General features: G+C 74.2%; 50 protein-coding genes, 5 tRNA genes and 1 other RNA gene (2 of these 56 cut by a window edge). 24 read left to right on the plus strand and 32 right to left on the minus strand.

The features are described 5' to 3' along the window. The 3 genes from purD to ffs form a co-directional block, all read right to left on the minus strand. A protein-coding gene (gene purD / locus ACN20G_RS11360) for a phosphoribosylamine--glycine ligase (RefSeq protein ID WP_424212623.1) crosses the window boundary here: on the minus strand, positions 1-507 show its start. Its footprint begins 747 nt before the window's first position; 507 of the gene's 1254 nt are visible here — the first part of the coding sequence; it begins with the start codon at positions 505-507; the stop codon falls past the left edge of the window. A gap of 60 nt (positions 508-567) precedes the next feature. Beyond that, complete coding sequence (locus ACN20G_RS11365; RefSeq protein ID WP_424212624.1) at positions 568-2970, minus strand: DNA polymerase III subunit gamma and tau; 2403 nt, start codon at positions 2968-2970, stop codon at positions 568-570. A gap of 42 nt (positions 2971-3012) precedes the next feature. Then, positions 3013-3111: signal recognition particle sRNA small type (gene ffs, locus ACN20G_RS11370), an RNA gene on the minus strand. 130 nt (positions 3112-3241) lie between these two features. Here ffs and ACN20G_RS11375 point away from each other — a divergent pair. Continuing rightward, positions 3242-3326, plus strand: a tRNA-Ser gene (locus tag ACN20G_RS11375). A gap of 65 nt (positions 3327-3391) precedes the next feature. Here ACN20G_RS11375 and ACN20G_RS11380 read toward each other — a convergent pair. Then, a complete protein-coding gene (locus tag ACN20G_RS11380) occupies positions 3392-4840 on the minus strand; it encodes a PucR family transcriptional regulator (protein WP_424212625.1) in 1449 nt (482 codons plus the stop codon). 230 nt (positions 4841-5070) lie between these two features. Between ACN20G_RS11380 and ACN20G_RS11385 the strand changes: the two genes are divergently transcribed. Further along, entirely contained in the window at positions 5071-5922 is an 852-nt protein-coding gene (locus tag ACN20G_RS11385) for an FAD binding domain-containing protein (RefSeq protein ID WP_424212626.1), read from the plus strand. Continuing rightward, positions 5919-8768, plus strand: coding sequence for a molybdopterin-dependent oxidoreductase (locus ACN20G_RS11390; protein ID WP_424212627.1), 2850 nt, complete (start codon positions 5919-5921; stop codon positions 8766-8768). Before ACN20G_RS11385 ends, ACN20G_RS11390 begins: the two co-directional genes overlap by 4 nt. A 96-nt stretch (positions 8769-8864) precedes the next feature. On the opposite strand, the gene ACN20G_RS11395 is transcribed toward ACN20G_RS11390, so the two are convergent. Beyond that, positions 8865-9053: a hypothetical protein gene (locus ACN20G_RS11395; RefSeq protein ID WP_424212628.1), complete on the minus strand. Its 189-nt coding sequence runs from the start codon at positions 9051-9053 to the stop codon at positions 8865-8867. Positions 9054-9578: 525 nt separating this feature from the next. Here ACN20G_RS11395 and ACN20G_RS11400 point away from each other — a divergent pair. Continuing rightward, complete coding sequence (locus ACN20G_RS11400) at positions 9579-10562, plus strand: helix-turn-helix transcriptional regulator (RefSeq protein ID WP_424212629.1); 984 nt, start codon at positions 9579-9581, stop codon at positions 10560-10562. A gap of 98 nt (positions 10563-10660) precedes the next feature. Here ACN20G_RS11400 and ACN20G_RS11405 read toward each other — a convergent pair whose 3' ends face one another. The 12 genes from ACN20G_RS11405 to ACN20G_RS11460 all read right to left on the minus strand — a co-directional run bounded on the left by ACN20G_RS11405 (position 10661) and on the right by ACN20G_RS11460 (position 24901). Then, on the minus strand, positions 10661-11149 hold the full coding sequence (locus ACN20G_RS11405) for a rhodanese-like domain-containing protein (RefSeq protein WP_424212630.1): 489 nt from the start codon (positions 11147-11149) through the stop codon (positions 10661-10663). Beyond that, positions 11088-12275 carry a hypothetical protein gene (locus tag ACN20G_RS11410; RefSeq protein ID WP_424212631.1) on the minus strand — a complete coding sequence of 396 codons (1188 nt, stop codon included), beginning with the start codon at positions 12273-12275 and terminating at the stop codon, positions 11088-11090. The genes ACN20G_RS11405 and ACN20G_RS11410 overlap by 62 nt, the downstream gene beginning before the upstream one ends. After that, the gene (locus ACN20G_RS11415) at positions 12272-13933 is read right to left on the minus strand and encodes a methionine--tRNA ligase (RefSeq protein ID WP_424212632.1); all 1662 of its coding nucleotides are present in this window, start codon (positions 13931-13933) and stop codon (positions 12272-12274) included. The genes ACN20G_RS11410 and ACN20G_RS11415 overlap by 4 nt, the downstream gene beginning before the upstream one ends. A gap of 89 nt (positions 13934-14022) precedes the next feature. Continuing rightward, a complete protein-coding gene (gene epsC / locus ACN20G_RS11420; RefSeq protein WP_424212633.1) occupies positions 14023-14790 on the minus strand; it encodes a serine O-acetyltransferase EpsC in 768 nt (255 codons plus the stop codon). Next, entirely contained in the window at positions 14777-15985 is a 1209-nt protein-coding gene (locus tag ACN20G_RS11425; protein WP_424212634.1) for an NAD(P)/FAD-dependent oxidoreductase, read from the minus strand. Before ACN20G_RS11425 ends, epsC begins: the two co-directional genes overlap by 14 nt. Continuing rightward, positions 15982-16410 carry a cupin domain-containing protein gene (locus ACN20G_RS11430; RefSeq protein WP_424212635.1) on the minus strand — a complete coding sequence of 143 codons (429 nt, stop codon included), beginning with the start codon at positions 16408-16410 and terminating at the stop codon, positions 15982-15984. The genes ACN20G_RS11425 and ACN20G_RS11430 overlap by 4 nt, the downstream gene beginning before the upstream one ends. A 14-nt stretch (positions 16411-16424) precedes the next feature. Then, positions 16425-17738: a SidA/IucD/PvdA family monooxygenase gene (locus tag ACN20G_RS11435; RefSeq protein ID WP_424212636.1), complete on the minus strand. Its 1314-nt coding sequence runs from the start codon at positions 17736-17738 to the stop codon at positions 16425-16427. Next, a complete protein-coding gene (locus ACN20G_RS11440; protein ID WP_424212637.1) occupies positions 17735-19186 on the minus strand; it encodes a diaminobutyrate--2-oxoglutarate transaminase family protein in 1452 nt (483 codons plus the stop codon). The genes ACN20G_RS11435 and ACN20G_RS11440 overlap by 4 nt, the downstream gene beginning before the upstream one ends. Before the next feature lie 20 nt (positions 19187-19206). After that, complete coding sequence (locus tag ACN20G_RS11445) at positions 19207-20598, minus strand: SidA/IucD/PvdA family monooxygenase (protein WP_424212638.1); 1392 nt, start codon at positions 20596-20598, stop codon at positions 19207-19209. Continuing rightward, positions 20595-22118 (minus strand): ABC transporter substrate-binding protein, encoded by a 1524-nt coding sequence (locus ACN20G_RS11450; RefSeq protein ID WP_424212639.1) that lies wholly within the window; start codon positions 22116-22118, stop codon positions 20595-20597. The genes ACN20G_RS11445 and ACN20G_RS11450 overlap by 4 nt, the downstream gene beginning before the upstream one ends. 77 nt (positions 22119-22195) lie before the next feature. Beyond that, entirely contained in the window at positions 22196-23485 is a 1290-nt protein-coding gene (locus tag ACN20G_RS11455) for an ATP-grasp domain-containing protein (RefSeq protein ID WP_424212640.1), read from the minus strand. A 144-nt stretch (positions 23486-23629) separates the two neighbouring features. Beyond that, positions 23630-24901: an ATP-grasp domain-containing protein gene (locus ACN20G_RS11460; RefSeq protein ID WP_424212641.1), complete on the minus strand. Its 1272-nt coding sequence runs from the start codon at positions 24899-24901 to the stop codon at positions 23630-23632. Between the two features lie 453 nt (positions 24902-25354). On the opposite strand from ACN20G_RS11460, the gene ACN20G_RS11465 reads away from it, so the two are divergent. The 3 genes from ACN20G_RS11465 to ACN20G_RS11475 all read left to right on the plus strand — a co-directional run bounded on the left by ACN20G_RS11465 (position 25355) and on the right by ACN20G_RS11475 (position 28028). Further along, positions 25355-26710 (plus strand): MDR family MFS transporter, encoded by a 1356-nt coding sequence (locus tag ACN20G_RS11465; protein WP_424212642.1) that lies wholly within the window; start codon positions 25355-25357, stop codon positions 26708-26710. 94 nt (positions 26711-26804) lie between these two features. Further along, complete coding sequence (locus ACN20G_RS11470) at positions 26805-27425, plus strand: DinB family protein (RefSeq protein ID WP_424212643.1); 621 nt, start codon at positions 26805-26807, stop codon at positions 27423-27425. A gap of 120 nt (positions 27426-27545) precedes the next feature. Beyond that, on the plus strand, positions 27546-28028 hold the full coding sequence (locus ACN20G_RS11475; RefSeq protein ID WP_424212644.1) for a molybdopterin-dependent oxidoreductase: 483 nt from the start codon (positions 27546-27548) through the stop codon (positions 28026-28028). 2 nt (positions 28029-28030) lie between these two features. Here the strand turns inward: ACN20G_RS11475 and ACN20G_RS11480 are convergent, their stop codons facing one another. After that, on the minus strand, positions 28031-28855 hold the full coding sequence (locus tag ACN20G_RS11480; protein ID WP_424212645.1) for a VOC family protein: 825 nt from the start codon (positions 28853-28855) through the stop codon (positions 28031-28033). Positions 28856-28961: 106 nt separating this feature from the next. On the opposite strand from ACN20G_RS11480, the gene ACN20G_RS11485 reads away from it, so the two are divergent. Both ACN20G_RS11485 and opcA read left to right on the plus strand, forming a co-directional pair. Then, positions 28962-29621, plus strand: coding sequence for an HhH-GPD-type base excision DNA repair protein (locus ACN20G_RS11485; protein WP_424212646.1), 660 nt, complete (start codon positions 28962-28964; stop codon positions 29619-29621). A 102-nt stretch (positions 29622-29723) separates the two neighbouring features. Continuing rightward, positions 29724-30638 (plus strand): glucose-6-phosphate dehydrogenase assembly protein OpcA, encoded by a 915-nt coding sequence (opcA, locus tag ACN20G_RS11490; protein ID WP_424212647.1) that lies wholly within the window; start codon positions 29724-29726, stop codon positions 30636-30638. Between the two features lie 89 nt (positions 30639-30727). Here the strand turns inward: opcA and ACN20G_RS11495 are convergent, their stop codons facing one another. Together ACN20G_RS11495 and ACN20G_RS11500 are read right to left on the minus strand one after the other, a co-directional pair. After that, positions 30728-31252 (minus strand): cupin domain-containing protein, encoded by a 525-nt coding sequence (locus ACN20G_RS11495; protein WP_424212648.1) that lies wholly within the window; start codon positions 31250-31252, stop codon positions 30728-30730. A gap of 79 nt (positions 31253-31331) precedes the next feature. Continuing rightward, positions 31332-32981, minus strand: coding sequence for a helicase HerA-like domain-containing protein (locus ACN20G_RS11500; RefSeq protein WP_424212649.1), 1650 nt, complete (start codon positions 32979-32981; stop codon positions 31332-31334). Positions 32982-33069: 88 nt separating this feature from the next. Between ACN20G_RS11500 and ACN20G_RS11505 the strand changes: the two genes are divergently transcribed. Next, entirely contained in the window at positions 33070-33366 is a 297-nt protein-coding gene (locus ACN20G_RS11505; protein ID WP_003955420.1) for a type II toxin-antitoxin system VapB family antitoxin, read from the plus strand. Positions 33367-33668: 302 nt separating this feature from the next. After that, on the plus strand, positions 33669-34364 hold the full coding sequence (locus ACN20G_RS11510) for a LytR C-terminal domain-containing protein (protein WP_424212650.1): 696 nt from the start codon (positions 33669-33671) through the stop codon (positions 34362-34364). Positions 34365-34457: 93 nt separating this feature from the next. Here the strand turns inward: ACN20G_RS11510 and upp are convergent, their stop codons facing one another. Next, positions 34458-35093 carry a uracil phosphoribosyltransferase gene (upp, locus tag ACN20G_RS11515; protein WP_424212651.1) on the minus strand — a complete coding sequence of 212 codons (636 nt, stop codon included), beginning with the start codon at positions 35091-35093 and terminating at the stop codon, positions 34458-34460. A 201-nt stretch (positions 35094-35294) separates the two neighbouring features. Here upp and ACN20G_RS11520 point away from each other — a divergent pair, with 201 nt between their 5' ends. The 11 genes from ACN20G_RS11520 (at position 35295) to ACN20G_RS11570 (ending at position 43883) form a co-directional block, all read left to right on the plus strand. Then, complete coding sequence (locus ACN20G_RS11520; protein ID WP_424215477.1) at positions 35295-35585, plus strand: hypothetical protein; 291 nt, start codon at positions 35295-35297, stop codon at positions 35583-35585. Positions 35586-35890: 305 nt separating this feature from the next. Next, a complete protein-coding gene (locus tag ACN20G_RS11525) occupies positions 35891-36484 on the plus strand; it encodes a hypothetical protein (protein ID WP_424212652.1) in 594 nt (197 codons plus the stop codon). Positions 36485-36627: 143 nt separating this feature from the next. Further along, a complete protein-coding gene (tadA, locus tag ACN20G_RS11530; RefSeq protein ID WP_424215478.1) occupies positions 36628-37056 on the plus strand; it encodes a tRNA adenosine(34) deaminase TadA in 429 nt (142 codons plus the stop codon). A 79-nt stretch (positions 37057-37135) separates the two neighbouring features. Further along, positions 37136-37222, plus strand: a tRNA-Ser gene (locus ACN20G_RS11535). A 185-nt stretch (positions 37223-37407) separates the two neighbouring features. Next, complete coding sequence (locus ACN20G_RS11540) at positions 37408-37704, plus strand: hypothetical protein (RefSeq protein ID WP_424212653.1); 297 nt, start codon at positions 37408-37410, stop codon at positions 37702-37704. Between the two features lie 382 nt (positions 37705-38086). Beyond that, entirely contained in the window at positions 38087-38248 is a 162-nt protein-coding gene (locus ACN20G_RS11545; protein ID WP_424212654.1) for a hypothetical protein, read from the plus strand. Between the two features lie 234 nt (positions 38249-38482). Further along, positions 38483-39454: a SigB/SigF/SigG family RNA polymerase sigma factor gene (locus ACN20G_RS11550; protein WP_424212655.1), complete on the plus strand. Its 972-nt coding sequence runs from the start codon at positions 38483-38485 to the stop codon at positions 39452-39454. Between the two features lie 232 nt (positions 39455-39686). Further along, positions 39687-40541, plus strand: coding sequence for an RNA polymerase sigma factor SigF (locus ACN20G_RS11555; protein WP_424212656.1), 855 nt, complete (start codon positions 39687-39689; stop codon positions 40539-40541). A 61-nt stretch (positions 40542-40602) separates the two neighbouring features. After that, positions 40603-41562 (plus strand): hypothetical protein, encoded by a 960-nt coding sequence (locus tag ACN20G_RS11560; RefSeq protein WP_424212657.1) that lies wholly within the window; start codon positions 40603-40605, stop codon positions 41560-41562. A 183-nt stretch (positions 41563-41745) separates the two neighbouring features. Next, positions 41746-42177 (plus strand): MarR family winged helix-turn-helix transcriptional regulator, encoded by a 432-nt coding sequence (locus tag ACN20G_RS11565; RefSeq protein ID WP_424212658.1) that lies wholly within the window; start codon positions 41746-41748, stop codon positions 42175-42177. Between the two features lie 8 nt (positions 42178-42185). After that, complete coding sequence (locus ACN20G_RS11570; RefSeq protein ID WP_424212659.1) at positions 42186-43883, plus strand: MDR family MFS transporter; 1698 nt, start codon at positions 42186-42188, stop codon at positions 43881-43883. 70 nt (positions 43884-43953) lie between these two features. Here the strand turns inward: ACN20G_RS11570 and ACN20G_RS11575 are convergent, their stop codons facing one another. From ACN20G_RS11575 to ACN20G_RS11625, 11 genes are all read right to left on the minus strand, one after another. Next, positions 43954-44586, minus strand: coding sequence for a TetR/AcrR family transcriptional regulator (locus ACN20G_RS11575; RefSeq protein ID WP_424212660.1), 633 nt, complete (start codon positions 44584-44586; stop codon positions 43954-43956). A 217-nt stretch (positions 44587-44803) separates the two neighbouring features. Further along, on the minus strand, positions 44804-46948 hold the full coding sequence (locus tag ACN20G_RS11580) for an ArnT family glycosyltransferase (RefSeq protein WP_424212661.1): 2145 nt from the start codon (positions 46946-46948) through the stop codon (positions 44804-44806). Continuing rightward, on the minus strand, positions 46945-48207 hold the full coding sequence (locus ACN20G_RS11585; RefSeq protein ID WP_424212662.1) for a glycosyltransferase: 1263 nt from the start codon (positions 48205-48207) through the stop codon (positions 46945-46947). The genes ACN20G_RS11580 and ACN20G_RS11585 overlap by 4 nt, the downstream gene beginning before the upstream one ends. A 25-nt stretch (positions 48208-48232) precedes the next feature. After that, positions 48233-49795 carry a sensor histidine kinase gene (locus ACN20G_RS11590; protein WP_424212663.1) on the minus strand — a complete coding sequence of 521 codons (1563 nt, stop codon included), beginning with the start codon at positions 49793-49795 and terminating at the stop codon, positions 48233-48235. After that, a complete protein-coding gene (locus ACN20G_RS11595; protein ID WP_424212664.1) occupies positions 49795-50565 on the minus strand; it encodes a response regulator transcription factor in 771 nt (256 codons plus the stop codon). The genes ACN20G_RS11590 and ACN20G_RS11595 overlap by 1 nt, the downstream gene beginning before the upstream one ends. A gap of 63 nt (positions 50566-50628) precedes the next feature. Further along, a complete protein-coding gene (locus tag ACN20G_RS11600) occupies positions 50629-51492 on the minus strand; it encodes an amidohydrolase family protein (RefSeq protein ID WP_424215479.1) in 864 nt (287 codons plus the stop codon). Between the two features lie 139 nt (positions 51493-51631). After that, on the minus strand, positions 51632-52525 hold the full coding sequence (locus tag ACN20G_RS11605) for a DUF2797 domain-containing protein (protein ID WP_424212665.1): 894 nt from the start codon (positions 52523-52525) through the stop codon (positions 51632-51634). A gap of 50 nt (positions 52526-52575) precedes the next feature. After that, the gene (locus ACN20G_RS11610; RefSeq protein ID WP_424212666.1) at positions 52576-52941 is read right to left on the minus strand and encodes a PH domain-containing protein; all 366 of its coding nucleotides are present in this window, start codon (positions 52939-52941) and stop codon (positions 52576-52578) included. A 186-nt stretch (positions 52942-53127) separates the two neighbouring features. Then, a tRNA-Arg gene (locus ACN20G_RS11615) sits at positions 53128-53200 on the minus strand. A 173-nt stretch (positions 53201-53373) separates the two neighbouring features. Then, positions 53374-53446 (minus strand) — tRNA-Arg (locus ACN20G_RS11620). Between the two features lie 304 nt (positions 53447-53750). Further along, positions 53751-53841, minus strand: a tRNA-Ser gene (locus ACN20G_RS11625). A gap of 197 nt (positions 53842-54038) precedes the next feature. Between ACN20G_RS11625 and ACN20G_RS11630 the strand changes: the two genes are divergently transcribed. Together ACN20G_RS11630 and ACN20G_RS11635 are read left to right on the plus strand one after the other, a co-directional pair. Then, a complete protein-coding gene (locus tag ACN20G_RS11630) occupies positions 54039-54461 on the plus strand; it encodes an SSI family serine proteinase inhibitor (RefSeq protein WP_424212667.1) in 423 nt (140 codons plus the stop codon). A gap of 120 nt (positions 54462-54581) precedes the next feature. Beyond that, positions 54582-56637: the 5' portion of a PAS domain-containing protein gene (locus tag ACN20G_RS11635; protein WP_424212668.1), read on the plus strand. Its footprint extends 1445 nt past the window's final position; the window shows 2056 of its 3501 coding nt (coding positions 1-2056); the start codon lies at positions 54582-54584; the stop codon falls past the right edge of the window.

Consider the following 56637-nt stretch of genomic DNA (forward strand, 5'->3'; position numbering starts at 1 on the left):
GCAGGCCAGGGCGTGGGCGCGGGCCGCGGCGAGGTCCTCCGTGACCACGACCCCCTTGCCGGCGGCCAGCCCGTCGTCCTTGACCACGTACGGCGGGCCGAAGGCGTCGAGGGCCGCGTCGACCTCCGCCTCCGTGACGCACACGTGGCTGCGGGCGGTGGGCACGTCCGCGGCGGCCATCACGTCCTTCGCGAAGGCCTTGGAACCTTCCAGGACGGCGGCCTCGGCGGAGGGGCCGAAGGCCGGGACGCCGGCGGCGCGCACGGCGTCGGCGACCCCCGCGACCAGCGGGGCCTCCGGGCCGACGACGACCAGCGCGGCGCCGAGTTCGACGGCCAGCCGGGCCACGGCCGCCCCGTCGAGGGCGTCGACCGGATGCGACACGGCCACCTCGGCGGTCCCGGCGTTGCCGGGGGCGCAGTGGAGCTCGGTGACGTCGGGGTCGAGGGACAAGGAGCGGCACAGGGCGTGTTCGCGGGCGCCGCCGCCGATGACGAGGACCTTCACGCCGGTCAGCCTAGCCCGGCCCGCGAGCCGATCTTCGTGCGGGCACCCAATCCGGGACCCCTACTCGTTCGTGTATTCCTCCACAACCGTGGCCCCGAGCTCGCGCACGATCAGGTCGTGACCGCTGAGGGCGGACTCGACGAGATCGGGGTCGTCGTCCTCCGGCACGTCGTCCTCCGGGGCCACCGGCGCGGGCGGCGGCGGGCCGGCGGGGGCCGCGGGGGCGCTCGGCGCGGCGGCCGAACCCGCGGTGGGCGGGGCGGGGGGCGGGGACCAGGCGGGGGCCGGGGCGGGCGCGGGCGCGCCGCCGTGGCCGCCCGAGGACGGGCCGCCGCCGTACGCGGGGGCGGGCGCGCCGCCGCCCCAGCCGCCGGGGGCCCCGCCGCCGGGGGCCTGCGGGGCGGCCGCGCCGACCACCGCGTCGATCTTCCAGGTGACGTGGAACTGCTCGGCGAGCACCGCCTTCAGCACGTCCTCGCTGCCGCTGGAGGAGAAGTTGTCGCGGGCGCCGGCGTTGGGGAACGCGAGCTGGAGGGTGCCGCCGTCGAAACCGCCGACCTGGGCGTTCTGGCTGAGCAGGATCCAGGTGAACCGGCGCCGGCCCTTGACGGCCTCCAGGATCGAGGGCCACATCGCCTGCACCTGTCCGAGCCCGGGACCCGAGCCGGCGGCGGCCGCCGGGGCGGCGGGCTGCGGGGCGGGGGCGGCCGGGGCCTGGGTGGGGGCGGGGGGCTGCGGGGCTGCGGCCGGGGCGGGGGCGGGGGCGCCGGTGCCGGGCTGCGCGGCGCTCGGCCAGGCACCCCGGGCGGGGGCGCCGGCCCCGGGCTGCGCGGCCCCGGGCCACGCCCCGGGCGCGGCGGCGGGCGGCTGCTGGGCGGCGGGGGCGCCGGCTCCGGGCCGGGTGGCCCCGGGCCAGGCACCGGGCGCGGGCGCGGCGGGTTCCGGTGCGGGGGCGGCGGCGGGAGCGGGGGCGCCGGGCTGGGCGGCCCCGGGCCACGCGCCGGGCGCGGCGGAGGTCGGACCGGCCGCGGGCGCCGGGGTGGGTGCCGGGGCGGGTGCGACCGGCTGCGGGGCGGGCTCGGCGGCCGGCGGGGCCGCGGGCGCCTGCGCCCCGTACCCCGTGCCCGCGCCGCCGGCGGCGGGACCACCGGCACCGGGACCGCGCACGGCGGCCCGTGCCGCCGCGGGACCCCCACCGGGCACCGGCGGTTCCCCGCCCGCGGGCCCCATGCCGTGCGCCTCGGGCCCGGGCACGTAGCCCATGGCCGGGGCCGCGCCGGGCGCGGCGAAGGCGCCGGCGGGCGGGCCGGAGCGCTCCAGCCGGTCCAGGCGGGCCTGGAAGGACCGCTCGTCGTCGAAGGCGGCGGGCAGCAGCACGCGGGCGCAGATGAGTTCGAGCTGGAGCCGGGGGGAGGTGGCCCCGCGCATCTCGGTCAGTCCGGTGTTGACGAGGTCGGCGGCGCGACTGAGTTCGGCCGCGCCGAAGACCTCGGCCTGCGCGGCCATCCGCTCGACCACCTCGACCGGGGCGTCGATCAGCCCCTTCTCCCCCGCGTCCGGGACCGCCGCGAGGATCACCAGGTCCCGCAGCCGTTCCAGCAGGTCGGCGACGAACCGGCGCGGGTCGTTGCCGCCCTCCACGACGCGGTCGACGACCTCGAACGCGGCGGCGCCGTCCCGGGCCGCGAAGGCGTCCACGACGGAGTCGAGGAGGGAGCCGTCGGTGTAGCCGAGCAGGGAGGTGGCCATGGCGTACGTCACACCGTCGGCGGCGGCGCCGGCGAGCAGCTGGTCCATCACGGACATGGAGTCGCGCACGGAGCCCGCGCCGGCGCGGACCACCAGCGGCAGCACCCCGTCCTCCACCGGGATCCCCTCGCGCCCGCAGACCTCGCCGAGGTAGTCGCGCAGGGTGCCGGGCGGCACCAGGCGGAACGGGTAGTGGTGGGTCCGGGACCGGATGGTGCCGATCACCTTCTCCGGCTCGGTGGTGGCGAAGATGAACTTCAGGTGCTCCGGCGGCTCCTCGACCACCTTCAGCAGCGCGTTGAAGCCCGCCGAGGTCACCATGTGGGCCTCGTCGATGATGTAGATCTTGTAGCGGCTGCTCGCGGGCCCGAAGAACGCCTTCTCGCGCAGGTCACGGGCGTCGTCGACACCACCGTGCGAGGCGGCGTCGATCTCGATCACGTCGATGGAGCCGGGGCCGTTGCGCGCGAGGTCGCGACAGGACTGGCACTCGCCGCACGGGGTGGGCGTGGGCCCCTGCTCGCAGTTCAGGCACCGGGCGAGGATGCGCGCGCTGGTCGTCTTGCCACAGCCGCGTGGCCCGCTGAACAGGTACGCGTGATTGACGCGGTTGTTCCGCAGGGCCTGCATCAGGGGAGCGGTGACATGCTCCTGCCCGATGACCTCGGCGAAGGATTCGGGGCGGTAGCGGCGGTAGAGCGCGAGGGACGACACACCTACGAGGTTATCGGGGAGCGCCGACAACACCCGCCGTGAACGCGAAGCGCCCCTCACGCACCCGCCAGAGCCCACTTACCCTTGCTGCCTTCCGGCCCTGGGGGAGTTGGGTGAGATAGCGCCACGTGAGGGGCTGAGCCCACCCTACCCGATCCCGCCCGCCGGAATCGACCTCCACCCCACCCGGGGACACTCCCCGAAACCAAGATCGGGTCCCGGACCGGATCAGGTTCGCGAGCACCCCCGAACGTCTTGTATTGTTCGTGGCGGAGGATTCGCCTAGTGGCCTAGGGCGCACGCTTGGAAAGCGTGTTGGGGGCAACCCCTCACGAGTTCGAATCTCGTATCCTCCGCCGGCAGAAGGCCCGGATCGCGAAAGCGGTCCGGGCCTTCGTCGTTCCCGGACCGGCCGCGGCCGTCAGCAGTGGAGGGCCGCGTAGAGGTCGAGTTTGTGGTCGAGGCGGGAGAGGTCTCGGCCGGTGAGGGATTCGACGCGTTCCATGCGGTAGTGGACCGTGTTGACGTGCAGGTGGAGGGCTTCGGCCGTGCGGGTCCAGGAGCAGTTGTGGGCCAGGAAGACCTCCAGGGTCTCGCGGAGCATGCCGTCGCCGAGGGGGCCCAGGGCGCTGGTGCCGAAGACCTGGCGGACCTCCGGGGGGATGCCCGTGAGGAGGGCGCCGAGGGAGTCGAGTTCGTCGACCGCGCGGACCGGGTGGGCGGTGTCGGAGGCGGTGAGGGCGAAGCGGGCCTGGTTGAGGGAGGAGCGCAGGGCCTCGGGGCCGGCGGCGGGGGCGCCGAGGCCGATCCGGAGGTCGGTGTCGGGGGCGCAGGCCAGCAGGCGGGGGCGGGCTTCGCGCAGGGCCTGGCCGAGGTCCTCGCCGGGGGCGTGGACGACGGCGACGGAGGTGCCGACCGCGTGCGGGAGGTCGTGGGCGGCGAGGGCCTCGGCGAGGGCGTCGCCGGAGGTGGCGGTCAACACCCGGTAGGGGCCGCGGGTGGGCAGGCCGGCGGCGGTGAGGGCCTCTTCCAGGGTGCCGGGGTCCACAGCGCCGGCGCCGGCGATCAGGTTGACGAGGTCCTGGGCACGGGCGCGGGCGCGAGCGCGGGCGCGGGTGGTGCCGTCGCGGTGTTGGGCGAGGACCTCGGCCACCTCGTGCAGGACGCGCGGGGGCGCGGCGTCGGGGTCGGGCAGGTGCAGGTGCCAGGCGTCGTACGGGGAGGAGTCGGCGGCGACGCGGAGCCAGGCGCCGGGGCCGCCGGGGCCGCGGACCCGTTCCGGGGAGAGCGGCGGGGCGCCCGGGGTGCGGGCGACGGTGCGGCCGGCGGCGGTGAGCAGGTAGGCGGGGACGCGGCCGAGGTGGGCGCAGGCGCGGTCGAGGAGTTCGGCGGGTTCGGCGCCGGCTTCGAGGAGTCCGCTGAGTTCGTTGCGGACGTTCTCGGGGAGGGCGAACAGGCGGGTGGGGCGGCGGCTGAGGTCTCCCCACTGGCGCAGGTAGACGGCCTCGGTGACGGCGCGGAAGCTGGTGCGGGCCGGGACCGCGAGGAGGGGGACGCGGTGGGCGCGGCAGGCCGCGAGGATCTCGTCGGGGACCCTGCCGTGGGTCTCCTCCCCGGCGAGGAGGGCGGTGGCGCCGGCTTCGGCGAGGGCGGTGACGAAGCGTTCGGTCTTGGCGGTGGCGGTGGGGTCCTCGCCGGGGGTCCACCAGACGAGTCCGCTGAGGACGATCTCGCCGGGGCCGAGGAAGCGGCCCGGGTCGTCGAGGTCGGTGGCGGTGACTCCGCTGACCTCTTGGCCGAGAAGGGACTCCTCGCCCCAGAGCAGGGTGAGACCGAGGCTGTCGGTGTGCAGTAGGTCGCGGACGTGCATGGCAGGGCTCCTAGGGGTGGGTGGCAGCCCACGTTCAGGCGCGGATTCGCAAGGTGATTCCGCGATTGAACATGGTAAATGCAAGGCCGATGAGCGCATATGGGTCTTGGATGATCAACCAGGGGGAATCCCGCCGCATCGGTGGTTTTCCGTGGCCGGAACCAGTCGTCCGGGCCCCGCGCGCGTTGCTTCACTGACGGGAAACCGCTGTTCGGAGGAGGCTGGAACCCGTGGACCTGAACACCGTCGTGGACGTGCGCGACGCCCGTCGTCGCGAGCCCTGGCGTCCCGGGGACGCCTGGCTCGGGGGCGGCACGTACCTGTTCTCCGAGCCCCAGCCGCACATCCGGCGGCTGGTCGACCTGTCCCGGATGGGGTGGGAGCCGCTCACGTGGAGCCCGGGCGGGGACCTGGAGATCGCCGCCACGTGCACGATCACCGAGCTGTCCCGGTTCGGCCGGCGGCTGCCGGCCACGGCCGCCCCCTTGATCGAGCAGTGCTGCCGGGCCTTCCTCGCCTCGTTCAAGATCTGGAACATGGCCACGGTGGGCGGCAACCTCTGCAACGGGCTGCCCGCCGGCCCGATGATCTCGCTCACCGCCGCCCTGGAGGGGGTCTGCCTGCTGCGCGGGCAGGACGGCGGCACGCGGACGCTGCCGGTGGACTCCTTGGTGATCGGCGCCGGGCTCAAGGACCTGCGGCCGGGCGAACTGCTGCGGTCGGTGACGGTGCCGGCGCGGGCCCTGGGGATGCGCACCGCGTTCCGACAGGCATCCCTGTACGGGCTCGGCCGCTCGGGCGCGCTGGTCATCGGCGCCCTGGACCCGGTCGACGGCTCCCTCGCGGTGACGGTGACGGCGGCCACCACCCGGCCCTTCCGGTTCTGGTTCCCGCTGCCGCCGACCGCCGGTGAGCTGCGCTCGGCGATCGACTCCCGGGTCGCCGAGGCGGAGTGGTTCGACGACATCCACGGGCTTCCCGAATGGCGCCGGCACATGGCCCTGCGGCTGGCCGAGGAGGTCCGTCGCGAGCTCACTCACACGCAGATCGATCCCCGCACCCGGACGGAGCAGCACCGATGACCATCGAGCACACCCAGGCGCGGCCGGTCGGGCCGCGGAGCGAGGAGCCGGCGGACGAGGGCTTCTCCGTGGAGGTCAACCGGCGGCGGTCCGCGGTGCCCCCGCGGCCCGGCCAGTGCCTGCGCACCTATCTGCGCGACCGGGGCTGGTTCGGGGTGAAGAAGGGGTGCGACGCCGGGGACTGCGGGGCGTGCACGGTGCACGTGGACGGCCGGCCGGTGCATTCCTGCCTGTACCCGGCGGTCCGGGCCGACGGGCGGAAGGTGACCACGGTCGAGGGGCTGGCCGAGCCGGACGGCGAACTGCACCCGGTGCAGCGCCGGTTCCTGGACGCGCAGGGCTTCCAGTGCGGTTTCTGCACGGCCGGGTTCCTGATGACCACGGCCGCGCTGGAGGCCGAGCGCGGCACCCCCGACGACGACGGCAAGCTCGACGACCTGCCGCGCGCCCTCAAGGGCAACATCTGCCGCTGCACCGGGTACCGGGCCATCGAGGACGCCGTGCGCGGGGTCCGCAACACCGAGGCGCCCGAGGCCGGGGAGGCCGTGGGACGCAGTCCGGGCGCGCCGGCGGGCCCGCAGGTGGTGACCGGCACGGCCCGCTACACCTTCGACGTGGAGGTGCCGGGGCTGTTGCACATGAAACTGCTGCGCTCCCCGCACCCGCACGCGCGGATCACCGCCATCGACACCCGCGAGGCCCTGGCCGTGCCCGGGGTGCGGGCGGTGTTCACCCACCACGACGCGCCGGAGCGGCTCTACTCCAGCGCGCGGCACGAACACCCGACGGAGGACCCGGACGACACCCGGGTGCTGGACGACGTGGTCCGGTACGTGGGGCAGCGGGTGGCGGCGGTGGTCGCGGACAGCGAGGGCGCGGCCGAGGAGGGCTGCCGGCGGATCGCCGTCACCTACGAGGAGCTGCCGTACGTGCTCGACCCGGAGGAGGCCATGCGGCCGGGGGCGCCGGCCCTGCACGGGGACAAGGGACCCGAGTCGCGGATCGCGCGGGCCGGGGCCAACGTGGTCGGGGAAGCGCACGGGGAACTCGGGTCGGTGGCCGACGGGTTCGCCGAGTCCTCGGTGGTGCACGAGCAGACCTTCCGCACCCAGCGGGTGCAGCACGCGAGCCTGGAGACCCACGGCTGCGTGGCCTGGTTCGAGCCGAAGGAGGACGGCACCGGGGAGCGGATCACCGTGCGCTCCTCCACCCAGACCCCGTTCCTGACCCGGCGGGCCCTGTGCGCGCTGTACGACCTGCCCGCCGACGAGGTGCGGGTGCTGGCGGGCCGGGTGGGCGGCGGGTTCGGCGGGAAGCAGGAGATGCTGACCGAGGACATCGTGGTGCTGGCGGCGCTGCGGCTGCGCCGGCCGGTGAAGCTGGAGTACACGCGGGGCGAGCAGTTCTACGGGGCCACCACCCGGCACCCGTTCACGATCGCGGTCAAGGCGGGGGCGCGGGCGGACGGCACGCTCACCGCGCTCAGCCTGCGGGTGGTGTCGAACACCGGGGCCTACGGCAACCACGGGCCGGCGGTGATGTTCCACAGCGTGGGCGAGTCCATGGCGGTCTACCGCGCGCCGCACAAGAAGGTGGAGGCGTACTCCGTCTACACCAACTCCGTGCCCGCCGGGGCCTTCCGGGGGTACGGGCTGGGACAGGTGACCTTCGCGGTCGAATCCGTGATGGACGAGTTGGCCCGCCGGCTCGGGATGGACCCGCTGGTCTTCCGGGAGCGGAACATCATCGGGCCCGGCGAGCACATGATCGGGCCGATCGGCGAGGAGGAGGACCTGCACATCGCCAGCTACGGGCTGGACCAGTGCCTGGAGGTGGTGCGGCGGGCCATCGCCGAGGACCGCAGCCACGAGCTGGTGCCGGCGGGCTGGTGGACCGGGACCGGGTCGGCCATGTCGATGATCGCGACCGGGCCGCCCGGCGGGCACTACGCGGACGCGACGGTGCGGCTCACCGGTGACGGCCGCTACGAGGTCTCGGTGGGCACGGCGGAGTTCGGCAACGGCACCACCACCGTGCACCAGCAGATCAGCTCGGGGGAGCTGAACACCACGGTGGACCGGATCGTGATCCGGCAGTCCGACACCGATGTGGTCCGGCACGACACCGGGGCCTTCGGGTCGGCGGGCACGGTGGTCGCGGGCAAGGCGGTACTGGGCGCGTCCACGGCCCTGGCCGGGAAGATCCGCGACTTCGCCGCCGCGTACACGCGCACCGCGCGGCACCTGTGCGTGCTGGGGGCCGAGTCGGTGGAGTGCGCGGGGCGGACGGTCACGCTGAAGGAGCTGTACGAGGCCGCCCGGGCGGCGGGCAGCCCGTTGACGGCGGACGGGCACTGGGGTGGGACGCCGAGGTCGGTGGCGTTCAACGCGCAGTGGTTCCGGATCGCGGTGGACCCGAACACCGGGGAGATGCGGATCCTGCGCAGCGTGCACGCGGCCGACGCGGGCAAGGTGATGAACCCCTCGCAGTGCCGGGGGCAGGTCGAGGGTGGGGTGGCGCAGGCCCTGGGGGCCACCCTCTTCGAGACGGTGCGGCTCGACGAGCGGGGTGAGGTGCAGACGGCGGCCTTCCGGCGCTACCGGCTCCCGCAGTACGCGGACGTGCCGCGCACGGAGGTGCATTTCACGGAGACGCGGGACGCGATCGGGCCGCTGGGCGCGAAGTCGATGAGCGAGAGCCCGTTCAACCCGGTGGCGCCGGCCTTCGCGAACGCCTTGCGGGACGCGACCGGAGTGCGATTCACGGAACTGCCGGTCACGCGGGACGTGGTGTGGCGGGCGATCCGCGACGCCACCGAAGCGGACGGCACGGGCACCTCGGCCTGAGGGGCGAATGTTTCACGTGGAACAGCGCGGGTGTGTTTCACGTGAAACACACCCGTGGCGGCCGGTCGCGTTCCCCGCGCGCCCGGCCGGGGCGGGTCAGCCCCAGGTCGGCTCCTGCATCGCGGCCGGGGTGACCGGGGTCGCGGCCGGGGTGACCGGGGTGGTGACCGTGGCGCCGGCGTTGACGGACTCGGACCGCTCGTCGGCGCCGAGGTTCACACCGAGGACGGCGAGGGCGGCGAGGGCGAGGACGGAGACGGTCTGGGCGGCGCGGGTGCGGAACATGACGGATTTTCCTCCGAGGAGACAACGCCCTGGTCAGGAGCGTGGTGACGGCGACTGTGAGGTCTTCTCGTGCCGGCCCCGTTGCTCTCCGGCACATCTCCATCGTGCCGATCCGACCTGGGCGTTGTCCCTACCTCCAGGCCGGCACAAAGCGTCCTGACACGTCCGTGCCGGCACCTCGGTGCCGGCATTCCTTTAAGCCTGCTTGACCGAATCTCGACCAACCCATTCGGCGCCCCCCGCCCGGCCATTCCGGAAATGCCCGAGCCGCCCCATAAGCGGAATCGCCAGAAAGCCCCTGTGAGCGGAGTGTGCAAGGCCGGAACAACATATTCCGGAGTACGATGCTCGGGCGCTCACCCGGGTTAATGCCGATTCAGCCCGGTTGGCTTGAACGCATCGCACGAAACGCACAATCCACGCCCGGAGAGCAGCGCGGCTGCCCGACCCCAGCCGACCGGTCGTCCGCCACCGCCGCCGGACACCGACCGCCGACTCTCCGCGCCACAACCTGGGGGGGTTGCCATGCTCGTCTCGTTCGGGCTGACCGAGATGTCGGACACGCTCTATCGATTGATCCTCAAGGAACCGGGGCTCGATCGTGCCAAGGCCTCGGCCGAACTCGGCTGGGCCGGCGAGGACCTCGAACGCGAGCTGGAGGAACTCACCCGCCTCTCCCTCCTCGCCCCCAGCTGGCGGGTCGACGGCGCCCTGCGCGTGGTCAACCCCAAGGCCGCCCTCGACTCCCTCCTGGCCCACCAGCAGGCCGAGATAGCCCAGCGGCACCGCGCCCTGGCCGAGAGCCAGGCCGCCGCCAGCGCCCTGCTCAACCAGTACGCCGAACTGCACCCCGCCGTCCCCACCCACGAGGCCGAACGCTTCGAGGGACTCGACGCCGTCCGCGTCAAACTCGGCGAGCTCAGCGCCGGCACCCGCTCCGAATCCCTCGCGCTCGTGCCCGGCGGGGCCCAGCCCGCCGCCAACTTCAAGGCCAGCGCCCCCCTCAGCGAGGAACTCCTCGCCCGCGGGGTCCGGATCCGGGCCGTCTACCTGGACTCCATCCGCAACGACGGCCCCACCCTCGACCACGCCCGCTGGCTCACCGAACGCGGCGGACAGGTCCGCACCGTGCCCGCCCTGCCCATGCGCATGTACATCCGCGACCGCGAGGCCGCCATGGTGCCCATCGACCCCGCCGACAGCGCCGCCGGCGCCGTCCTGCTCCGCGAACCCGGCGCGGTCGCCGCCTTCTGCGCCCTCTTCGAGAGCATCTGGGAGGCCGGCACCCCCTTCGGCGAGGCCCCGCGCCGCAGCCTCGACGACCCGGGCTCGCAGCCCCGCGAACTGCTCCGCCTGCTCGCCCAGGGCTACACCGACGAGGCCGCCGCCCGCCGGCTCGGGATCTCCCTGCGCAGCGAACGCCGGCTCATCTCGGAGCTGATGGAGAAGCTGGACGCGCAGAGCCGCTTCCAGCTCGGCCAGCGCGCCGTCGAACACGGCCTGCTCTGACCCTCCCCACGCCCGGCACCGCTCCCGACACCGCCCCGACCGCGCGGCCGGGTGCCCGTCGCGTGACCGACGGACACCCGGCTCACGACCGGCCCGGCTCAGCAGGCGCAGGCGATGCCCGAGACCGGCGCGGTCAGCGGGTCCACCGCGCCCTTGCGCACCCCGTGCGCGTCCTCGACCTCGAAGCCCTCGCGGGACCAGTACTCGAAGCCGCCCAGCATCTCCTTGACCTGGTAGCCGGCGCTCGCGAAGGCGTGCCCGGCCCGGGTCGCGCCGTTGCAGCCCGGCCCCCAGCAGTACGCGACCACGACGCTGCCCGCCGGGATCGCCTCGGCGGCCCGGGCCGGGATCTCGTCCGTCGGCAGGTGCACCGCCCCCGGCACATGGCCCTGGGCCCACGCCTCCGCGCTCCGGGTGTCCACGAGCACGAAGCCCGCGGCCCCCGAGGCGAGGTCGGCGTGCACGTCCGAGACGTCCGCCTCGAAGGTGAACCGGCGGTGGAAGTGCGCGGCGGCCGTGGCCGGGTCAGCCGGCGGCACCCGCAGCACCTTGGAGACGGCGGTCGGGGCGGTCGGGGTCGTGGTCATGAGAGGGGTTCTCCTCGAAGGATGCGGATCCGGATGCGGAAGGGGACGAAGGGGGTGGAACGGGGCGCCGCGCGGCCGCGACGCCGATCAACAGGAGCAGAGCGGCGGTGGCCGCCCCCGGACCGAGCAACAGCACCGGGGTCCCCCAGTGCGCCAGGTGCCCGAGCACCAGGGCCCCGCCCGCCAGGGTCCCGGCCAGCAGCACCCCGCCCCGGGCGGGCCGGCCGGTCAGTTCGGTCCACCGGGCCCCGGTGGCCCGCAGATTGGTCCAGCAGTACACGGCGCAGGCCACCGCGCCCACGCCCGCCGGCAGGGCGAGCACCGGCCCCGGCACCGTCCACCGGAACGGCACCGGCCCCAGCAGCACGGTGAACACCGCGCCCGCCAGCAGGGTGCCCAGGACGGTGGCCGTGATCGGCCCGGCCCGTCCGGCGAACCGCCCGACGGGGGGTGCGGCGGGAGGTTCGGGGGGCTCGTCCGGCCCGTCCGCGCGGGACCAGGCCGGCACCGCCGCCTCCAGACCCACCCACGCGAACAGCAGCGGCACCATCAGCGCCGGGCCCGACCAGCCGGCCGAACCCGGACCGGCCATCGGCCGGCCCAGCAGCCACCAGAGCACGGCCACCACCACCACGGCCACCAGCCGCACCCGCCGGAGCCGGGGCGTCAGCCCCCGACCCGGCCGGGCCGCCCAGGCCGTCGCCGCCACCAGCACCACCAGCGCCGGCGACAGGGCCGCCCCCTCCGGGTCCACCGGATCGGCGAAGCCCAGCCCGGCGGCGGCCCGGACCGCGAGGGCGCCCACGGTGAGGGCCACCGCCGCCTGCCCGAGGGCGAAGCCCCCGTAGTACAGGCCCACCGCCAGCCGCGCCGCCCGCTCCCCCAGCCGGGCCCGCACGAACTCCGTCGGCCCCCGCTCCAGGGTCCCGCCGGCCCGCGCGACCAGCACGCACCACCCGGCCAGCGCCACCGTCAGCAGCGGACCCGCCCACGGCGCGGGCATCGGGGCCAGGGCCATCGGCACCAGCAGGGTGCCCGCCCCGAGCACCGCCCCGAGCACGGCGCCCGGGCCGCGCGCCCGCCCCGGCGCCCGGGGCCGGGCGCCCACCGGGGAGGCCCCGGTCACGACAGTTCGTGGAAGTAGAGCGGGACCTCGCGCGGCAGCACCGCGCCCGCCGGCAGCGAGGCCGGGGTCTCGCCGTCCCACACCGGCATCCGGGTCGCGAGGTCCACGTCCAGGCCCAGGTGCCCGGCCAGGAAGGCCGACCAGCCCGGCATCAACGGGGCCGCGGTGACCGCGACGGTCGCCAGCAGCTCGGCGTGCGCGGCCAGGCGCGCCGCGAACTCCGTCCGGTCCCCGGTCTCGCGCACCTGCGGCAGGGTCCGCAGGTCCTGCACCGCCCGGTCGACCACGGTGGCCAACTCGGCGGCCGCCTTCTGCGGGGAGAACGCCTCCGCGCCCAGCGCCGCCCCGATCCGGCCGGGCAGGGCCGCGCGCAGCTCGCGCAGGGCCTCGGTGGCCGCGCCCACCGGGGCCTGCGGGTCCCGGGCCGGCAGCACCGAGTCGAAGTCCTGGCCGAGCAGGTCGAGCACGGCGTCGGTCCAGGTCTCCAGGCCGCCCGCGAGCACCGTGCTGACCGTGTCCGCGAACTCCTTCATCGAGAAGTTGTTCTGCTCCCGCTCCGGGCCGGTCAGGCACAGGTGGAAGCGGAGGGCGTCGGCGTTGACCCGGCGCAGGAAGTCCCCGCCCCAGATGGCGTGGCCGCGGCTGGTGGAGAACTTGTCCCCCTCCAGTCGGTAGAACTCGTTGATGACCACCTGGGAGGGCAGGGTCAGCTCCCCCTGGGCGAGCAGCAGCGCGGGCCACAGCACCGCGTGCGAGAACGAGCAGTCGAAGCCGATGAAGTTCACGACGCGGGTCTCCGGGTCGGTCCACAGCCGACGCCAGCCGTCCGCGTCCCCGTAGGACTCGGTGAGCCGCGCGGTGGCCGCCACGTAGCCCCAGATGCCGCTGAACCAGGTGTCGAGGATGTGCCCCTCCCAGCCCTCCAGCGGGACCGGGATCCCGTAGTCCGCCTCGCGGCTGATCGGGGTGTCGGGCAGCGGGTTCGCGAACAGCCCGTCCAGGTACGACACGAGCCGGGGCCGCCACTCGGCCGCCTCCTGCGCCTTCGCGTAGTACGCCGTCAGCGCCTCGCGGTGCTCCTCCAACCGGAACACGATCCGGCGCAGGGTCGTGGTCTCCGGGGTCTCCCAGCACTGGGTGCACTTCGGGGCGGCCAGCGAGCCCGAGGTCTGCGGCAGGCCGCACGCCTCGCAGTAGATGCCGTCGGAGGGGGCGGCGCAGTAGTGGCACTCGCCGCGCACCTCGGCCTCGTACAGGTGACGGTCGCAGGGGACGCACCGGTACACGGGCAGCTCCTGTACCTCCAGGGCGCCGCTCTCCCACAGGTCCAGGAAGAACCTCTGCACGAACTCGGTGTGCCGCTGGTCGGTCAGCGGACGGGTGAACCAGTCGTGGTGCATGGCGCCCAGCGAGAGGGTCTCCTCCATCCGGTCGCCGAACAGCTTGGCCGTCGGGTACGCGGTGGAGCCGATCTCGCGGGCCCGGCGGGGCACGTAGCAGGAGTGCTCGTCCGAGTAGCCGACGTAGCGCACGTCGTGACCCCGCTGGCGCAGGTGGCGGGAGAGCACGTCGGCGCCGAGGAAGGGACCGGAGAGGTGGCCGAGGTGCAGGTCGCCGTTCGGGTTCGGCGGGGCGCTGGTGACGACGTACGAGGTCATGACGGTGTCCTTCGGGGCAGGCGGGGCGAAAGGTCTGGGGGCGCCGGGCGCGGACCGGGCGGGCGGGGAGCCCGGTCCGGCGCGCGGGCTCAATGGGCGGCGGCGTTGGCCCGGTCGGTGACGGGCGGCGCGGGCGCCGGCTCCGGCTCGGCGGCCGGGGCGGTGGTGACGGTGTCCAGCGGGGGAAGGGCGGCGGAGGCGGCGGCCACCACCCGGCTGCGGGCCGGCAGGTCGTCCAGGACGATGGCGTGGGCGCCGATCCGGGACTCGTCGCCGACCGTGACCGGTCCGAGGACGCTGGCCCCGGTGCCGATCACGACGCGGTCGCCGATCACCGGGTGCCGGCGGGAACCGGAGGGGCGGCGGAGGTCCTTCCACCAGCCCACCGAGCCCAGGGTCACCTGGTGGTAGAGCATCACGTCGTCGCCGATCCGCACGGTCTCGCCGATGACGACGGCCGAGCCGTGGTCGATGAAGAAGCGGCGGCCGATGGTGGCGCCCGGGTGGATCTCGATGCCCGAGAGGGTCCGGGCGATCATCGACAGGGCGCGGGCGGCCACCTTGCGGCCCCGGAGCCAGAGGCGGTGCGCGACCCGGTGCGTCCACAGGGCGTGGATGTGCGGGTAGAGCAGCACCTCGACCCGGGAGGTCGCGGCCGGGTCCTTGGCCAGCACGGTCTCGATGTCCTCGCGGAGCAGGGACCGGACCCGCTGCCAGCCGGTGTCGGTGCCTACGCGGGCGGATGTTTCACGGGAAACATCGCTCGCGCCGGCGCCCGTTTCACGTGAAACATCGTGCGCGCGCTCGTTCGCGCGCTCGCTGTCGGCGGCGCCGTCCTGGGGCTCACATGTGGTCATAGGGGGCCTCCGGGCGGATCGGGCGGCCGGCGAGGAACCGCTGGGGACGGTAGGGCTCCAGCAGTTCCTGGACCGCCTTGCCGGGTACGGCGCCACCTTCGACGATCTCCTTCGCGGCCAGCTCGGCGACGGCCGGCGCCAGCTTGAAGCCGCCGCCGCTGAAGCCGAGGGCGAGGTAGAGGCCGTCGGGGCCGGCGGCGCCGACCACGGGACGCTTGTCGGGGGTGTAGCCGTCGAGTCCGGAGCGGGTGCCGGCCAGCGGGGCCACGGCGGCCTGCGGGACGCGGTGGGAGATCGCCTCGATGGCGGACTCCAGCTCGGCCTCGGTCAGCGGCTCCACGTCGCGGCCCAGTTCGGTGTCGGGCTTGCTGGGCACGCCGAAGTAGAAGCGGTCCAGGCCGTCGGGGCGGAAGTAGCTGCCGGTGATGTCGTCGATGCAGGTGGGGACGGAGGAGGCGTGTCCGCGTCGGCCGGCGCCGGGGAGTTCGGCCTGCGCGAGGCCGATCCGGCGGGCGGTGACGGGGATGTGGATGCCGAGGTACTCGGCCGGGGCCGAACCCCAGGCGCCGCCCGCGAGGACCACCAGGGGGGCGCTGATCCGCCCGATGGAGGTGAGGACGCCGGTGACGGTGCCCGCGTGCTCCAGCACCTTCACCGCGCGGATGCCCTCGGAGGGCGAGACGCCCAGCCGGTAGGCGGCGGTGAGGAGGGAGGCGGAGGCGGCCATCGGGTCGGCGTAGCCGCCCTCGGGTTCGTACGCGGCCAGGGCGATGTCGTCGATCCTGAGACCGGGGTAGATCTCCTTGAGTTCCTTCGGCTCGATGACCTCGACCCGTCGGTAGCCGGCCGCCTCGGAGGCGGCGGCGGCGTTGTAGCGCAGGTCGTCGGCGTGGTTCTCGCCGACCACCATGACGAAGCCGGTGCGCCGGTAGCCGCAGTCCCCGCCGATGACGTCGGTCCACTGCTCGAAGACCGGCAGGCTGCGGGCGGCGAGGCGGGTGTCGGCGACGGCGGTGTGGTGCAGGCGGAGCAGGCCGCCGGAGCGCGAGGTGGCGCCCTGGGCGTTGACGCGGCCCTGGTCGCACAGGACGATCCGGCCGAGGCCGGCGAGGGCGAGCTGGTGGGCGATGGCGGCGCCGATCACCCCACCGCCGACGACGACCGCGTCGGCGTGCGCGTGGACGATCGGGCTCACGCGGCACCCGCCGGGGAGGTCTCGGGGGCGGCCGGGTCCTGGATGCCGAATTCGGCGGCCCAGCGGGCGCGTTCGCGGGCGATGGCGTCGGCGCCGCCCCACCAGATGGTGACGAAGCGCAGGCGGGTGTCGCCGTCGTTGGTGAGGTCGTGGTCGTTGAAGGGGGTGATGAACACGGTCTCGCCGGCGTGGACGCGGCGGGTCTCGGTGCCGATCCGCATGAGACCGGTGCCCTCGACGATGAAGAACATCTCGTTCTCGTCGTGCTGGTGCGGGGTGGAGGTCTCGCCGGGTGCGACGTCGACCCAGGCGCCGCCCCAGCCGGGCTCGGCCACGGCCTCGGGCCAGGGGAAGATGCGGCGGCCGCTGACGTTGTACGCCGCCTCGAAGGTCATGTCCTCGTCGTGGGCGCTGAACACGTGCATGTGGGGTGGTCCAATCAGGCGGCGACCGGGCGGCGCAGGCGGGCGCGCAGGTCGCGGTGGATGGTGTCGGCCTTGGCGGCCATCTGGCTGAAGGAGGTGGCGCTGCCGATGCCGTGGCGCCATTCGGTGAGGCCGTCGAGGTAGATGCCGACCTCGCAGTCCTCGGTGGTCTCGGCGCGGTAGGCGCGGGTGACCTGGGGGCGGCCGCGGTCGTCGAGGCGCAGCCAGGGCGCGAACGCGGTGAGGGCCTCGGGGAAGGCGCTCTCGCGGTAGCCGGTGCAGACGATGACGGCGTCGGCCTCGATGGTGGTCTCCTCCCCGGTGAACACCTCGCGGGTGCGCAGGGAGATCCGGCCGTCGGGGAGTTCGGCGAGGTCGGCTATCTCGGTCCGCTTGTGCATGTGCAGGCGCTGCCGGCCGGTGAAGCGGTCCTGGTAGACGGCCTGGTAGAGGGCGGTGGACACGTCCGGGTCGACGGCCGCGTAGTTGGTGGCGCGGGCCTGGTCGAGGGCGCGTTCGCGCTGATCGCCGTCGAGTCCGTAGAAGTAGTCGGTCTCGTCGGGGAAGTAGACCTCGTTGCTGAAGTGGCCGAGTTCGTACATCCGGAAGCCGGCGTGGCGGACGATCGAGTGGATCTGGGCCTCGGGGTTGGCGGCGGCCAGGTGCAGGACGATCTCGCCGGCGGTCTGGCCGGCGCCGACGACGGCGACGGTGCGCACAGGCCGGTCGCCGAGGGCGGCGAGGCTCGGCAGCAGCTTGGAGGCGTGGAAGACGCGCTCGCCGAGGAAGGGGCGGAAGGACTCGGGGACGTAGGCGGCGTGGCCGGTGGCCAGGGCGATGTTGCGGCCTCGGGTGCGGTGCACGGAGCCGTCGCGGGTGTCGCGGCTGACCACGTCGGCGGTGCGGACGCGGCCGTCGGCGTCGAAGACGGGTTCCACGCAGACCACCTCGCGGTGGTAGTCCACGGGGCCCCGGACCTGGCGGGCGGCCCACTGGACGTAGTCGGACCATTCGAGCCGGCTGACGTAGCCGCCCATCAGGGTGAAGGGGTAGAAGCGTCCGCTCTGCTGGAGGTAGGTGGGGAAGGTGAAGCGGGAGCGCGGGTCGCGCGGGGTGGCGAAGTCGCGCAGGAAGTGGTGCTGGATGTCGGTGCCGGGCAGGACCAGGTTGGGCTGCCAGGCGGAGTCGGGGGCCTTCTCCAGGTAGCGGGCGGCGAGCGGGGCCCGGTCGGGTTCGGTGTCGTCGTGGTCCTCGACGGCGGCGGCGAGCGCGATGCCGGAGGGGCCGAAGCCGGCGACGACCAGGTCGTGGTCGAGGGGGCTGGTCATCGGGTCACCGCCGGTTCGGAGTCGGCCCGCCCGGCGGGGGCGCCGGCGGGGTCCTCGACGAGGTCGAGGTGGGCGAGGGCGGCCAGGAGGGATTCGCGCAGGATCCGGCCGGCGTGGTCGATCTGGTCGACGGTGCAGTTCAGCGGGGGGAGCATGCGCACGACGCAGTCGTCCCGGCCGCCGAGTTCGAGGATCAGGCCGCGGCTGACGGCCTCCCACTGGACGCGCTTGGCGAGGGGGGTGGCGGGCTTGCCGGTGGCCGGGTCGGTGAGTTCGACGCCGGTCATCAGGCCGAGGCCCCGCACGTCGGCGACCCAGGGGCTCAGGTCCCGCAGTTCCTGGAGGTGGACCATGAGCTGGTCGGCGCGGGCCCGGACGTTCTCCAGGACCCCGTCGCGCTTGACCACCTTCATGGTGGCGACGCCGGCGGCGAAGGCGGGCTGGTTGCCGCGGAAGGTGCCGGAGTGGGCGCCGGGGGCCCAGGTGTCGAGCTTCTCGTCGTAGAGGATGACGGAGGCGGGCAGGCCCATGCCGCTGAGGGCCTTGGAGGCGCAGATGACGTCGGGTTCGATGCCGTACTGCTCGAAGGCGAACCAGGTGCCGGTGCGGCCGCAGCCGCTCTGCACCTCGTCGATGATGAGCGGGATGCCGAGTTCGCGGGTGACCTCGCGGACCCGCTGGACGAACTCGACCTCGGCGGGGATGACCCCGCCCTCGCCCTGCACCAGCTCCATGATCACGGCGGCCGGGAGGGTGATGCCGCCGTTGACGTCGGTCAGGGCGCGCTCCAGGAAGGCGGCGCAGTTGACCTGGCAGGAGTCGCGGCGCAGGCCGAGCGGGCAGTTGTGGCAGTTGGAGTAGGGGAAGAAGTGCACCCCGGGCATCCGGCCGCGGACCGGTTCCTTCTGCTCGACCAGGCCGGTGACGCTCATCGCGGCCATGGTGGCTCCGTGGAAGCCGCCCTGGAAGGAGATGACCTCCTCGCGTCCGGTCGCGGTCTTGCAGAGCTTGAGGGCCGCGTCGACGGCGTTGGCGCCGGTGGGGCCGCAGAAGTGGATCCGGGTGCGCTCGCGCATCGGCTCCGGGAGCATCCCGATGGTGAGGTCGGTGAACTCGTCCTTGATCGGGGTGGGGAAGTCCAGGCCGTGCACGAACTCGTCGAGCTGGCGGTGGGCGGCGGCGAGCGGCTCGGGGTGGTTGTGGCCGAGCGAGAGGACGCCGGCGCCGCTGAGGAAGTCGAGGAAGACGTTGCCGTCGAGGTCCTCGACGTAGCTGCCCTCGCCACGGCGGATGGCGATGGGGAGCTTGCGGGGGTAGGAGCGGGAGTTGGACTCGCGGCCGGCCTGGCGGTCGAGGAGGGCGGCGCTGAGCGGGCCGGGCAGCGGGCCGGTCACGCGGGGACCCTCGTAGGGCTGCCGGGAGACGGGCGAGTCGATGGTGGCGGTCATGTGCGATCGGCGCTTTCGGCTCAGGCTGCCGCGAGGACGGCGCTGCGGTCGGTGGGGTCGGTGTCGTCGCCTTCGGCGGCCTCGGTGTCGCTGTGGGGGGCGAGGCGGGCGGTGAGGGCGTCGGTGAGGGTGGCGGCGCGCAGGGACAGCAGGCTGAAGGAGCCGGCGTCGCCGATGCCGTGGCTGGACTCGCACAGGCCGTTGAGGAACAGCGGCGGGGTGTCGGCGTCCAGCGGGCGCAGGGCGTAGTCCCAGTCGACGGCGAGCCGGCCGTCGTCCTCGGTGGTGAAGCGGTCGGCGAGGGAGGCCATCAGCGGCGGGCACAGCTCCTCGTGCGGGCCGGGGCCCATGTTGCGGAAGCCGGTGGCCAGGACGGCGAAGTCGACGGTGTCCACGACGGTCCTGCCGGTGTGGCGCTCCAGGAACTCCAGGGCGACCTTGTCGCCGTCCTCGCGGACCGAGATGGCCTCGTGGTTGCCGCGGACGAAGACCTTCTGGTCCCCGTCGAGCTCCTGCTCGTAGATGGTGAGGTACAGCTCGCGCAGCACGTCGCCGTCGGCGGAGGAGTAGTTGGTGCCGTGCATGTAGGCGTCGAGGGCCTTCTTGCCCTCGCGGGAGGCGCGGAAGTAGTAGTCCGTGAACTCCGGGAAGTAGCCCTCCTCGCTGAAGGGGCTGGTGTCCTTCAGGCGCAGCGAGTGGGAGCGGGTGTAGGTGGTGACCTTGGTGTCCGGGAAGCGGCGGGAGAGGTCGAGGGCGAGCTCGACGGCGCTCTGGCTGCCGCCGATGACGGCCACGGACTCCGGGGCCCGGCCCTGGCCGGCGAGCTCGGCGAGCTTGGGCAGGTACTGGGTGAGGTGGAAGATCCGGGGGGTGTTCGCGGTGTCGTACGGGCTGGGCACGTACGGGGTGCGGCCGGGGCCCATCACCAGGGTGCGGCCGAGGTAGCGGCGGCCGGAGAGGGTGGTGACGCGGTACAGGCGTTCGCCGCCCTCGGTGATCACCTCCACGTCGGCGGCCCGCTGGTCGCAGTCCACGAGGTGGGCGAAGAAGGAGGAGGCCCAGCGGATGTAGCCGGCGTACTCCTTGCGGAGCGGGAACTCGGAGGGCAGGTTCAGGTGGCGCAGCAGCCGGCCCTGCTCGTACAGGTAGTTGAGGAAGCTGTAGCGGCTGCGCGGGTTGCGCAGGGTGACGAGGTCACGGCTCGGGTGGTTCTGGATGTCGGAGCCGTCCAGAAGCATGCCGGGCTGCCACTCGGGGGTGGGGCGGGCCTCCAGGAAGCGGGCGGTCAGCGGGGAGTCGCGCTCTTCCAGGGCGATGGCGAGGGCGAGGTTGGCGGGACCGAATCCGATGCCGAGGATGTCGTACACCGCGGTGTCCGTGGTGGTCCGGTCGGTGGTGGGGGCCGCGGTCATCGTTCGGTGCTCCTTGTGGTCACGGTGGGCAGGGTGGGGTTGCCGTCGAAGTCGATGTGCAGGCCCGTGATCCGGTCGACGGCGTACACGCGCTGGTCGGTGCGGTACCAGAGGGGGATCAGGGCGAGGTCCGCGGTGGCGATCCGGTCGGCGCGGCGCCAGGCGTCGACGCGTTCGGCGGCGTCGGTGGAGGCGCGGGCGAGGGCGACCAGGCGGTCGAACTCGGCGTTGACCCAGCGGCCCTCGTTGTCGCCGTGGGCGGTGCCGTGTTCGTCGGGCGCGGTGCACGAGGAGTGCAGCAGCGGGAAGAGCATGTTGTCGGGGGTGGGGTAGTCGCAGGCCCAGCCGGCGCGGCAGGCCCCGGAGGCGGCGATCCCGGTGCGGTGGTCGACCAGGCCGCGGGCGTCGAAGCGGATCGGGACGGTCTCCCAGCCGAGGGTCTCGCGCAGTCCGTCGACCATGGCCAGGAACCAGTCGTCGTGGCCGGCTCCGGTGTTGTAGGCCAGTTCGACGCGGGTGCCGGGGCCGAGTCCGGCGCGTTCGGCGGCGGCGCGGGCGGCCTCGGGGTCGTACGCGGTCCAGTCGGCGCCGATCTCGGCGGCCAGTTCGGCGCGCGGGGTGTGGGCCTTGCCGAACCAGGGCGAGAGCAGGGAGTGGGCGGCGGTGCGCCGGCCCTGGAAGTACGTGTCGATGAGGCCCTGGCGGTCGATCGCGGCGGACAGGGCGCGGCGGGCGTCCAGGGTGTCCATCGGGGCCTGGTGGCAGAAGGGGATGAGGTAGAAGAGCCCGGCGCCCTCCTGCTCCAGGAAGTCGGGTCCGGCGGCGGCCTCGGCGGTGCGGGCCGGGGGGATCCGGGCGTAGTCGTAGGTGCCGGCGCGGAAGGCGGCGTACTCGTCGTCGAGGGCGGTGACCGGGTCGAGGACGTCGATGCGGACCTCGGCGATCTCGGGGAGCGGGCCGCCCTTCCACAGGTCGTTGCGGACCAGGTGGAGGGATTCGTGGTGGCGCCAGGGGCCCGCCAGCTTGAAGGGGCCGTTGCCGATGGGCCGGTCGTTGTACTCCGGGTCCAGGGCGGGGCCGGTGCCCTCGGGGACGGGGCTGAAGATGGGCTGGAGGGTCTTGAGGTCGAATTCAACGTCGGGGACGGAGAGTTCGACGACCAGGGTGGCCTCGTCCTCGGCCCGGAAGTCGGCGACGCCGGCGAGGTGGTAGGCGGTCTCGGTGTTGGCCTCGGGGTCCAGGGCGCGGCGCCAGCCGCGGACGAAGCTGTGGGCGGTGACGGGCTCGCCGGTGCTGAAGACGGTGTCGGTGCGCAGCCGGAAGGTCCAGGTCAGGCCCTGCTCGTCGGAGTCCCAGGAGTGCGCGGTGGCGGGGACGAGCCGGCCCTCGGGGTCGAGGGCGAGCAGCCCGGTGAAGAGGGCCTTGCAGACGAGGATGCCCTCTCCTTCCTGGGCCTTGTAGGGGTCGATGGCGGTGGGCTCCGTGATTCCCATGCGGAACACGGGGTCGGTGGCGTGCATGACTCGGCTTTCTCGGCGTCGGCCGGCGCGGGCGCGCGGCCCGGCGGGCGGGTGTGGGGGAGCTGCCTGGACGGGGGTCAGCGGTGGCGGGCCGGCGGGACCACGACCACGTCGAGCAGTTCGTCGAGCTCGGCGGCGATCCGCTCGACCCGGTCGACGTCGGCGGGCTCGCGGTAGGGCGCGGCCACGGCGAGGGAGCCGGCGATCTCGTACCAGCCCTCGGGGGCGCGGCGCAGGGTGTCGCCGAGCTTGGAGGCCGGGATGTAGGAGCGGAAGTACGGGGAGTGGTAGGCGTCGCCCGGGTTGTTGCGGACCAGGGTTCCGGTGCGGTACGCGAACTTGATGCAGGTCGCGGCGCGGGGGGTGGTGGCCCGGGGGACCTCGCCGGTGAGGATCTCGGCGCGGGCGGCGGGGTCGTCGCCGGCGATGACGGCCTTGGCGTAGAGCCGGACGGCGTCGATCCCGTGCACCTCGCGCAGGTTGCGGTAGTTCTGGCCGCCGCTCATGCGGGTGGCGAACTCGACGATCCGGTAGGTGCCGTCGGCGTCCTGGCGGAACTCGGCGTTGAAGAGGGCGTGGTGCACGCCGAGCGCGGAGACGATGCCCTCGGAGACGGCGACCAGGCCGGGCTCCTCCTCCGGGGTGCGGAAGGGGAGGGTGTAGAAGTCCTCCTCGAAGTACGGGCCGGGCATCTGCATCTTGTTGGTGACGCCGACGAGGTGGAACTTCCCGTCGAGGACCACGCCGTCGAGGGTGACCTCCTTGCCGGGGAGGAACTCCTCCAGCAGGGCGATCGCGGGGCCCTCGCTCTGGAAGACCCGGCCCCACTCCGCGGTGAGGCGGGTGATCTCGACGAGCGCGGCCTCCAGCTCCTCGCGGTTCTGCACCAGGCTGACGCCGATGCTCGCGGCCAGCGCCTTCGGCTTGACGATGAAGGGGTACGTGAACGCCTCGGCGGCGGCCAGGCCCTGTTCCACGTCGACCACGGCGGCGAAGCGGGGCGCCGGCAGGTCGTGGGCGAGCAGGAACTCGCGCTGGAGCCCCTTGTCGCGGGAGATCGCGTCGGCCTCCGGGCGCGGCCAGGCGTGCCCGAGCAGCTGGTTGACCTTGGCGGTGAGCACGATGTCGCTGTCGTAGAAGGTGATCGCGGTGTCGATGCCCAGTTCGTTCGCGGCCTCGGCGCAGGTCTTCGCGACGGCGTCGGTGTCCTGGGACTCGGCGAGCCGGACCACGGAGGCGAAGCGGCCGTCCGACTCGGCGCCGGCGAGCTGGGTGGCGAGGTGCAGTTCCAGGCCCATGCGTTCGAGGGTCTCGATGTGCTCGCGGTGCCAGGCGTAGGTGTTCCGCATGATCAGCAGGATCTTCATGACTGGTGTGGGGCTCTCTCGGCGTCAGGGGCGGGAAGCGCGGTCCGGCGCGGAGCGTGTTTCACGTGAAACAGCGGTCTGCGGTGGGGGTGTTTCACGTGAAACAGCGCGCGGCGGTCGGGGCGGACGGTGCGGTGCGGACCGTCAGGCGGTGGGCGCGGCGGCGGTCACGGGCTCGGTGACCACGGTGACCTTCTCGGTCAGCCGCTCGGCCGTGGCGATGGCGGCGGTGGTATCGGGGCCGGTGGTGAGCACCTGGCCGACCCGGTCCCAGTTGCCGCGCAGCTCGCCGACGGTGTCGCCGACCTTGACGGTGGTCTCCACGTCGATCACCTCGTCCAGGGCGAGTGCCTCGGCGGCGCCCTGGATCTCGACGACCTTGCCGGGACCGGCCGACAGGAAGCGGGTGGCGGCGGAGATCTCGGCCACCGGGCGTTCGGTGAGCTCCGGGATCAGGTGGAAGGCCCAGGCCACGATCCACTCTTCGAGGTCGATGCCGTGCACCGCGATCAGCAGGTCGAAGATCCGGTCCCCGCCCATGCGGTTGTGGCTCTCGATGATCCGCGGACCGTCGGGGGAGAGCCGCAGTTCGGTGTGGGCGGCGCCGTCGGTCAGGCCCATGGCGTCGAGGAAGCGCGAGACCGTCTCCTCCACCGCGCGCTCCTGCTCGGGGGCGAGGCGGGCGGGCAGGGCGTGGCCGAGCTCGATGAAGCCCTCGGCGCCGCCGGTCAGCTTCTCGGTGATCGCGAGGACCACGTGCCGGCCGGCGAAGGAGAAGGTCTCCACGCTGTACTCGGGGCCCGAGATGTAGCTCTCGGCCAGGAAGCGTCCGATGGTGAAGAACGCGCCCCACTGGAGGTCGGTGCGGGCCCGCAGCTCCTCGACCCCGGCCCAGGCGGCGGCGGCCTGTTCGGGGCCGTCGATCCGGGTGACGCCGAGGCTGGCGGTGGCGTCGGTGGGCTTGAGGACGAAGGGGTAGCCGTGGGCCGCGCCGAAGGCCGCGAGGTCGGCGGCCGACTCGACCTCGGCGGCGGCGACCGACAGGGCGCGCACGGCGGGGTCGGCGGAGGCGGCGAGGTGGGCCCGCATCGCGTGCTTGTCGCGGAGCAGTTCGGCGACCTCCTCGGAGGTGCCGCCCAGACCCAGGTGGTCGCTGATCCGGCCGGCCGGGACGAGGCCGGGCTCCGTGATGGAGACGACCCGGGTGAAGCCGTACGCCTGGTGGGCGGCCTCGACCAGCGGACGGGTGATCTCCCAGTCGGTGTAGTCGGCGATCAGCACGGCCTCGGCGAGGCGGGCGGCCTCCGGCACGAACTGGTCCTTGTGCTGGATGAGCACGAATCGAATTCCGAGCGCGGCCGCCTTGCGCAGGGTCTGGATCCTGCCGCCGACGACGAGAAGCTTGTGTGCGGTCATGGCCAGAACTCTGCCGGGGGAATTCGGCCCGGGGAATGCTTTTCCGCCGGCACAAGTCTGCTTGGCACAAAAGACGCAGCCCCCGCCGACGGGGGGCGAGCGGCCGGTCCCCTCCCCCGCGCGCCACGCGCGCGGGCGGGCGGCGCGCGCGTGCCGCACGGGCCCCCGGGAAGGGAGGGGGAGGCAGGATCGTGCCACGCAGTCTTGTGCCGGCCCGGACCCCTGGAAGCCGTGGCCGGGGGCGTGTTCCATGAGGTCATCGCCCTTCCGGAGCGGTCGCCGGGCCTGTCACCTCCGTCGATCGCGGCGGCCGCCCTGCCGGGTGCGCCGCCCGCTCGCCGCCCGCCCCGGACCCGGACGCCGCCCGCCCCCGCGGGCGCGCCGTCCCGGGCACACCCCCCACGTCCCGCCGGTCGACGGGCGCCGGGACCACCGCGTCGAAAAGGAGACCCCATGGCCGGCGAAGAACCCCTGCGCCGACGATTGCGTGAATTGCCCAGGAGCGCCTGGGTCATCTTCGCCGGAATGTTCCTCATAAAATTCGGCAATTTCCTGAACGTGTTCCTCGTGCTGTTCCTCGTCTCGAAGGGGTACAGCGCGGCCCAGGCCGGTCTGGCCCTCGGCGTGGTCGGCGTGGGCGCGTTCGTCGGCAACATGGTCGGCGGTTCGCTGGCCGACCGGGTCGGCCGGCGCGCGGCCATCGCCGTGTCCATGTTCGGCTCGGCCACCGCCACCGCGTGCGTGCCGCTCACCGAGGACCTGGTCACCACCACCGTGCTGGTGGGCCTGGTCGGCGTGTTCGCGCAGCTCTACCGACCGGCCGCGGGCGCCATGCTCGTGGACGTGGTCGCCGAGGAGCAGCGGGTGCTCGCGTTCGCCGTGCTGCGCCTGGCGATCAACGTCGGCATGGCGGTCGGCCCGCTGGTCGGCGGCCTGCTCTCGGGCGCCTCGTACACCTACGTCTTCCTCGGCGACGCCTTCTTCGCGGCCTCCTTCGGCCTGCTGGCCCTGATCGCCCTGCCCGGCGGCCGGCCCCCGGTGGCCGCGCCCGAGCCGGTCGCGGCCGAGGCCGGGGCGAAGCCCGCGAAGAAGGGCCGGGACGGCTACCGCGCGGTCTTCTCCGACCGCCCGTACCTGCTGTTCCTCGGCTCGATGGTGGCCGCCACCTTCGTCTACGGCCAGTCCACGGCCACCCTCCCGCTGCACGTCACCGACGCCGGCTTCGACAACAGCGTGTACGGCCTGCTGCTGGGTCTGAACGCGCTGCTGTGCGTGGTCATCGAACTGCCGCTGACCAAGCGCACCGAGAAGCGCGACCCCCGCCTGGTGATCGCGGCCGGCCTGGTGCTGCTCGGCATCGGCATGGCCGCGACCGGCGCCTCGAACGTGCTCTGGCTGCTGGCGCTGACCGTGGTGGTCTGGACGGTCGCCGAGACCGTCTACACCCCGATCGCCAACGCCTACCCGGCCGAGTTCTCCCCCGACCACCTGCGCGGCCGCTACCAGGGCGCCGAGGGCTTGGCCCACACCCTGGGCGGCACCCTCGGACCGGCCGTCGGCGGCCTGCTCTACAGCGTCTCCGCGCCCGTGCACTGGATCGTCTGCGCGGTGGTCGCCGGCCTCGGCGCCCTGCTGATCCTGGGCGCCAAGCCGAACCGCGCCGCGAAGCCCACGCCCGAGCCCACGCAGGCCCCCGCGGCCGCGGCGCACGAGGGCGGCGAGCCCACCCGGGACGCCGACCCGCTGCCGCCGACCGCGCCCACCGCCCCGGAACCGGTCGTCGTGGCCGCCGCGCCCCGCGCGGACTGATCCGGGCCCGTTCCACCCCGCCGTTCCACCCGCCGCCGCGCGCGGGACCCCCGCGCGGCACCGTCCGCACCACCTCGTGAAAGGCCCCTTCCTGATGACCGCCCCCACCGTGAACCCGACCGTCACGGACGTGCACCGCATCGACATCCCCTCCGCGACCGAGGACCCGGCCGCGTACGTGACCGCCCTCCTCGACGTGGCGGCCGACCGCGACTGGCACTCGGTGCTCTCGCAGACCACCGTCTGGGCCACCCGCCTCTTCGCCGACCTGCCCACCGAACTCGCCGAGACGGTGCCGGAGCCGGGCGAGTGGCCGGCCGCGTTCGTGGTGGGCCACCTCTTCGACGTGGACGTGGTCTACGGCTTCCGCTGGCGCCTGGTCGCCACCGAGGACAACCCCGTCTACCCGGGCTACGACGAGCGCCTGTGGGCCCCGCTGCCGCGCCTGCCGTTCCGTCAGATGCTGGACGCCTGGAGCGGGATGCGCGCCTCGAACGTGGCCCTGCTGGCCTCGTTCACCGCCGAGGACTGGCAGCGCACCGGCCGCCACGGCGAGCAGGGCGGCGAGACGATGGAGGTGATGATCCGCAAGGTCATCGGCCACGACATCGCGCACATCAACCAGATCTACCGCGCGATCCGCCTGGTGCGCGAAGCGAACGGCCTGGAGGTCGAGACCCTGGACGCCGCCTACGAGTCCTTCGGCCTGCGCTGATCGACGCGATCGGCACCCGAGAGGTCCGATCGCACGAACGCCGCGCATCTGCCAGGTGTGTCATGCCACAGACCTCGCAGATGAGGTTCCACCGCCGGGCCGGACGGGCATCATCGCCGCATGCCGAAACTGCTGCTGCACGGCGAGGTGCGCCATCCGGCCCGGTGGGACGTGGCGCGCCTGCGCGCCGCCCTGCCCGAGCACCGGGCGCCGGTCACGTTCGACTGCGCCACGAACGGGCCGCAGCGCCACGTCTTCGACGGGGTGCTGCTGCGGGACGTGGTCCTGGGCGCCGAGCCCCTCTTCGACGCCCGGCGCCGCAAGGACCGCGCTCGGCACCTGCTGACGGTGACCGGCGCCGACGGGCACCACGCGGTGCTCTCCTGGTCGGAGTTGGACGAGGACTTCGGGGACTCCCCGGTGCTGCTCGCGACCCGGCTCGACGGGATCGACCTGGACCCGGTGGGCCCCCAGCTCGTGGTGCCCACCGACCGCTGCGGGGCCCGTTACGTCAGCGGGGTCACGCACGTCTGGTTCGGCGCGCTGCCGGCCCTCGTGCACGCGGCCCCGGACCCCGTCCCCCGACACGCCCGAGGCGCCTGACCTCAGCCGAACGCGGGCATCTCCCCGACCGTGCGCGTCACGTCGATCACCGCGAAGGCCGCGCCCTGCTGGTCGGCGATGGCCGCGAACCGCCCGAAGGGGCTGTCCATCGGCCCGAAGTACAGCTGTCCGCCCAGCTCACGGGCCTTGGCCACCGCCGCGTCGCAGTCGTCCACCGCGAAGTACACCTGCACGTACGAGGGCACCTCGGGCGGGAAGTCCGGGCCCATCACCATCCGCCCCAGCACCGGGTTGCGCGGTCCGCCCAGGCTGTAGACCGAGAAGTCCATGTCCATCGCGTCCGGGTCCTCGCCCGGGTCCATCCGCTGCGCCCCGTACGGGAACACCGAGGTCATGAACGCGTCGGCGGTGGGCCCGTCCCGGGTGAACAGCTCGGCCCAGCAGTAGGCCCCGGAGCTCGCCACCAGCTCGAAGCCCTTGTGCTCCCCGGCCTGCCAGATCCCGAACACCGCCCCGGTGGGCTCCTGGGCGATCGCCATCGTGCCGAACTCCCCGACCCGCATCGGCCCCATCAGCAGCTTGCCGCCCGCCTTGGTCACCTTCTCCGCCGCGGCCTCGGCGTCCTGGCTGGCCAGGTACAGGCACCAGGCGGAGGGGGCCTCGTCCGCGCCGTCCCCGCCCGGCATCGGCGGCACCACCGCCGCGACCGCCTTGCCGTCCTTGTACGCCTGGGTGTAGTTGCCGTACTCGGACGAGGACTCCCCGAAGGTCCAGCCCAGCACCTCGCCGTAGAAGGTCTTGGCGCCCTCCACGTCCTTGAACATCGCGTCCGCCCAGCAGGGGGCGCCTTCCGGGAACTCGGTCATCGTCCGACTCCTTCGTCGCGTTCCTCGCACACCGGTCCCCCTCCCCACGCTAGGCGGCTCACGGGACGAACGCGCGGGGAGCCGCCGGCCGGCGCACCCTGGGAGCATGCGCACCCCTCCCGAGGCCGGCCCCGAGCCCGCCGGCGAGGCCGACGGCTCGGCCCCGATCGTGTTCCGACTCGCCCAGGACCCGGAGGCCGACGCCCTGCTGGCCCGCAGCCCGCTCGCCGCCCTGGTCGGGATGCTGCTCGACCAGCAGGTGCCGATGGAATGGGCCTTCTCCGGGCCCCTGACCATCGCCCGCCGGATGGGCGGCGAGGACCTCGACGCGCACGCGATCGCCGCCACCGACCCCGACGCCTTCGCCGCCCTGCTGGCCGAGAAACCCGCCGTGCACCGCTACCCCGGCTCGATGGCGGGCCGGGTCCGGCAACTGTGCGCGTACCTGGTGGAGCACTACGACGGCGAGGCCGCGCGCCTGTGGACCGGGGCCGCCGACGGCGCCGACCTGCTGCGCCGACTGCGCGAGCTGCCGGGCTTCGGGGAGCAGAAGGCGAGGATCTTCGTCGCCCTGCTCGGCAAACGCATGGGCGTGCGTCCGACCGGCTGGCGGGAGGCCGCCGGGCCGTACGGGGAACGCGGCGCGCACCGCTCCGCCGCCGACATCACCGGCCCCGAGTCGCTGGCCCGGGTCCGCGCCCACAAACAGGAGCTGAAGGCCGCCGCGAAGGCCGCCAAGACCGCGCGCCCCCCACGCGCCCACTGACCGGTCCGGAACGCCCCGGCGTGCGCCGGATCACGTCGGGACACTTGCCGAACCGGCCCGCCCGGGTGACGCGCGGCCCCCGCTCGCTGCGACACTCGATCCATGCGGACCGAACTCATCGACACCACCTCCAGCCAGGTCGCCAAGGCCCTGCTCGACGCGCGCCGGGAGGTCGGCAGCCCCGCCCTGGGCCTGGTGCTGACCCTGGTCCTGGTGACGGACGAGGAGCACGCCTACGACGCGATACGCGCCGCCTCCGAGGCCGGTCGCGAGCACCCCTGCCGGATCATCGCCGTGATCAAGCGCAGCCCGCACGGGCCCCGCCGGCAGCGGGTGGCCCGGCTCGACGCCGAGCTGCGGGTCGGCTCGGACGCCGGCTCCGGCGAGGTCATCCTGCTCCGCCTGCACGGCGAACTCATCGCGCACCCGGCCTCCGTGGTGCTGCCCCTGCTGGTCCCGGACGCGCCGGTGGTCGCCTGGTGGCCCTACGACGCCCCCGCCGACCCGGCCCGCGACGAGCTGGGCGCGCTGGCCCAGCGCCGGATCACGGACGCCGCGCAGGCCGCCGACCCGGTCGGGGTGCTGGACGAGCGCGCCGCGTCCTACGCCCCCGGCGACACCGACCTGGCCTGGACCCGGCTCACCCCGTGGCGGGCCCTGCTCGCCGCCGCCCTCGACCAGCGCCCGCTGCCGGTGACCGGCGGCCGGGTGGAGAGCGAGCCGGACAACGCCAGCGCCGAACTCCTGGCCCGCTGGCTGGAACAGCGCATCGGGGTGCCGATCGAGCGGGTGCCCACCGAGGGCCCGGTGGTCACCGCCGTGGTGCTCACCACCCCCGAGGGCGACATCCGGGTGGACCGGCCGGGCGGGCCGCTGGCCACGCTGGTGCTGCCGGACCGGGTGGACCGGCGGGTCGCGCTGAAGGTGCGCGGCAGCGCCGAGCTGATCGCCGAGGAGCTGCGCCGGCTGGACGCCGACACCGTGTACGCGGCGGCCCTGCGCCGCACCGCGCGCTGAGCGAGGCGGGCACGGGCGGGCACGGGCGAACGGGCGGGCACGGGCGGAACCCCCGTGCCCGCCCGGCCCTCCCGTCCCGCCCGCCTCGCTCAGCGGCCGGCCCAGAGCGCGCTCTCGCCGTAGTGGTTGTCGTAGACCGGCGAGGAGGCCCCGATCTCGGCCGGGTCGGCCTGCCCGGCCCGCACCCGGTCCAGCAGCCGGTAGTAGTCGAAGCGGCCCATGCCGGGCGCGAAGCCCACGAAGACCTCGGCCCGCGCCCCGGCGGCCGGCGCGAACGCATGCTTCACGTGCGCGGGCACGGCCAGGAAATCGCCCTTGGCCAGGGTGAGGATCTCCTCCTCGACCAGCACGTCGAGCCGGCCGTCGAGCACGAAGAAGAACTCCGTCGCCTTGGTGTGGTGGTGCACCGGCGCGCCCTTCGCGCCCTCCTCCAGCACCGCGAGGTTGCAGGTCAGCCCGGCCACGTCGGCCAGCAGGGCCATCACGCTGCCGGGCGCGTCCGAGACCCGCTCGGCGCCCTGGGCGGTGGTGTGCACGACGCCGGCGGGGAGGGCGGGGGCCGGGGCGGCGGTGGTGGCGGGGGCGGCGGTCCGGAGGCTCTCGTTCTTCGTCATGCCCCCATTCTGGTCGCCAAGAGACCGGGTCAGAAGGTCATTTGACGGCCCGTGAACCCGGTCAATCAACCCTCCGCGATCAGCGTTTGCGGGTGCCGAACACGGCCCGGGAGATCTCCCGCCCGAGCTGCGTGCCGATGGACCGGGCCAGGGACCGGAACAGTCCGCTGCCCACCACCTGTTCGGCGAGCGAGGGATCGGGCTTCGGAGCCCGCCGGGCCGCCGCCGCCTCCGCCTTCGCCGCCTTCTCGGCCTCCGCCGCCCGCGCCGCCTCAAGCGCCTCGGCCTCGGCGGCGGCCTGTTCGGCGCTGATCTTCTCGTAGGCCGACTCCCGGTCCACCGGCTCGGCGTAGCGCGCCCAGAGCGGGGAGGCGGTCACGGCGGCGGTGAGCGCGGCCGGCTCGATCGGCCCCATCAGCGAGGCGGGGGCCCGCAGTCGGGTGGCGGCGGGCGGGGTGGGCGCGCCCCGGTCGTCGAGGACCGTGATCACGGCCTCGCCGGTGCCGAGCGAGGTGAGCAGCTCCTCCAGGTCGTACGCGGACTCGGGGAAGGTGCGCACGGTGGCCTTGAGGGCCTTGGCGTCGTCGGGGGTGAAGGCCCGCAGCGCGTGCTGCACCCGGTTGCCGAGCTGCGCGAGCACGTCGGCGGGGACGTCCTTGGGGGTCTGGGTCACGAAGAACACCCCGACCCCCTTCGAGCGAATCAGCCGGACCGTCTGCGTGACGGCCTCCAGGAACGCCTTCGAGGCCCCGTTGAACAGCAGGTGCGCCTCGTCGAAGAAGAACACGAGCTTGGGCCGCTCCAGGTCGCCCACCTCGGGCAGCCGGCCGTGCAGATCGGCCAGCAGCCACATCAGGAAGGTGGAGAACAGCTGCGGCTTGTCCTGCACGGCGGCCAGCTCCAGGACCGAGACCACCCCGCGCCCCTCGCCGGCGGTCCGCAGCAGTTCGCTGGTGTCGAATTCGGGTTCCCCGAAGAAATCCGAGGCCCCCTGTTGTTCGAACGCGGTGAGGGCCCGGAGAATCACCCCGGCGGTGACGGTGGAAAGGCCGCCGATCCCCTTGAGTTCCGCTTTTCCGCGTTCCGACACGAGAAACGCGACCACCGCCCGGAGATCCTTCAGGTCGTAGAGTTCCAGGCCCTTGGAGTCCGCGTAGTGGAAGATCAGTCCGAGGGATTGTTCCTGGGTCTGATTCAGTCGGAGGATCTTCGAGAGCAGGATCGGCCCGAAACTCGTGACGGTGGCCCGCAACGGAATTCCCGGGCCGATGCCGCCGAGGGAGTAGAACTCGCACGGGGACCCGGCCGGCTCCCAGGTCTGGCCCACGTCGGCGGCGCGTTCGGCGACCTTCGCCGAGGCCGGGCCGGGGGCCGAGATCCCGGACACGTCCCCCTTCACGTCGGCGAGGAAGACCGGGACCCCCGCGGCGGAGAGCTGCTCGGCCACCAGTTGGAGGGTCTTGGTCTTGCCGGTTCCGGTGGCCCCGGCCACCAGCCCGTGCCGGTTGAGCACGGCCAGCGGGATCCGGATCGGGTGTTCGGGCCGGCAGACGCCCTCCCACAGCAGCGCCCCCAACTCCAGCGCGGGCCCGGCGAAGGCGTAACCGGAACCGATCCGGGCGGCCGGCCCGGCCTCCGCGTCGGCCGTCGGCCCGGTCGCTCGCGCCGTTCCGCCCGCGTTCGCCGGCGCTTCCCCGTCCGGCCCCGGACCGGTGCCCTGCTCGCTCATGTTCGCTCCCGGAATAGCCCTGTTTCGTCACCTTTGCACTCGTGGCGCGAGGCTGCGCCCGCAGGCGCCGGCCCGGTAGGCTTTCCGTGTGATCTTCAAGCGCATCGGAAACGGGCGGCCGTACCCCGACCACGGACGGGAAAGCACCCGGCAGTGGGCGGACGTCGCGCCGCGCCCGGTCCGACTCGACCAGCTCGTCACCACGAAGGGTCAGTTGGACCTGGAGACGCTCCTGGCCGAGGACTCCACCTTCTACGGGGACCTCTTCGCGCACGTCGTGAAGTGGCAGGGGGACCTCTACCTGGAGGACGGGCTGCACCGGGCCGTGCGCGCCGCGCTCCAGCAGCGCCAGGTGCTGCACGCCCGCGTCCTCGAACTGGGCTGATCCCCCGGCCGCGCCGGCCCGGCGGGGCCGGTCCCGGGCGGCCCCGGGCCCACCGGGGCGGGCCCGCGCGCACCGCTGCCCTGATCCCGTGCGCGACTCCCGTATCGCCCGCCACGTCCCGCACCACCCGCGCCGGCCGCCCCGTGCGAATCCCGCGTCGCGTGAAACCCGTGCGCGAATGAAGATTCGAATACATTCCCCGGCGCGCCGCCTTTGCGGCCGGTTGCGCCTTTCGGGTCGGGTTCGATAAATCCGTTGATCATTCGGTAGGCATCGTCACGGAGCGGCACTACCCTGCGCTCATGAGTATGCTCACTCCCCCCGGCATGGGCGGAAAATACCGCGTCACGGGAGCCGCCTACCCTCGTATGAAACGCCCCCGACGCCGCCGCCGCGTCATCCTCGCCACCCTCGGCTCCACCCTGACGCTGAGCCTGCTCGGCTACGGGACCCTGCAACTCGTCGACGTCTTCCAAGGCGACGCCCCCACCGAACACCGCGCCTCGGCCGCCGGCCGCAAGAACTGCCCCGAGGCCGGCGCCCCCGCCCACCCCGAAGCCCCCACCGGCGCCACCCGGGTCCGTCAGGCCGCCGCCGCGGCCCCCACGACCCCGGCCGCCCCGGCCCTGCCCGCCCCGAGCGGGATCACCGTCAACGTCTTCAACGCCACCCCCCGCGCGGGCCTGGCCAAGTCCGTCGGCGAGGAACTGCGCAAACGCGGGTTCGTCGTCGGCACGGTCGGCAACGCCCCCGCGGCCTTCGACAAGAAGATCCCGGGCGTCGGCATACTGCTCGGCTCCCCCCGCACCGACAAGGGCGTCTACACCGTGCTCGGCACCCAGCTCCCGGGCGCCAAGCAGCAGAACGACACCCGCGAGGGCCGGGAGGTCGACCTCATCCTCGGCACCGGCTTCACCGCCCTCGCCGGCAAGGAGGACGCGGCCCGCGCCCTGGCCGCCCTCACCAGGCCCGCCCCCGCACCGTCCACCACCTGCTGACACGGGAAACGGACGGGACCCGACGACGCCGGGCTCCCGCCCGCGCGCCGCACCGGCCCGTCCGTTCCCGAACGTCCGCGAAGAACCCGACCGCTACTCGGCCGCGCCGTACATCCGGTCGCCCGCGTCGCCGAGGCCCGGCACGATGTAGCCGTGCTCGTTGAGCCGCTCGTCGATCGAGGCCGTCACCACGGTCACCGGCTGGCCCGCCAGCTCGCGCTCCATGATCTCGATGCCCTCGGGCGCCGCCAGCAGCACCACGGCGGTCACGTCGTCCGCGCCCCGCTTGATCAGTTCCTTGATCGAGACGATCAGGGTGCCGCCGGTGGCCAGCATCGGGTCCACCACGTACACCTGGCGCCCCGAGAGGTCCTCGGGCATCCGGGTCGCGTACGTGGACGGCTCCAGCGTCTCCTCGTTGCGGACCAGGCCCATGAAGCCCACCTCGGCCGTCGGCAGCAGCCGCACCATGCCGTCGAGCATGCCCAGACCGGCGCGCAGGATCGGCACCACCAGGGGACGGGGGTAGGACATCTTCACGCCGGTGGTCGGACCGACCGGGGTCTCGATGTCGGCGGACTCGGTGCGCACGTCCCGGGTCGCCTCGTACGCGAGGAGAGTCACCAGTTCGTCGGCGAGCCGACGGAAGGTGGGGGAGTCGGTGCGCTTGTCGCGCAGGGTGGTCAGTTTGTGCGCCACCAGCGGGTGGTCGACGACGTGAATCCGCATGTCCCCACAGTAACCGGGCCCGACCGGCATGTGAGACCGCTCGCGCCCGCGCGCGCTGTGGCGTCAAACCCCCGGTCCGGGGGAAGGTGGGATTCCGGGGGTCCGCTTCGCGCCGGCGGAGGGGGACGACACCGACCAACCAGCCTGGGGTGGTGGCCGATGGCCGAGGAGCAGCCGACCGGAGCGCGCGGCGGACGCCCCCTGCCGCCACGCCGCGCCGGAACCGACCCCGCCGATCCGGGTGACGTACGCGACACCGCGCGCCCCCGCTCCGGCACCCGCGCCGGCCCGCCCGCCGACCCCGACACCGACCGCGGGGACGACGCGCCCGACCCCGACGCCCCCGAGACCGCCGCCGAGCGCCGGGCCCGCCGGGCCCAGTTCCTGCGCGAGCTGCACGAGGCCCGGGAACTGCGCGACCGCGTCCAGCCCCGCCGCGCCCGGGCCGCCCGGATGCGCCAACAGATGCGGATGCGCACGTTCCGGTGGTGAGCGCGGCGCCGGCCGCGCGGGGCCGTACGGGTGAGGCCCCCGCGCCCCGCCGTCCCCCGGCGCCCGAGGCGGCGCACGGGCGCCCGCGCGCGCGTCCGACGGAGTCCGTGTGCGCCCCGAGGGCCCGGCGCGGGGGTGGCGCGGCACGACGCAAGCGCGGAAGACCTCTCGCATCGCCGCCGTTTCTGCCACGATGCCGAGGGGATCGGGGTCGAGACGGCGCGCACGCGCTCCGTCCGCCCCCCGTCCGCCTCCGCCGGGGGGACCCTCCAACCGGCACGCCTATGACCAGTGGGAGAGTCACGGTGTATTTCGCCGCTCTGCTCGCGCGCACCGAAGACGGGTGGGTAGCGAGCGACATGGAACTCGACTCCGTCGAAACACTGACGGACCTGACGGAACTGGCGCGAGAAGGCGCCGTCGAGGACGACACGGTGGTCGTGCTCGTCGAGCAGGAGGACGCCTGGTTCGGCGTCATCCGGATCGACGGCGAAGAGGACCCGCGCCTGTACGTCTCCAACGCGGCCCTCGCCGCCCGCAGTTCGTACGGAGCGCTGCTCACCGAGGAGTTGCTCGGCACCGATTCGAACGAGGACGAGGACCTCGACGTCCTCGACCTCGACGGCACCGAGGGCGACGAGGAGGAGGAGCCGACCGCCCACTACCCCGACGACCCGGACGAGGCGGACCCGGCCCCGGACACCGACCCGGTGGCCGAGGCCCACGTGAGCGCCCCCCGGCAGGGCGGCGACCGCGCCCCGCAGGGCCCCCTCGGCGACGACCGGCTGCTGGCCGACCTCGGCGTCTCGGCCAGGGAACTGGCCGCGTTCGACGGGGACGCCATCGGCGAACTGGCGGAGGCCCTCGGCGCGTCCGAGGTGCTGGAGGCCGTGCGCTAGTGGGCATCGAGCACCACCTCGGGCCCGGAACCGGCACCACGGGTTCCGGGCCCGTCCCCGACCCCGCCCCCGACCCCGATCCCGGCACGGCGTTCCCCGAGCTCGCGGCGGCCGATCCGGTCCGCGCGCCCTGGTACGAGCCCATGCGGCGGGCCCTGGCGGAGGCCGAACGGGCCGTGCCGGCCGGCGACGTGCCGGTCGGCGCCCTCGTCCTGGCCCCCGACGGCTCCGTCCTGGCCACCGGGCACAACGAGCGCGAGGCCCTCGGCGACCCCACCGCCCACGCCGAACTCCTCGCCCTGCGCCGGGCCGCGGCGCGCGCGGGGGAGTGGCGGCTGACCGACTGCACCCTCGTCGTGACCCTGGAGCCCTGCGTGATGTGCGCGGGCGCCGTCCAGCAGTCCCGGGTGGCCCGGGTGGTGTTCGGGGCGGACGACGAGAAGGCCGGCGCGGCCGGCTCCGTGTGGGACCTGCTGCGCGACCGGCGGCTCAACCACCGCCCCGAGGTGATCCGCGGGGTCCTGGGAGCCGAGTGCGCGGCCCGTCTCACGGAGTTCTTCCGGACCCTGTGACCTGCCCCGGAGCCCGCGACGGCGCGGCGCCCGGGAACGGATTTCGGTACTCGGGCCGGCGTGGGCTAAGCTCTCTCTCGGTAGCGTGTCCGAGCGGCCGAAGGAGCACGCCTCGAAAGCGTGTGAGGGGGCAACTCCTCCGTGGGTTCAAATCCCACCGCTACCGCTCGATCGAGAGCCCCGCCCCGCAAGGGTTGGGGCTCTCGGCGTATCCACACCGGCGTCCGCGCGGCCCGCGCCCGACCCGTGACCGGCCCGCGCCCCGGCGCGCGTCGTACTCCGCACCGGTGAGCCCGCGCCGTTCGCGCCTCCCTCGCGTGACCGCCCCTCCCCCGCTCCCGTTGACACGGCATGACCAAGACCCAGCGCGTCCTCGCCGCCCTCGCCCTCGCGGGCGCCGCCGCCGGCCTCGCCGCCCCCGCCGCCTCCGCCGCCGAGGCCGGTCCTGCCCTGGCCCCCCTGACCCTCCCGGACCTGCCTTCGGCGCCCGGCACCCCGCCGGGGGCCACCCCGCGCAACGTCCAGGAGATCGGTTCGCAGCTGAACGAGCTGCGGCAGCTGGACCAGCTCGCCACCGTCCCGGACAAGCTGATGCCCGTGGTGGAGCCCGCGGCCCCGGTGCTCGGCCTGCTCGGCGCGATCCAGTAGCGGACGCCTCGGGGCCCGGCCCCGGACAACGCGTCGAAGGCCCCGACCTGAGGTCGGGGCCTTCGCACGTTGGGACGGGGGAAGCGGCATCGGGGGGACAAGCCGCTTCCCCCGATGAGGACGGACCTGCCAGTCCAAGCCGCAGTCAGGGGGGAAGCTTGCGGCTCGGACCCCGCAGTGAGGTCCTGTCCCTCCGCCCTCCGATTTCCTGCCAGAACCGGTGGGCTCGAGAACAATTCTGCCCTCGCCCACCACCCCCCGCCGGCGGCAAAGGGCCCCGCACCCGGGGCCATTGGTCCCTAAAGCGCAGGTGAGTGATCGGGGAGCACCCGCTACACTCGCCCGACGCAGCAAGGACCGGCAGGGGAGGCCGAAACCGCTCATGGACGTCAAGAAGATCATCATGGGCGCACTTGTCGTGTTCGTCCTCTACGTGATCATCACCCAACCGGCCAAAGCGGCGGATTTCGTCGGCATCGGCTTCCAGGGGATATCGGACGCCGCGACCGGAATCGGGACGTTCATGACCGAACTGGTCACCTGATCGCGCCCGACGCGCCGCCGCCCCTTCTTCCTCGACCCGCCCCCGATCCGCCCCCGCCGTCCTCGGCGCGGGGCTTTTCTCGTCCCCGGGAAAACCACCCGCATGCCACGTGCGAGAACCTTCGAAAATTGCCCTGAATTGCCCAACTTGCCCACAACACGGCGATATAGGGTGCTTGCACACGGTGCACATGTCTTGTGATGCTATGACCGCTTTTGACGGAAGACTTGATGTGTGACGAAGGGGTGGCGAACCGTGCCGGCCAGTACTGCGCCTCAGGTGCCACCCCAGCAGGAGCCGCACGCTCCCGCCTCCCCCGCCGGCCCGACCACCCTCGCGCCGGCCGTCACGACGGCCCTCGCGCCGGCCGCCGCCTCGCGCCCGCCGGGGCCGGCCCCGCGCTCGACCCCGTTCGGCCCGAGCGGCCAGGCCCGCCCGCAGGGGCGCGGCGCGGACACCCGGGCGCTGACCCAGGTGCTCTTCGGGCGGCTGAAGACCCTGGAGCCGGGCACCGGCGAGCACCAGCGGGTGCGCGGGGCCCTGATCGAGGCGAACCTGCCCCTGGTGCGGTACGCGGCGGCCCGGTTCCGCAGCCGCAACGAGCCGATGGAGGACGTGGTGCAGGTGGGCACCATCGGGCTGATCAACGCCATCGACCGCTTCGACCCGGACCGCGGCGTGCAGTTCCCCACCTTCGCGATGCCCACCGTGGTCGGCGAGATCAAGCGCTACTTCCGCGACAACGTGCGCACCGTGCACGTGCCGCGCCGGCTGCACGAGCTGTGGGTGCAGGTGAACGCGGCCACCGAGGACCTCACCACCCAGCACGGCCGCACCCCCACCACCGCCGAGATCGCGGCCCGGCTGCGGATCGGCGAGGACGAGGTGCTGTCCTGCATCGAGGCGGGCCGCTCGTACCACGCGACCTCGCTGGAGGCGGCGCAGGAGGGCGACGGGCTGCCGGGGCTGGTGGACCGGATCGGCTACGAGGACCCGGAGCTGGCCGGGGTCGAGCACCGCGACCTCGTGCGGCACCTGCTCGTCCAACTCCCCGAGCGGGAACAGCGGATCCTGCTGCTGCGGTACTACAACAACCTGACCCAGTCGCAGATCAGCGCGGAGCTCGGGGTCTCGCAGATGCACGTCTCCCGACTGCTCGCGCGCAGCTTCGCCCGGCTCCGATCCGCAAACAGGATCGAAGCCTGACCCGAAAGAGTGGAGATCATCGGCGCCGACCCCGACATATCGGGACATTTCTCAAAGTTTCACCACTGTCGCTGGACGGATATGTCGACTTGGCGCTACAGCGTGTTGCCGACATGTGACATTCTGCTTGAACCGCGTTTGCCGCAGCCCCGCCTCCGGTATTCAGGTGGAGGCGCTGCGTTCCTCCGACGGAAGCGCCCGACGCGACCGTCCGCGACCTCAAGGGGGTGGCATGTCCGTAGAACAGGGCAGCTCCAAGGTGCTCACACTCGTCAAGGACGAGACCGCACCGGCCGTGTCCGAACCGACGGCAGCCCCGCCGGCGCCCATCGACACCCGCACGCTCTCGCGCTCCCTGTTCCACCGACTCGCCGGCCTCGACACCGACAGCCCCGAGCGGGCCTACGTGCGGGACACCCTGATCGAGCTCAACCTGCCGCTGGTGCGGTACGCGGCGGCCCGCTTCCGCAGCCGCAACGAGCCGATGGAGGACATCGTCCAGGTCGGCACCATCGGCCTGATCAAGGCGATCGACCGCTTCGACTGCGAACGCGGGGTCGAGTTCCCCACCTTCGCGATGCCGACCGTCGTGGGCGAGATCAAGCGCTTCTTCCGCGACACCTCGTGGTCCGTGCGCGTCCCGCGCCGGCTCCAGGAGCTGCGGCTGGCGCTGACCAAGGCCAGTGACGACCTGGCCCAGCGCCTGGACCGGTCGCCGACCGTGCCGGAGCTGGCGGCCGTGCTCGGCGTCACCGAGGAGGAGGTCGTCGACGGGCTCGCCGTCGGCAACGCCTACACCGCCTCCTCCCTCGACTCCCCCTCCCCCGAGGACGACGGCGGCGAGGGCTCGCTCGCCGACCGGCTCGGGTACGAGGACACCGCGCTCGAAGGGGTCGAGTACCGCGAGTCCCTCAAGCCGCTGCTGGCCAAGCTGCCGCCCCGGGAGCGCCAGATCATCATGCTGCGCTTCTTCGCGAACATGACCCAGTCGCAGATCGGCGAGGAGGTCGGCATCTCCCAGATGCACGTCTCCCGGCTGCTCACCCGCACCCTGGCCCAGCTCCGGCAGGGTCTGATCGGGGACTGACCGCGCGGGGCCCCGGCCCCGCACCCTTCCTCTTTGACGGTTCGTCAGCAACACTGCCGCCATGCGCCAAGGAGGACCCCCGGCATCGGTCACGCGCGCCCTCGCCCTGACCGCCGTCACCGCCCTCGCCGCCGTCTGCCTCGGCGGGTGCGGCGACGGCGCGGGCCCGGGCTTCGCGGCCATGGGCGCGGCCGGGGACGGCTCCACGCCGTCCGCCGGGCGCCCCGTGCCGCCCCGGGGCGGGGTGGAACTGCACCCCCTCGACCGCCCCGGCGCCCCCGGCACGCCCCCGTCCGGCACTCCCGGCACGACGCCGGGGACCACGCCCGGCCTCCCGTCCGGCGCCGGCGACACCTCGGGCCACACGGGCACGGGCGGGACCACGGGCGGCACCCCCGGCGGCGCGAGCACGGGCGGCGGCACGGGCGGCTCCGCGACCGGCGGCGCCGGCGGCACGGCGTCCGGCGGCACGGGCGGCTCCGCCTCGGGCGGCACGAGCGGCTCCGGCGGCTCGGGCAGCGGCGGCTCCGGTTCGGGGGGCTCCGCGTCCGGGGGCTCGGCGTCCGGCGGCACGGGCGGGTCCGTGTCCGGGGGCTCGTCCTCGGGCGGGCCGGGCACGCCGAAGCCGCCACCCGCGAAGCCCACCCCGTCCACCCCGACCCCGTCGAAGCCACCGAAGCCCACCCCCTCCGACCCGCCGAAGCCCCCGCCCTCCCCGGCCCGGATCTCCGTGGGCCCGCCCGCGCGCGCCGCGGCCGGCGCCCGCTGGTGCGAACGGGTCACGGTCACGTTCACCAACAGCGGCGGGACCGCCGCGCGTTCCGGCACCGTCACCTTCGCGACCCACATCATCGGCGCGCTCGGGGTGGACTGGGGCACCCGCACCAGCACCCAGGCCCTCCCCGTCCCGATCGCCGGCGGCAGCTCCCGCACGGCCGGCTTCACGGTCTGCGTGGACGCCTGGCGGGTGCCGCTGGGCATGCACATCGAGACCCGTCAGGTGACCGCCACCTGGCGCTGACCCGACACCCACCCGGCATCCCCCAGCCCTGAATGTCGCTTTTCCTGCGATTCGCAACCCGCAGCGGCTCCACATTTCCGATTCCTTGGGGTTCCTTTACCCCGTCTTGCCCGAATCAGTTTGCCTGCGGCAACCAACGATCCTATGGTTGCTCAAAGCAACGACATACGGGGAGGGTGCGGGATGACCGCGGTCACGGCCTCGCTCTACGAGGAGCTGGCACGCCGCCTCTCCGCGATCGGGGCGGTCAAACGGGAACTGGCGCGCCACCTGCCCGCCGCCTGTCCGCCCGGCCCCGCCGCCGTGCTGACCGTCCTGGACCGCCACGGCGGCGCCGGGGTCAGCCGGCTCGCGGAACTGCTGGCCGTGGACATCTCGGTGACCAGCCGACACGTCACCCACGTCGTGGAGCGCGGCTGGGTCGAGCGCGTGCCCGACCCGGCCGACGGCCGCTGCCGGATCCTGCGGATCACCCCGGCCGGCCGTGACCTGCTGACCGAACTGACGGCCCGCCACACGGCGGCGCTGGAACACGCCCTCGCGGACTGGTCCGCCGAGGACGTCGCCCACCTGACCATCCTGCTGGCCCGACTCCGATCGAGCTTCCAGAACTGAGGAACCACATGGCCACGACCACACCGAAGGGTGTGCGGGGAGGCAACCGGTCGGAGAACCCGCCCGAATCCGCCCCCATGACGCACGGCGACATCATGAAGGCGCTGTCCGGGCTGATGCTCGGCATGTTCGTCGCGATCCTGTCCTCGACGATCGTCTCCAACGCCCTGCCGCAGATCATCACCGACCTCGGCGGCACCCAGTCCTCCTACACCTGGGTGGTCACCGCCGCCCTCCTGTCGATGACCGCCGCCACCCCGCTGTGGGGCAAGCTCTCCGACCTGTTCAGCAAGAAGCTGCTGGTCCAGATATCCCTGGTCATCTACGTGGTCGGCTCCATGGTGGCCGGCATGTCCCAGAACACCGGCATGCTGATCGCCTGCCGCGTGGTCCAGGGCATCGGCGTCGGCGGTCTCTCCGCCCTGGCCCAGATCGTGATGGCCGCGATGATCTCGCCCCGCGAGCGCGGCCGCTACAGCGGCTACCTCGGCGCGGTCTTCGCCGTCGCCACCGTCGGCGGCCCGCTGCTCGGCGGCGTGATCACCGACACCGACTGGCTCGGCTGGCGCTGGTGCTTCTACGTCGGCGTGCCCTTCGCGATCATCGCCCTGGTGGTGCTCCAGCGCACCCTGAAGCTCCCGGTGGTCCGTCGGGACGTGAAGGTGGACTGGCTCGGCGCGTTCCTGATCAGCGGCGCCGTCTCGCTGCTGCTGATCTGGGTCACCCAGGCCGGCGACTCCTACGACTGGGTCTCCTGGCAGACCTGGGCGATGACGGGCGGCGCGCTGCTGCTCGGCGTGCTGTTCGTGGTGGTCGAGAACCGCGCGAGCGAGCCGATCATCCCGCTGCGCCTGTTCCGCAACAAGACCATCACCCTGGCCTCGGCCGCGTCCCTGTTCGTCGGCGTCGCGATGTTCTCCGGCACCGTCTTCTTCAGCCAGTACTTCCAGCTCGCCCGGGGCGAGTCGCCGACCATGTCCGGCGTCCTCACCATCCCCATGATCGGCGGCCTGTTCGTCTCCTCCACCGTCTCCGGTCAGATCATCACCAAGACCGGCCGGTGGAAGGCGTTCCTCGTCGCGGGCGGCGTGCTGCTCACGGCCGGCCTCGGCCTGCTCGGCACCCTGCGGTACGACACCCCGTACTGGCACACGGCGATCTTCATGGCGCTGACCGGCCTCGGCCTCGGCATGATGATGCAGAACCTCGTCCTCGCCACCCAGAACCAGGTGGCCCCGCAGGACCTCGGCGCGGCCAGCTCCGTCGTCACCTTCTTCCGTTCCCTCGGCGGCGCGGTGGGCGTCTCGGCGCTCGGCGCCGTCATGGCCCACCAGGTCACCGGCTACGTCAAGGACGGCATCACCGCGCTCGGCCCGAAGGCCGCGGCGGCCTTCGGCCACGGCGGCACCGGCGGCGGGGGCATCCCCGACCTCGACAAGCTGCCCGCCCCGCTGCGCCAGGTGATGGAGAGCGCTTACGGGCACGGCGTCGGCGACGTGTTCCTCTACGCGGCCCCGTTCGCCGCCCTCGGACTCGTCCTCTGCCTGTTCATCAAGGAGGTCGCGCTGCGCTCCGGCAACCCCACCGCGCAGCCCGCCGCCGCGAGCGTGGAGAACGGCGCGGCCGACACGGCCGCCGCGAGCGGGGTGGAGATCGAGCCCGCCACCGCCGTCCCGAGCCCCCGCTCGGCCCGCGCGGAGGACTGAACCCGCACCGCCCCGTGATCCCCGAAGGGCCCCGCTCCACCACACCGGAGCGGGGCCCTTCGGCGTCGGCTCAGGCCCCCGCGACGCGTTCCGCGCGCGCGGCGTACCCCTCGATGCCCGCCACCAGCAGGTCCAGGGCGATCTCGAACTCGCCCGGGGCCGTCCCGCGCGGCCGGCACCCGTGCCCCTGGAGGAAGCGCGAGACCACGAGGTGGGCCCCCGACCGACCGGCCTCGCTCAACCCGGTGGCCTCCAGGATCCGGCGCAGGGCCGCGTCGAAGGCCCGCGCGTGCGGCCCGATGTTCGGGTACTCGCCGATCAGCCGCGCCACCCACGGGTGCGCGGCCGACACCGCCCGGTGCCCCCGGGCCAGTTCCCGCAACCGCTCCGACCAGTCGGCCCCGGCCGGCTCCGGGGGCAACCGGACCTCGCCCAGGGCCCGGTCCAGGGCCAGTTCGAGCAGATCGTGCTTGGTGTCCACGTACCAGTACAGGGACATCGCGGTCACGCCCAACTCGGCCGCCAACCGCCGCATCGAGAACCGGGACAGGCCCTCGGCGTCGAGGAGGCCGACGGCCCGGACCGTGATCCGCTCGCGGTCCAGCCCCGTGGGCAACTCGCCCCGACGGCGGGTGGATCCGACCGGACCGGGGCTGAGCCACACACTGCCGCGCGGGGTGTCGGTGTCGGTCGCTGTCACCACGGGTGCCCTCCTCGGACGCCCGGCTCCGGTCCGGAAACTCCCGGTGCGCCCCCTTCATGCTAGGGGGAATTCGCACGGATGACCCGCAAGCCCCGCTCCGGTGTGACGCGTTGGGCCACGCGGGGGCGCGCGGCCGTCCCCCGAACGGCCGCCGCCCCGCCCGACCGGGTGAACCGGAGGGCGGGGCGGACGGACGCGGGCGCGTGAGGGCGGACGCTCAGGCGCGCGGGGCGGTCAGGTCGTAGACGGTCACCCCGTCCACCGTGCGGGCCGTGAAGTGCTCGGCCACCCACGTCGTGATCTCGGCCGAACCCGTCCCGCCCGGCCCCCCGAAGCCGCCGCCCCGACCGCCGTCACGGCCGCCGTCGGCGGACAGGAACCAGTGGATCCTGCCCTGGGCCACGTACTCCCGGAACCGCTCCGGGGTGGGCGAGGGGTCGCTGCCGTTGAACCCGCCGATCGGCATCACCGGCTCCCGCGAGGCCAATTGGTAGCCGGCCGCGTTCTGACTGCCGACGGTCGCGGCCGTCCACGTGTACCGGTCGGCGTCGGCGACCAGCAGTGCGCGCAGGGCGGCCGAGACCTTCGTGCCGTTCAGCAGCCCGCCGGCGCCGCCGCCCGGGCCGCCCCGCCCGGCCTCGCCGAAGCCCCCGAAGCCACCGGCCGCACCGGCCGCACCCGCACCGGACCGCCGCCCGTCCCGCCCGGTGCCCGCGCCGCCGGAGCCGCCCGGCGCGCCCTGACCGGCCTGACCGGCCTGACCGGCCTGACCGGCCGCCGTGCCCGGCAGCCCCGGCGCGCCCGCCGGCGGCCGCTCGCCGCGCGGCGGCCCGCCCCGGAACCCGCCGGCCCCGCCCGGCCCGCCCCGACCGCCCGCGACGGCCGGCCCGGCGGTCACGATGGAGCCCGTGTGCCCGCTCGCCACCGTGCTCAGGCAGTACGCGAACGGGCCGCCCAGGCACGCCGTCAACGCCAGCAGCCCCACCACCGGCCACAGGCCGCGCGCCCGGGACCCCAGCCGGGGCGCCAGGAACAGGCCCAGGCCCGCGAGCAGGCCGGCGCCCGCCACCAGCCACCGCAACCACGGCAGCCAGTCCGTCGACCGCCCCAACAGCACCCAGGCCCAGGCCCCGGTCCCGGCGACGGTCACCGCGAGGCAGCCGCGCGCGAGCGGGTGCCCCCGTTCCTCCCAGAGCACCGCGACCCCCATGCCCACCACCGCGGCCACGAACGGCGCCAGCGCCACCGTGTAGTACTGGTGGAAGATGCCGCGCATCAGGCTGAACACCGCCGCCGTGAGCAGCAGCGGGCCGCCCCAGGCGAGGAACGCGGCGCGGGCCGCCGCGTCCGGGGAGACCACGGCCCGGCGCGCCCGCCACGTCACCACCAGCCCGGCCACGAGCAGCAGCAGGGCGGCCGGCAGCAGCCAGGCGATCTGCCCGCCCACGTCCGTGCCGAACAGCCGCCCGAGGCCCGTCTCGCCCCAGCCCCCGCCACCGCCGCGTCCGCCGCCGCCGCCCACGCTGCCGGTCTCCTCGCCGTTGATCCGGCCGAGCCCGTTGTAGCCGAAGGTCAGGTCCCAGAACGAGTTGTTCCGCGAGCCCCCGATGTACGGCCGCGAGTCCGCCGGCCACAGCGAGACCGCCAGCGGCCACCAGCCGCCCACGACCACCAGCGCCAACGCCCCCAGCCCGAGCTGCCCCCAGCGGCGCAGTGGCCGGGTCGGGGCGCACACCAGGTACAGCGCCGCGAGCGGCGGCACGATCACCAGGGCCTGGAGGGTCTTGGTGAGGAAGGCGCAGCCCAGCAGCGCGCCCGCCGCCACCAGCCACCGGGTGTGCGCGCCGTCCAGGGCCCGCATGACCGCGTGCACGGAGAGGACGAGCAGCAGGGTCAGCAGGGCGTCGGGATTGTCGAAGCGGAACATCAGCGCGGCGACCGGGGTCAGGGCGAAGACCCCGCCCGCGAGGAGACCGGCGGCCGGGCCGAACCAGCGGCGCACCGAGGCGTACAGCACCCCGGTCGCGGCCACGCCCATCAGGGCCTGGGGCAGCAGGAGTTGCCAGGAGCCCAGCCCGAAGAGGCGGACCGAGAGGGCCATCGGCCACAGGGCGGCCGGCGGCTTGTCCACGGTGATGGAGTTGCCGGCGTCGGAGGAGCCGAAGAAGAAAGCCTTCCAGCTCACCGAACCCGCTTGGGCGGCCGCCGAGTAGAAGGAGTTGGCCCAGCCGGAGGCGCTCAGGTCCCAGGTCAGCAGCAGGGCGGTGCCGAGCAGCAGCCCCGCGAGCGCGGGCCGCTCCCAGCGGGGCCGCGCGGGGGCCGGGGCGGTCTCGGCCGGGGCGGTCTCGGGCGGGGCGGTCATCGCTCGGTGTCCTTGTCGGTGGGTTCGGGGAAGATCCAGGCCCGGAAGAGCAGGAACCGCAGGGCCGTCGCGGCGAGTCCGGCGGTGCCCAGGACGCCGATCTCGGTGCCGCGCGCGGGGGTGGGGGTGGCCGCGTGCAGGGCGATGAGGGCGCCGGAGGTCAGCGCGAGCCCGACCGCGAACACCAGCAGCCCCTGGGCCTGGTGGCGCACGAGGCGGACCCGGCCGCGGACCCCGAAGGTCAGGCGCCGGTTGGCGGTGGTGTTGCCGAGGGCCGCGAGCAGCAGGGCGAGGGCGTTGGCGGCCTGCGCGGGCAGGCCCTGCCGGCGCAGCAGCTCGTACAGCCCCGCCCACACCAGGGTGGACAGCAGGCCGACGGCGCAGAACCCGAAGAGCCGGCGGGGCAGGGCGCGCGGCACGGTGGGCAGCGCGGCCCGGTCCCGGGGGTCGTCGCCGAAGGGACGGGCGAGGCGTTCCAGGGGCAGGGCGCCGGCGCCCAGGGCGCGGCCGATCCGCCAGACCCCCTTGAGGTCCTCCACGGCGGTGCGCACGATCCGGACGCTGGAGCGGGGGTCGTCCACCCAGTCCACCGGCACCTCGTGGATGCGCAGGCCGGCCCGTTCGGCGAGCACGAGGAGTTCGGTGTCGAAGAACCAGCCGGGGTCCTCGACCAGCGGCAGCAGCCCCCGGGCCACATCGGCGCGGATGGCCTTGAACCCGCACTGGGCGTCGCTGAACCGGGCCGCGAGGGAGGAGCGCAGGATCAGGTTGTAGGCGCGGGAGACGAACTCCCGTTTCGCGCCGCGCACCACGCGGGAGGAGCGGGCCAGTCGGGTGCCGATCGCGAGGTCGGAGTGGCCGGAGATGAGCGGGGCGACCAGGGGCAGCAGGGCGTTGAGGTCGGTGGAGAGGTCCACGTCCATGTAGGCGAGGACGGGGGCGTCGGACGCGGCCCACACGGTGCGCAGGGCCCGGCCCCGGCCCTTCTCCGGCAGCCGGGTCACCCGCACGTCCGGGAGTTCGGCGGCGAGGCCGGCGGCCAGTGCGGCGGTGCGGTCGGTGCTGGCGTTGTCGGCGACGGTGATGCGGAAGGGGTAGGGGAAGGTCCGGGTCAGATGGGCGTGCAGCCGGCGCACGCAGGGATCCAGGTCGGTCTCCTCGTTGTGGACCGGGACCACCACGTCGAGCACCGGCGCGCCGGCGTCGGGGGCCAGGGCGGTACGTGCGGGCAGGGTGCCCGGGGCGATGTCGAGGGCCATGCGCCGAGCCTCGGCGGCGGCCCTGTCACGGTCGTGTGGCGGGCCTGTGGGCGGGCTGTGAGTGCGGGGCGGCGTGTGGCAGGCGGACCCGGAAGAGGGTGTGGCCGGGGCGGCTGTCCACGGTCACGGTGCCGTGGTGCGCGGCCACGACGGCGTGCACGATGGCCAGGCCGAGCCCGGTGGAGCCGGCGACCCGGGAGCGCGAGGCGTCGCCCCGGGCGAAGCGCTCGAAGACGTGCGGGAGGGTCTCGGGCGGGATGCCGGGGCCGTCGTCCTCCACCTCGATCCGCGTCCACGCTGTTTCACGTGAAACACGGGCCGTGACGGTGGTGCCGGGCGGGGTGTGCACGCGGGCGTTGGCGAGCAGGTTGACCAGCACCTGCTGGATCCGGGCGGCGTCCCCGCGCACCTCGACGGGCGCGTCGGGGGCGGCGGTCGCGAGCGGGTCGTCGGGGTCCGGCAGGTCCAGGCGCCAGTGGTGGTCGGGGCCGGCCACCCGGGCGTCGCCGAGGGAGTCCACGACCAGCGGCACGGGGTCGAACGCGGCGTGCTCCAGGGGGCGTCCGGCGTCGAGGCGGGCGAGCAGCAGCAGGTCCTCGACCAGGCCGGTCATCCGGCCGGCCTCGGACTCGATCCGGTTCAGGGCGTGCCGGGTGTCGGGGCCGGTCTCCTCCCGGCCGCGCCGGGTCAGTTCGGCGTAGCCCCGGATGGAGGCGAGCGGGGTGCGCAGTTCGTGACTGGCGTCGGCGACGAAGCGGCGGACCCGGGTCTCGCTCTCCTGCCGGGCCACCAGGGCCTCGGAGACGTGCCCGAGCATGCGGTTCAGGGCGGCGCCGACCTGGCCGACCTCGGTGCGGGGGTCGGCGAGGCCGGCGGGGACCCGTTCGCGCAGGTCTGGTTCGCCCCGGTGCAGGGGGAGTTCGGAGACCCGGGCGGCGGTGGCGGCGACCCGGCGCAGCGGCCGCAGGGCCACGCCGACGAGGGCGCTGCCGACGAGGGAGGCGGCGAGGATCCCGGCGAGGGTGACGCAGACCTCGACGGCCACGAGGGTGGTGACGGTGGAGTCCACGTCGCTGAGCGGGAAGCCGATCACGACCCGGCCGCCCGTCGGTCCCGTCCGGCTCTCGGCGGAGGCCACCCGGTAGCCGCCGAGGCCGGGCAGGTCGAGGTCGCGGGGGGTGCCGGAGAGGCCGGTGCGGGCCAGGGCGTGGGTCTGGGCGGGGGTCAGCGGGAGCCGGTGGTTCTCGGCGGCGGCCGCGGTGCGCACCCCGGCGCTCACGCCGCCTTGGGCGTCGAGGCGCAGCAGGACGGTGCCCAGGGGGGAACCGGGCGGGATGCCGAAGCCCTCCGGGCCCGCGCCGGCGGCGTCGGTGCGGGCCCCGTCGGGTCCGGGTTTGGTCCCGGGGACGCGCTCGCTCATCCGGACGGCGGCGCGGACCCGGTCGTCGAGTTCGCCCACGAGGTGGTCGCGCAGGGCGAGGGTGGTGATCGTGCCGATGGCGGCGCCCACGACCGCGATCAGGGAGACGGCCGAGACCACGAGGCGGGTGCGCAGGGACCAGGGGCGGCGGGCGCGGCCCCGGAGCACTATTCGGCCGGCTTGATGAGGTAGCCGGCGCCGCGGCGGGTGTGGATCAGCGGGGCGAGGCCGGGGCCGCTCTCCAGCTTGCGGCGCAGGTAGGAGATGTACAGCTCGACCACGTTGGCCTGGCCGCCGAAGTCGTAGGACCAGACCCGGTCGAGGATCTGGGCCTTGCTGAGGACCCGGCGGGGGTTGCGCATGAGGAAGCGCAGCAGCTCGAACTCGGTGGCGGTGAGGTGGATGTCGCGACCGGCGCGGCTGACCTCGTGGCTGTCCTCGTCCAGGCGCAGGTCGCCGACGGTGAGGACGGAGTCGGGGCGGTCGGCGCGGGCGGCGCCGGAGCGGCGGATCAGGCCGCGCAGCCGGGCCACGACCTCCTCCAGGCTGAAGGGCTTGGTGACGTAGTCGTCGCCGCCCGCCGTGAGGCCCGCGATCCGGTCCTCCACGGAGTCCTTGGCGGTCAGGAACAGGACCGGGACCTGCGGGAACTGGCGGCGGAGCTGGCCGAGGACGACGAGGCCGTCCATGTCGGGCAGCATCATGTCGAGGATGACCGCGTCGGGGCGGAAGTCGCGGGAGACCTTCAGGGCGTCGGCGCCGTCGCAGGCGGTGCGCACCTGGCAGCCCTCGTAGCGCAGGGCCATCGACAGGAGTTCGGACAGCGATGCCTCGTCGTCGACGACGAGGATCCGACAGGGGCCTCCGTCCGGCCGCAGCAGCGCGGCCGGGGCGGACCCGGTGGACGTGGACGCGGGGGAGACGGTCGGCGCGGTCATGGTGGTCAGCCTCGGCGGGAGCTCTGAGATCCCTCTTGGGGCTGTCTGTGAATCGGCTGAGAATCAGGCCGCCGGCAGGCCGAAGAGCCGGGCCCCGTTGTCGTGGCAGACCGCGCGCAGCCAGGGGTCGCCGAGGTCGAGGCGTTCCAGGGCGTGGAGTTGGTGGGCGTAGGGATAGGGGATGTTGGGGAAGTCGGTGCCGAGCAGGACCCGGTCGCCGAGGTCGGCGAGGCGGGCGGGGAGTCCGGGCGGCGGGGTCCCGAAGCCGTTCGCGAAGTCGGTGAGGGCCATGGTGGTGTCGAGGCGCACCTCGGGGTGGCGGTCGGCGAGGTCGGCGAACTCCTCGTACTCGGGCATGCCGAGGTGGGCCACGATCAGCGGCAGCCGGGGGTGGCGGGCCAGGACCCGGGCCATCGGTTCGGGGCCGGTGTGCTTGCCGGGCACGGGGCCGGAGCCGCAGTGCACGACCACGGGGGTGCGGGTCTCGGCGAGCAGGCCCCAGACCGGGTCGAGGAGCGGGTCGGTCGGGTCGTAGCCGCCGACCTGGAGGTGGGCCTTGAACACCCGGGCCCCGTCCGCCAGGGCCCGGGCCGTGTAGGCGGCGGCCTCGGGTTCGGGGAAGAAGGTGGCGGTGTGCAGGCAGTCGGGGACGCGGGCGGCGAACTCGGCGGCCCAGCCGTTGAGCCAGGCGGCCATCGCCGGTTTGTGCGGGTAGAGCATGGCGGTGAAGGCGCGCACCCCGAAGCCGCGCAGCAGCTCCACCCGCCGGTCCTCGGCGTGCCGGTAGGTGATGGGCCAGGGGGTCCCGGTCAGCGGGCCCACGGCGTCGAAGTACTCCCAGACCTTCGTCAGCACCCGCGCCGGCATGAAGTGGGTGTGCACGTCGACCAGGCCGGGCAGGCCCAGCCGCTCGGTGAACGCCCGCACGTCCCGGGTGTGCGCGTCGGTGTGCGCTTCGGTGTGCCCGCCCGGGTGCGCGGCGGCCTCGTGGTCCTCGTGGTCCTCGCACACGTTCGTCCGCCCCTCGTCGGTGATCGCCGGTGCCCAGAGTGCGGGGCGGGGGCGGTCAGAACAAGCCCTCCTGCCGGTCGGTGCGCAGGGCCGCGGTGGGTTCCGGCCCGGGGGCGGCGGGCCGCGGGCCGGGCGGCGGGGCGCTGACCCGCAGGCCGGCGAGAAGTCGCAGGTCGACCACGAGCCCCTCGGCGAGGTGCAGGTCGGGGCCGGCCACGCCGACGGGGGTGCCCGCGACGAGCAGGCCGTCGGGGGCGTGGGTCAGCACCCGGTCCGGGGCGGGCGCCCCGGTCAGCCCGAAGGCATCGGCGTGGTCGACCACCTCGCAGGGCAGGGGCTCCAGCGATTCGGGGCGGCCGGGCAGGGCCAGGGCGCGCGCGTGGAGGGCGGCGACCTCGGCGGCGCGTTCCCCGGCGGGCGGCAGGGCCCAGCGGGCGGCGCGCTTGCGCCCGTACCCGATCCGGTCGGGGATCCCGAGGGCGGCACGCAGGGTCTCCTCGGTGCGCCGGCCCGCCATCAGCGGTCCCCGGCCGAGCCAGGTCCAGGTCACGGCGCCCTGTTCGAGGAGTCGCGCGGCGCCCCGGGCCTCGCCGGTGATGCCCACCTTGAGCAGGCCGGGGCCGAACCAGGCCAGGTAGACCCGGTAGGGCCGGGGGTCGTCGGCGTGGGTGTCGGCGGCCACCGAGAAGGACCGGTCTATCCGGGCGCAGGAGGGGCACTGGGCCCGCGCGGTGCGGGCGGGCACCTCGGCGGCCTCGGGGCAGGGGGTTCGCCGCCCGGCCCGCCACACCCCGAGGCAGCGGCGCGGGCCGTGCACGAGGAAGGCCAGCGGCCGCCCCCGGGTCACGGCGCCGGTCCGTTCGTCCCCTCCGGGCACCCACCAACCGATCCCGGGCCGGCCCTCGCGCCAGACCGGTCCCGTGCACCACCATCCGTCGTGTCCGTCCACGTCCCGTGGCTACCACACGCCTCGGACAGCGGCCCGGGCGGCGGCGCGGGTCAGCGGGCCACGAACTGGGTGAGGATGCCCTGCACCTCGTAGATGTCGACGCCCTTGGTGAAGGTCTTCTCGATGGGGTTCGGGGTGCCGGATATCCAGATCTTGAGCTCGGCGTCGAGATCGAAGTGTCCGGCGGTCTCCACGGAGAAGTGGGTGATGCTGCGGTAGGGGATCGAGTGGTACTCGGTCTTCTTGCCGGTGATCCCCTGCTTGTCCACGAGGATCAGGCGGCGGTCGGTGAAGAGGATGGTGTCGCGGATCAGCAGGTAGGCAGCGTGCACCTGCTCGCCGTGGCCGAGCAGCCGCGCGTAGTCCGATTGGGCCGACGCGGGGTTGACGGTGTGCGCGTTGCCGAACAGGCCCATGGGGGCCCTCCTCGTTCTCGTGATCGGTCGTTGCGTGCTCTCACCGATCACAACGCCCGCCCGCACCGACCCGGTTCCCCCGCCCGCCCCGGAGAGAACCCCGACCCGACCCCGAGATCCCCTCGGGGATCTCCCTGAGAACGACCGAGGGCCCCGGGCTCGAAGCCCGGGGCCCTCGGCCCGCTGTGCACTCGGCAGGATTCGAACCTGCAACCTTCTGATCCGTAGTCAGATGCTCTATCCGTTAAGCTACGAGTGCTCGGATGTGCGAGGACAACCATACATCCCCGGGCCCGGGATCCAAGAAACGGACCCCCGCACCCTCTCTCCCCCGCCGCGCGGCGCACCCCGCCCGACCGGAACCACCCCGGACGCGCGGGACGGCACACACGACGAAGGCCCCGGAATCTCTTCCGGGGCCTTCGCCTGCTGTGCACTCGGCAGGATTCGAACCTGCAACCTTCTGATCCGTAGTCAGATGCTCTATCCGTTAAGCTACGAGTGCTTGGGCTTCGCGGGGTTTTTCGCCCCGTTGGCCTTGCGAGAACAACAATACACGGGCCCCGCCGGGACGCGAAATCCATTGGGCGCACCGGCCCTGACCTGCGCGAACGATCCCCCGGAGCGAATCCGGCATAGAGGTCCGCGCATCACCCGGGCGCGGCCCGGGACGGCCTCCCGTCAAGGGGGCGGACGCGATCGGTTCCGGGCCCTGGGCCGAACGGGCGACCCGCCCCGCCCGCATCCCTCGAACACTCCCCTCGAACACGCCGAGGCCCCGATCCGAATGGACCGGGGCCTCGTGAGCGCGGAGGCGGAGGGATTTGAACCCTCGATGGGTGGTAAAACCCAAACCGCATTAGCAGTGCGGCGCCATAGACCGGACTAGGCGACGCCTCCAGCACACCTCGCGTACGCGGGGTGCGTGCAGATGATGACACAGGCCGGGGCCCGGTCACCAATCCGCTCTCACGGTACTGGCAACACGGGGCGCGGGGCAAAGGCTTAGTGGCCCCCGTGTCGCGTCGCTCGCAACGCGGAGGCGGGCCGCGTCGTTGGTCGGGGCGTATCCGATCCGTCCCTCTCCCGGAGCGATCATGCGCCTCGCCGTCCTCGCCACCGCCGCCACCCTCGCGTCCGCCCTCGCCGGACCGCTGCCGCTGCCCCTGGCCGGCCTCTTCTCCCCCGCCCCGGACCGGCTCACCGTGACCGTGTCCGAGACCGGCAACCCGCTCGCCGACGGCACCCACGACCTCACCTGCGAGCCCGTGGGCGGCAGCCACCCCGAGGCCGCGGCCGCGTGCGCCCGCCTCGGGACCCTGGCCCGGGAGGGGAAGAACCCCTTCGCCCCGGTCTCCCCGCGCGCGATGTGCACCCTCCAGGACGGCGGGGCCGCCACCGCCCACGTCACCGGCACCTGGCGCGGGCAGCGGGTCGACGCCCGCTTCCACCGGCGCAACGGCTGCGAGATCTCCCGGTGGAACGAGCTGGAACCTGTGCTTCCCGGCGCACGTTCCTGACCTGGGAGGATCGTGCCGGGCCCGGATTCCGGGCCCGCCGACGCAGCCGCGCGGGCGGGGCGTGGCCTTAGAATCCTTCCGTGACATGCCGGTAGTCGTGGTTCAGGGAGGATCCTCGTCGTGAGCAGCAGGCCATCCCGAGGCGCTGCTCGCCTCGCAGCGATACTCGATGCCCTTCCGGACGCGTTGTTGCTGGTCAACGCCAACGGCACGGTGGTCAACGCGAATTCGATCGCGTTGGAGATGTTGGAGAGCCCGGGGACCGGTCTGGTGGGCCGGGGCGTGCTGAGCCTCTTCCCCTCCTTCGACTCCAAGCTGATCCCCGGTTCCATGCGACGGCCCGGCGAGGGCGAGGAGAGCCGTCGACTGCCGACCCGGATGCTCGCGCGCCGCACCGACGGCCACGAGTTCCCCGTGGAGATCACCAGCGCCCACCTCGACGGCCGCGACGCCTACCGCGAGGCCCAGCCCGGATTCACCGGTCACGAGCTGCTCATGCTCGTGGTGCGGGACCTGAGCTCCACCGTGGACACCGAGGCCGAGCTGGCCCGGTCCCAGCGGCAGACGGAGATGATCCTGCGGGCCGCCGCCGAGGGCGTGGTGGGCACCGACACCGAGGGCCGGGTGGTCCTCGTCAACCCCGCCGCCGCCCAGATCCTCGGCTACCGGGCCACCGACCTCGGCAACCGCGAGCTGCACGGCCTGATCCAGCACTCGCGGTCCGACGGCTCCCCCTTCCCCTTCGAGGAGTCCCCGCTCGCCGACACCCTGCGCAGCGGGCGCAAGCACCGGGTGCGCGGGCAGGTGCTGTGGGCGAAGTCCGGGCAGCCGGTGGCCGTGGACCTGACCACCTCCCCGGTGCGCGACGGCGAGCAGCTCGTCGGCGCCGTCATGACCTTCACCGACCGGCGGCCCTACGACGCGCTCGCCGCCCGGCACGCCCAGCTCCTGGCCGTGCTCGACGACTCCCTGCGCGGTCCGCTGGCCGAACTGCGCCGGGAGCTCTCCTCCCTCGCGGCCGACGACGCCGGGCAGCTGTGGCCCGAGGCCAACCAGCTGCTGCACCACCTGGCCGCCGGGTACTCCCGGATGACCACCCTCGTGGACAACGTGCTGGCCTTCCAGCGCCTCGACGGCGGCGCCGCGAAGCTGGAGCGGCGCAACGCCCTCCTCGACGCGGTGGTCGGCGCGGGCGTGGACGGCGCGGTCGAGCTGATCGGCCCCGGCCGGGTGCAGTTCGCCGTGCACGCCCCCCGCATCGAGGCCGAGCTGGACCCGGAGCGGATCGCCACCGCCCTGGCGCACCTGATCGCGGACGTGGCCGGGGTCGACGCCACCGGCAAGACGGCGCAGGGCAGCGGCTACACCGACGCGACGATCGTGGTCGCGGCGGCCCAGCGCGGGGACGTGGTGCGGATCGAGGTCCGCGGCCCCAACCCCGGCGGGGACCCGGTGCACGGGCCGCTGGTGCGCGGGATCGTCGCCGCGCACGGCGGGATGCTCCAGACCGTGGACGTGCCCGGCAGCCCGGGCGGGGCCTTCGTGCTGGAGCTGCCGATCGGCGGCGGTCGCGGCACCCTGCCCGAGGACCCGGAGCCCGAGGGCCCTGAAGGCCCCGACAACGGCGAGGGCGGCGACGGAGGCGATGACGGCGGGGAGGACGACGCCCCGCACGGCCAGGCCCCCGACGGCGCCGCCGCCCGGCCGCCGCGTCCCCGACGCGGGGTGGACGCCTTCCTCGACGCCGAGGAGGGCCCGGCCGCCCCCGGCGCCGCCGCGCGCCGGGACGGGCGGGCCGCCCTGGCCCTGCCCGGCCCCTCCGGGCCCACCGGTCCCACCGGCGACCCCGCCGGCTCCCCCTCCGGGCGCCGGCGCGGGCCCGCCGCCGAGACCGGGCCGATCCCGCTGCCGCCGGCCGACCCCGCCACCCCCGGCGACGGACTGCTCCGGCGGCTCGTGCAGGGTGCACGTCCGGCCGCCGTGCCCGGCGTTCCCGCCGTGCCCGAGGGGCCGGGCGGATCGGCCGGCACCGGGCGCCGGCGCGGCCGGGCCGAGGCCGACGAACAGCCGGTGCCCACCGGTCTCGCCCCGCTCTCCCAGCCCGTGCCCGCGTTGCCGCCCGTGGCCGGCGCCGCGCCCGCCGGCCGCCGGCGCGCCCTGGGGCCCACGCAGGCCG

This window comes from Streptomyces dryopteridis, from assembly GCF_049606955.1.
Classification (GTDB): Bacteria; Actinomycetota; Actinomycetes; order Streptomycetales; family Streptomycetaceae; genus Streptomyces.

Bases quoted from the DNA above. Each gene is read 5' to 3' on its own strand.
- upp (WP_424212651.1), bottom strand. From the start codon at position 35,093: ATGCGGATTCACGTCGTCGACCACCCGCTGGTGGCGCACAAACTGACC.
- opcA (WP_424212647.1), top strand. From the start codon at position 29,724: ATGCGGACCGAACTCATCGACACCACCTCCAGCCAGGTCGCCAAGGCC.
- ACN20G_RS11440 (WP_424212637.1), bottom strand. From the start codon at position 19,186: ATGACCGCCACCATCGACTCGCCCGTCTCCCGGCAGCCCTACGAGGGT.
- ACN20G_RS11610 (WP_424212666.1), bottom strand. From the start codon at position 52,941: ATGGGCCTGTTCGGCAACGCGCACACCGTCAACCCCGCGTCGGCCCAA.
- ACN20G_RS11580 (WP_424212661.1), bottom strand. From the start codon at position 46,948: ATGACCGCCCCGCCCGAGACCGCCCCGGCCGAGACCGCCCCGGCCCCC.
- ACN20G_RS11500 (WP_424212649.1), bottom strand. From the start codon at position 32,981: ATGAGCGAGCAGGGCACCGGTCCGGGGCCGGACGGGGAAGCGCCGGCG.
- ACN20G_RS11470 (WP_424212643.1), top strand. From the start codon at position 26,805: ATGACCGCCCCCACCGTGAACCCGACCGTCACGGACGTGCACCGCATC.
- ACN20G_RS11480 (WP_424212645.1), bottom strand. From the start codon at position 28,855: ATGACCGAGTTCCCGGAAGGCGCCCCCTGCTGGGCGGACGCGATGTTC.
- ACN20G_RS11475 (WP_424212644.1), top strand. From the start codon at position 27,546: ATGCCGAAACTGCTGCTGCACGGCGAGGTGCGCCATCCGGCCCGGTGG.
- tadA (WP_424215478.1), top strand. From the start codon at position 36,628: ATGCGGCGGGCCCTGGCGGAGGCCGAACGGGCCGTGCCGGCCGGCGAC.
- ACN20G_RS11465 (WP_424212642.1), top strand. From the start codon at position 25,355: ATGGCCGGCGAAGAACCCCTGCGCCGACGATTGCGTGAATTGCCCAGG.
- ACN20G_RS11395 (WP_424212628.1), bottom strand. From the start codon at position 9,053: ATGTTCCGCACCCGCGCCGCCCAGACCGTCTCCGTCCTCGCCCTCGCC.
- ACN20G_RS11455 (WP_424212640.1), bottom strand. From the start codon at position 23,485: ATGAAGATCCTGCTGATCATGCGGAACACCTACGCCTGGCACCGCGAG.
- ACN20G_RS11415 (WP_424212632.1), bottom strand. From the start codon at position 13,933: ATGACCTCGTACGTCGTCACCAGCGCCCCGCCGAACCCGAACGGCGAC.
- ACN20G_RS11390 (WP_424212627.1), top strand. From the start codon at position 5,919: ATGACCATCGAGCACACCCAGGCGCGGCCGGTCGGGCCGCGGAGCGAG.
- ACN20G_RS11430 (WP_424212635.1), bottom strand. From the start codon at position 16,410: ATGCACGTGTTCAGCGCCCACGACGAGGACATGACCTTCGAGGCGGCG.
- ACN20G_RS11405 (WP_424212630.1), bottom strand. From the start codon at position 11,149: ATGACCACGACCCCGACCGCCCCGACCGCCGTCTCCAAGGTGCTGCGG.
- ACN20G_RS11555 (WP_424212656.1), top strand. From the start codon at position 39,687: ATGTCCGTAGAACAGGGCAGCTCCAAGGTGCTCACACTCGTCAAGGAC.
- ACN20G_RS11510 (WP_424212650.1), top strand. From the start codon at position 33,669: ATGAGTATGCTCACTCCCCCCGGCATGGGCGGAAAATACCGCGTCACG.
- ACN20G_RS11460 (WP_424212641.1), bottom strand. From the start codon at position 24,901: ATGACCGCACACAAGCTTCTCGTCGTCGGCGGCAGGATCCAGACCCTG.
- ACN20G_RS11450 (WP_424212639.1), bottom strand. From the start codon at position 22,118: ATGCACGCCACCGACCCCGTGTTCCGCATGGGAATCACGGAGCCCACC.
- ACN20G_RS11445 (WP_424212638.1), bottom strand. From the start codon at position 20,598: ATGACCGCGGCCCCCACCACCGACCGGACCACCACGGACACCGCGGTG.
- epsC (WP_424212633.1), bottom strand. From the start codon at position 14,790: ATGACCACATGTGAGCCCCAGGACGGCGCCGCCGACAGCGAGCGCGCG.
- ACN20G_RS11560 (WP_424212657.1), top strand. From the start codon at position 40,603: ATGCGCCAAGGAGGACCCCCGGCATCGGTCACGCGCGCCCTCGCCCTG.
- ACN20G_RS11380 (WP_424212625.1), bottom strand. From the start codon at position 4,840: ATGCACGTCCGCGACCTACTGCACACCGACAGCCTCGGTCTCACCCTG.
- ACN20G_RS11595 (WP_424212664.1), bottom strand. From the start codon at position 50,565: ATGACCGCGCCGACCGTCTCCCCCGCGTCCACGTCCACCGGGTCCGCC.
- ACN20G_RS11570 (WP_424212659.1), top strand. From the start codon at position 42,186: ATGGCCACGACCACACCGAAGGGTGTGCGGGGAGGCAACCGGTCGGAG.
- ACN20G_RS11435 (WP_424212636.1), bottom strand. From the start codon at position 17,738: ATGACCAGCCCCCTCGACCACGACCTGGTCGTCGCCGGCTTCGGCCCC.
- ACN20G_RS11485 (WP_424212646.1), top strand. From the start codon at position 28,962: ATGCGCACCCCTCCCGAGGCCGGCCCCGAGCCCGCCGGCGAGGCCGAC.
- ACN20G_RS11400 (WP_424212629.1), top strand. From the start codon at position 9,579: ATGCTCGTCTCGTTCGGGCTGACCGAGATGTCGGACACGCTCTATCGA.
- ACN20G_RS11545 (WP_424212654.1), top strand. From the start codon at position 38,087: ATGGACGTCAAGAAGATCATCATGGGCGCACTTGTCGTGTTCGTCCTC.
- ACN20G_RS11565 (WP_424212658.1), top strand. From the start codon at position 41,746: ATGACCGCGGTCACGGCCTCGCTCTACGAGGAGCTGGCACGCCGCCTC.
- ACN20G_RS11495 (WP_424212648.1), bottom strand. From the start codon at position 31,252: ATGACGAAGAACGAGAGCCTCCGGACCGCCGCCCCCGCCACCACCGCC.
- ACN20G_RS11540 (WP_424212653.1), top strand. From the start codon at position 37,408: ATGACCAAGACCCAGCGCGTCCTCGCCGCCCTCGCCCTCGCGGGCGCC.
- ACN20G_RS11630 (WP_424212667.1), top strand. From the start codon at position 54,039: ATGCGCCTCGCCGTCCTCGCCACCGCCGCCACCCTCGCGTCCGCCCTC.
- ACN20G_RS11585 (WP_424212662.1), bottom strand. From the start codon at position 48,207: ATGGCCCTCGACATCGCCCCGGGCACCCTGCCCGCACGTACCGCCCTG.